Source organism: Tenacibaculum pelagium (assembly GCF_014062345.1).
GTDB classification, from domain to species: domain Bacteria; phylum Bacteroidota; class Bacteroidia; order Flavobacteriales; family Flavobacteriaceae; genus Polaribacter; species Polaribacter pelagius.
On sequence record NZ_JACGLS010000006.1, the window covers coordinates 1 to 57,671 of the forward strand.

General features: G+C 31.6%; 57 protein-coding genes and 2 tRNA genes (1 of these 59 running past the window's edge). 36 read left to right on the top strand and 23 right to left on the bottom strand.

All coding sequences use genetic code 11. The features are described 5' to 3' along the window. Positions 1 to 1,113 (top strand): T9SS type A sorting domain-containing protein (locus H3Z83_RS11160; RefSeq protein ID WP_182125577.1); only part of this gene is annotated, 1,113 nt, incomplete at its 5' end. 163 nt (positions 1,114 to 1,276) lie between these two features. Here H3Z83_RS11160 and H3Z83_RS11165 read toward each other — a convergent pair. After that, positions 1,277 to 2,104 carry a universal stress protein gene (locus H3Z83_RS11165; RefSeq protein WP_182125578.1) on the bottom strand — a complete coding sequence of 276 codons (828 nt, stop codon included), beginning with the start codon at positions 2,102 to 2,104 and terminating at the stop codon, positions 1,277 to 1,279. Between the two features lie 158 nt (positions 2,105 to 2,262). Between H3Z83_RS11165 and rimP the strand changes: the two genes are divergently transcribed. The 4 genes from rimP to H3Z83_RS11185 all read left to right on the top strand — a co-directional run bounded on the left by rimP (position 2,263) and on the right by H3Z83_RS11185 (position 7,443). Continuing rightward, positions 2,263 to 2,724, top strand: a complete 462-nt coding sequence (gene rimP / locus H3Z83_RS11170) for a ribosome assembly cofactor RimP (protein WP_182125579.1) — start codon at positions 2,263 to 2,265, stop codon at positions 2,722 to 2,724. Positions 2,725 to 2,736: 12 nt separating this feature from the next. Further along, complete coding sequence (gene nusA / locus H3Z83_RS11175; RefSeq protein WP_182125580.1) at positions 2,737 to 3,993, top strand: transcription termination factor NusA; 1,257 nt, start codon at positions 2,737 to 2,739, stop codon at positions 3,991 to 3,993. Between the two features lie 122 nt (positions 3,994 to 4,115). After that, positions 4,116 to 6,935, top strand: coding sequence for a translation initiation factor IF-2 (gene infB, locus H3Z83_RS11180; RefSeq protein ID WP_182125581.1), 2,820 nt, complete (start codon positions 4,116 to 4,118; stop codon positions 6,933 to 6,935). Positions 6,936 to 7,017: 82 nt separating this feature from the next. Continuing rightward, on the top strand, positions 7,018 to 7,443 hold the full coding sequence (locus H3Z83_RS11185; RefSeq protein WP_182125582.1) for a hypothetical protein: 426 nt from the start codon (positions 7,018 to 7,020) through the stop codon (positions 7,441 to 7,443). A gap of 51 nt (positions 7,444 to 7,494) precedes the next feature. On the opposite strand, the gene H3Z83_RS11190 is transcribed toward H3Z83_RS11185, so the two are convergent. The 3 genes from H3Z83_RS11190 to H3Z83_RS11200 form a co-directional block, all read right to left on the bottom strand. Continuing rightward, positions 7,495 to 8,625 (bottom strand): hypothetical protein, encoded by a 1,131-nt coding sequence (locus H3Z83_RS11190; protein WP_182125583.1) that lies wholly within the window; start codon positions 8,623 to 8,625, stop codon positions 7,495 to 7,497. A gap of 128 nt (positions 8,626 to 8,753) precedes the next feature. Continuing rightward, on the bottom strand, positions 8,754 to 11,543 hold the full coding sequence (locus tag H3Z83_RS11195; RefSeq protein ID WP_182125584.1) for a TonB-dependent receptor: 2,790 nt from the start codon (positions 11,541 to 11,543) through the stop codon (positions 8,754 to 8,756). A gap of 210 nt (positions 11,544 to 11,753) precedes the next feature. Further along, the gene (locus H3Z83_RS11200; RefSeq protein ID WP_182125585.1) at positions 11,754 to 14,102 is read right to left on the bottom strand and encodes a TonB-dependent receptor; all 2,349 of its coding nucleotides are present in this window, start codon (positions 14,100 to 14,102) and stop codon (positions 11,754 to 11,756) included. A 122-nt stretch (positions 14,103 to 14,224) separates the two neighbouring features. Between H3Z83_RS11200 and H3Z83_RS11205 the strand changes: the two genes are divergently transcribed. The 11 genes from H3Z83_RS11205 to H3Z83_RS11255 all read left to right on the top strand — a co-directional run bounded on the left by H3Z83_RS11205 (position 14,225) and on the right by H3Z83_RS11255 (position 27,096). Then, the gene (locus H3Z83_RS11205) at positions 14,225 to 14,881 is read left to right on the top strand and encodes a metal-dependent transcriptional regulator (RefSeq protein ID WP_182125586.1); all 657 of its coding nucleotides are present in this window, start codon (positions 14,225 to 14,227) and stop codon (positions 14,879 to 14,881) included. A gap of 1 nt (position 14,882) precedes the next feature. Then, complete coding sequence (locus tag H3Z83_RS11210; protein WP_182125587.1) at positions 14,883 to 15,794, top strand: metal ABC transporter solute-binding protein, Zn/Mn family; 912 nt, start codon at positions 14,883 to 14,885, stop codon at positions 15,792 to 15,794. A 1-nt stretch (position 15,795) separates the two neighbouring features. Beyond that, positions 15,796 to 16,533 (top strand): metal ABC transporter ATP-binding protein, encoded by a 738-nt coding sequence (locus H3Z83_RS11215; RefSeq protein WP_182125588.1) that lies wholly within the window; start codon positions 15,796 to 15,798, stop codon positions 16,531 to 16,533. Next, positions 16,533 to 17,657 (top strand): metal ABC transporter permease, encoded by a 1,125-nt coding sequence (locus H3Z83_RS11220; protein ID WP_182125589.1) that lies wholly within the window; start codon positions 16,533 to 16,535, stop codon positions 17,655 to 17,657. The genes H3Z83_RS11215 and H3Z83_RS11220 overlap by 1 nt, the downstream gene beginning before the upstream one ends. Continuing rightward, a complete protein-coding gene (locus H3Z83_RS11225; protein WP_182125590.1) occupies positions 17,650 to 18,810 on the top strand; it encodes a metal ABC transporter permease in 1,161 nt (386 codons plus the stop codon). Before H3Z83_RS11220 ends, H3Z83_RS11225 begins: the two co-directional genes overlap by 8 nt. A gap of 52 nt (positions 18,811 to 18,862) precedes the next feature. Then, complete coding sequence (locus H3Z83_RS11230) at positions 18,863 to 21,988, top strand: UvrD-helicase domain-containing protein (protein ID WP_182125591.1); 3,126 nt, start codon at positions 18,863 to 18,865, stop codon at positions 21,986 to 21,988. Positions 21,989 to 22,034: 46 nt separating this feature from the next. After that, on the top strand, positions 22,035 to 23,231 hold the full coding sequence (gene kbl, locus H3Z83_RS11235; RefSeq protein WP_182125592.1) for a glycine C-acetyltransferase: 1,197 nt from the start codon (positions 22,035 to 22,037) through the stop codon (positions 23,229 to 23,231). Between the two features lie 114 nt (positions 23,232 to 23,345). Further along, on the top strand, positions 23,346 to 24,701 hold the full coding sequence (locus H3Z83_RS11240) for an OmpA family protein (protein ID WP_182125593.1): 1,356 nt from the start codon (positions 23,346 to 23,348) through the stop codon (positions 24,699 to 24,701). A gap of 174 nt (positions 24,702 to 24,875) precedes the next feature. Next, complete coding sequence (gene atpD / locus H3Z83_RS11245) at positions 24,876 to 26,387, top strand: F0F1 ATP synthase subunit beta (protein WP_182125594.1); 1,512 nt, start codon at positions 24,876 to 24,878, stop codon at positions 26,385 to 26,387. Between the two features lie 39 nt (positions 26,388 to 26,426). Then, positions 26,427 to 26,720, top strand: coding sequence for a FoF1 ATP synthase subunit delta/epsilon (locus tag H3Z83_RS11250; protein WP_182125595.1), 294 nt, complete (start codon positions 26,427 to 26,429; stop codon positions 26,718 to 26,720). A 94-nt stretch (positions 26,721 to 26,814) separates the two neighbouring features. After that, a complete protein-coding gene (locus tag H3Z83_RS11255; RefSeq protein ID WP_182125690.1) occupies positions 26,815 to 27,096 on the top strand; it encodes a Sec-independent protein translocase subunit TatA/TatB in 282 nt (93 codons plus the stop codon). A 3-nt stretch (positions 27,097 to 27,099) separates the two neighbouring features. On the opposite strand, the gene H3Z83_RS11260 is transcribed toward H3Z83_RS11255, so the two are convergent. From H3Z83_RS11260 to H3Z83_RS11275, 4 genes are all read right to left on the bottom strand, one after another. Beyond that, positions 27,100 to 27,741: an O-methyltransferase gene (locus H3Z83_RS11260; RefSeq protein WP_182125596.1), complete on the bottom strand. Its 642-nt coding sequence runs from the start codon at positions 27,739 to 27,741 to the stop codon at positions 27,100 to 27,102. Between the two features lie 379 nt (positions 27,742 to 28,120). Then, entirely contained in the window at positions 28,121 to 28,693 is a 573-nt protein-coding gene (locus tag H3Z83_RS11265; protein WP_182125597.1) for a sigma-70 family RNA polymerase sigma factor, read from the bottom strand. 15 nt (positions 28,694 to 28,708) lie between these two features. Beyond that, on the bottom strand, positions 28,709 to 29,632 hold the full coding sequence (locus H3Z83_RS11270; RefSeq protein WP_182125598.1) for a TolB family protein: 924 nt from the start codon (positions 29,630 to 29,632) through the stop codon (positions 28,709 to 28,711). Between the two features lie 2 nt (positions 29,633 to 29,634). Continuing rightward, the gene (locus H3Z83_RS11275; protein ID WP_182125599.1) at positions 29,635 to 30,108 is read right to left on the bottom strand and encodes a nuclear transport factor 2 family protein; all 474 of its coding nucleotides are present in this window, start codon (positions 30,106 to 30,108) and stop codon (positions 29,635 to 29,637) included. A 167-nt stretch (positions 30,109 to 30,275) separates the two neighbouring features. Here H3Z83_RS11275 and panB point away from each other — a divergent pair, with 167 nt between their 5' ends. The 7 genes from panB to H3Z83_RS11310 are packed head-to-tail and all read left to right on the top strand — an operon-like array spanning position 30,276 to position 34,078. Next, positions 30,276 to 31,094 (top strand): 3-methyl-2-oxobutanoate hydroxymethyltransferase, encoded by an 819-nt coding sequence (gene panB, locus H3Z83_RS11280; RefSeq protein WP_182125600.1) that lies wholly within the window; start codon positions 30,276 to 30,278, stop codon positions 31,092 to 31,094. A gap of 4 nt (positions 31,095 to 31,098) precedes the next feature. After that, positions 31,099 to 31,509, top strand: coding sequence for a hypothetical protein (locus H3Z83_RS11285; RefSeq protein ID WP_182125601.1), 411 nt, complete (start codon positions 31,099 to 31,101; stop codon positions 31,507 to 31,509). A gap of 20 nt (positions 31,510 to 31,529) precedes the next feature. Continuing rightward, the gene (locus H3Z83_RS11290) at positions 31,530 to 32,468 is read left to right on the top strand and encodes a 2-hydroxyacid dehydrogenase (protein ID WP_182125602.1); all 939 of its coding nucleotides are present in this window, start codon (positions 31,530 to 31,532) and stop codon (positions 32,466 to 32,468) included. A gap of 24 nt (positions 32,469 to 32,492) precedes the next feature. Then, positions 32,493 to 32,951, top strand: a complete 459-nt coding sequence (locus tag H3Z83_RS11295; RefSeq protein ID WP_182125603.1) for a DUF1801 domain-containing protein — start codon at positions 32,493 to 32,495, stop codon at positions 32,949 to 32,951. After that, positions 32,952 to 33,344, top strand: a complete 393-nt coding sequence (locus tag H3Z83_RS11300; protein ID WP_182125604.1) for a VOC family protein — start codon at positions 32,952 to 32,954, stop codon at positions 33,342 to 33,344. Between the two features lie 32 nt (positions 33,345 to 33,376). Next, positions 33,377 to 33,670, top strand: a complete 294-nt coding sequence (locus H3Z83_RS11305) for a TM2 domain-containing protein (protein WP_182125605.1) — start codon at positions 33,377 to 33,379, stop codon at positions 33,668 to 33,670. A 30-nt stretch (positions 33,671 to 33,700) separates the two neighbouring features. Further along, positions 33,701 to 34,078: a hypothetical protein gene (locus H3Z83_RS11310; RefSeq protein ID WP_182125606.1), complete on the top strand. Its 378-nt coding sequence runs from the start codon at positions 33,701 to 33,703 to the stop codon at positions 34,076 to 34,078. Positions 34,079 to 34,119: 41 nt separating this feature from the next. Here H3Z83_RS11310 and H3Z83_RS11315 read toward each other — a convergent pair whose 3' ends face one another. The 5 genes from H3Z83_RS11315 to H3Z83_RS11335 all read right to left on the bottom strand — a co-directional run bounded on the left by H3Z83_RS11315 (position 34,120) and on the right by H3Z83_RS11335 (position 39,488). Continuing rightward, positions 34,120 to 34,989, bottom strand: a complete 870-nt coding sequence (locus H3Z83_RS11315; RefSeq protein WP_182125607.1) for a cupin-like domain-containing protein — start codon at positions 34,987 to 34,989, stop codon at positions 34,120 to 34,122. Between the two features lie 116 nt (positions 34,990 to 35,105). Beyond that, a complete protein-coding gene (bioB, locus tag H3Z83_RS11320; protein WP_182125608.1) occupies positions 35,106 to 36,209 on the bottom strand; it encodes a biotin synthase BioB in 1,104 nt (367 codons plus the stop codon). 66 nt (positions 36,210 to 36,275) lie between these two features. Beyond that, a complete protein-coding gene (locus H3Z83_RS11325; RefSeq protein ID WP_182125609.1) occupies positions 36,276 to 37,706 on the bottom strand; it encodes a flotillin family protein in 1,431 nt (476 codons plus the stop codon). A 9-nt stretch (positions 37,707 to 37,715) separates the two neighbouring features. Continuing rightward, complete coding sequence (locus tag H3Z83_RS11330; RefSeq protein ID WP_182125610.1) at positions 37,716 to 38,288, bottom strand: hypothetical protein; 573 nt, start codon at positions 38,286 to 38,288, stop codon at positions 37,716 to 37,718. A gap of 57 nt (positions 38,289 to 38,345) precedes the next feature. Continuing rightward, positions 38,346 to 39,488 carry a beta-ketoacyl synthase N-terminal-like domain-containing protein gene (locus H3Z83_RS11335; RefSeq protein ID WP_182125611.1) on the bottom strand — a complete coding sequence of 381 codons (1,143 nt, stop codon included), beginning with the start codon at positions 39,486 to 39,488 and terminating at the stop codon, positions 38,346 to 38,348. 86 nt (positions 39,489 to 39,574) lie between these two features. Between H3Z83_RS11335 and H3Z83_RS11340 the strand changes: the two genes are divergently transcribed. Continuing rightward, entirely contained in the window at positions 39,575 to 40,024 is a 450-nt protein-coding gene (locus tag H3Z83_RS11340) for a cytochrome c oxidase assembly factor Coa1 family protein (RefSeq protein WP_182125612.1), read from the top strand. On the opposite strand, the gene bioA is transcribed toward H3Z83_RS11340, so the two are convergent. From bioA to H3Z83_RS11370, 6 genes are all read right to left on the bottom strand, one after another. After that, the gene (bioA, locus tag H3Z83_RS11345) at positions 40,010 to 41,275 is read right to left on the bottom strand and encodes an adenosylmethionine--8-amino-7-oxononanoate transaminase (RefSeq protein WP_182125613.1); all 1,266 of its coding nucleotides are present in this window, start codon (positions 41,273 to 41,275) and stop codon (positions 40,010 to 40,012) included. The genes H3Z83_RS11340 and bioA overlap by 15 nt on opposite strands. Further along, complete coding sequence (gene bioD / locus H3Z83_RS11350; RefSeq protein WP_182125614.1) at positions 41,272 to 41,880, bottom strand: dethiobiotin synthase; 609 nt, start codon at positions 41,878 to 41,880, stop codon at positions 41,272 to 41,274. Before bioD ends, bioA begins: the two co-directional genes overlap by 4 nt. After that, entirely contained in the window at positions 41,880 to 42,257 is a 378-nt protein-coding gene (locus tag H3Z83_RS11355) for a DUF2007 domain-containing protein (RefSeq protein ID WP_182125615.1), read from the bottom strand. Before H3Z83_RS11355 ends, bioD begins: the two co-directional genes overlap by 1 nt. A gap of 13 nt (positions 42,258 to 42,270) precedes the next feature. Further along, complete coding sequence (locus tag H3Z83_RS11360; RefSeq protein ID WP_182125616.1) at positions 42,271 to 43,395, bottom strand: aminotransferase class I/II-fold pyridoxal phosphate-dependent enzyme; 1,125 nt, start codon at positions 43,393 to 43,395, stop codon at positions 42,271 to 42,273. Between the two features lie 45 nt (positions 43,396 to 43,440). After that, positions 43,441 to 43,514: transfer RNA gene (locus H3Z83_RS11365), tRNA-Asn, on the bottom strand. 69 nt (positions 43,515 to 43,583) lie between these two features. Next, positions 43,584 to 43,657, bottom strand: a tRNA-Asn gene (locus H3Z83_RS11370). A gap of 269 nt (positions 43,658 to 43,926) precedes the next feature. Between H3Z83_RS11370 and H3Z83_RS11375 the strand changes: the two genes are divergently transcribed. From H3Z83_RS11375 to H3Z83_RS11405, 7 genes are all read left to right on the top strand, one after another. Then, positions 43,927 to 46,653, top strand: a complete 2,727-nt coding sequence (locus H3Z83_RS11375; protein WP_182125617.1) for a 2-oxoglutarate dehydrogenase E1 component — start codon at positions 43,927 to 43,929, stop codon at positions 46,651 to 46,653. 40 nt (positions 46,654 to 46,693) lie between these two features. Beyond that, positions 46,694 to 47,908, top strand: coding sequence for a 2-oxoglutarate dehydrogenase complex dihydrolipoyllysine-residue succinyltransferase (odhB, locus tag H3Z83_RS11380; protein WP_182125618.1), 1,215 nt, complete (start codon positions 46,694 to 46,696; stop codon positions 47,906 to 47,908). Between the two features lie 123 nt (positions 47,909 to 48,031). Next, positions 48,032 to 48,601 carry a DinB family protein gene (locus H3Z83_RS11385; RefSeq protein WP_182125619.1) on the top strand — a complete coding sequence of 190 codons (570 nt, stop codon included), beginning with the start codon at positions 48,032 to 48,034 and terminating at the stop codon, positions 48,599 to 48,601. Between the two features lie 3 nt (positions 48,602 to 48,604). Then, positions 48,605 to 49,483, top strand: coding sequence for a helix-turn-helix domain-containing protein (locus tag H3Z83_RS11390; RefSeq protein WP_182125620.1), 879 nt, complete (start codon positions 48,605 to 48,607; stop codon positions 49,481 to 49,483). A gap of 100 nt (positions 49,484 to 49,583) precedes the next feature. Then, the gene (locus H3Z83_RS11395; protein WP_182125621.1) at positions 49,584 to 50,465 is read left to right on the top strand and encodes a nuclear transport factor 2 family protein; all 882 of its coding nucleotides are present in this window, start codon (positions 49,584 to 49,586) and stop codon (positions 50,463 to 50,465) included. Positions 50,466 to 50,557: 92 nt separating this feature from the next. After that, the gene (locus H3Z83_RS11400) at positions 50,558 to 50,929 is read left to right on the top strand and encodes a DUF2200 domain-containing protein (RefSeq protein WP_182125622.1); all 372 of its coding nucleotides are present in this window, start codon (positions 50,558 to 50,560) and stop codon (positions 50,927 to 50,929) included. A gap of 12 nt (positions 50,930 to 50,941) precedes the next feature. Continuing rightward, positions 50,942 to 51,313: a VOC family protein gene (locus tag H3Z83_RS11405; protein WP_182125623.1), complete on the top strand. Its 372-nt coding sequence runs from the start codon at positions 50,942 to 50,944 to the stop codon at positions 51,311 to 51,313. Between the two features lie 69 nt (positions 51,314 to 51,382). Here the strand turns inward: H3Z83_RS11405 and H3Z83_RS11410 are convergent, their stop codons facing one another. From H3Z83_RS11410 to H3Z83_RS11425, 4 genes are all read right to left on the bottom strand, one after another. Next, a complete protein-coding gene (locus tag H3Z83_RS11410; protein ID WP_182125624.1) occupies positions 51,383 to 52,093 on the bottom strand; it encodes a DUF547 domain-containing protein in 711 nt (236 codons plus the stop codon). A 140-nt stretch (positions 52,094 to 52,233) separates the two neighbouring features. Beyond that, positions 52,234 to 52,437 (bottom strand): hypothetical protein, encoded by a 204-nt coding sequence (locus tag H3Z83_RS11415; RefSeq protein ID WP_182125625.1) that lies wholly within the window; start codon positions 52,435 to 52,437, stop codon positions 52,234 to 52,236. 42 nt (positions 52,438 to 52,479) lie between these two features. After that, entirely contained in the window at positions 52,480 to 52,917 is a 438-nt protein-coding gene (locus tag H3Z83_RS11420) for a LexA family protein (protein WP_182125626.1), read from the bottom strand. A 3-nt stretch (positions 52,918 to 52,920) separates the two neighbouring features. Beyond that, complete coding sequence (locus tag H3Z83_RS11425; RefSeq protein WP_182125627.1) at positions 52,921 to 54,177, bottom strand: Y-family DNA polymerase; 1,257 nt, start codon at positions 54,175 to 54,177, stop codon at positions 52,921 to 52,923. 36 nt (positions 54,178 to 54,213) lie between these two features. Here H3Z83_RS11425 and H3Z83_RS11430 point away from each other — a divergent pair, with 36 nt between their 5' ends. The 5 genes from H3Z83_RS11430 to H3Z83_RS11450 form a co-directional block, all read left to right on the top strand. Next, entirely contained in the window at positions 54,214 to 54,699 is a 486-nt protein-coding gene (locus H3Z83_RS11430) for an Lrp/AsnC ligand binding domain-containing protein (RefSeq protein WP_246337550.1), read from the top strand. Positions 54,700 to 54,706: 7 nt separating this feature from the next. After that, on the top strand, positions 54,707 to 55,288 hold the full coding sequence (locus H3Z83_RS11435) for a HupE/UreJ family protein (RefSeq protein WP_182125628.1): 582 nt from the start codon (positions 54,707 to 54,709) through the stop codon (positions 55,286 to 55,288). A gap of 64 nt (positions 55,289 to 55,352) precedes the next feature. After that, positions 55,353 to 55,784, top strand: a complete 432-nt coding sequence (locus H3Z83_RS11440; RefSeq protein ID WP_182125692.1) for a deoxycytidylate deaminase — start codon at positions 55,353 to 55,355, stop codon at positions 55,782 to 55,784. Then, the gene (locus H3Z83_RS11445; RefSeq protein ID WP_182125629.1) at positions 55,771 to 57,333 is read left to right on the top strand and encodes a S41 family peptidase; all 1,563 of its coding nucleotides are present in this window, start codon (positions 55,771 to 55,773) and stop codon (positions 57,331 to 57,333) included. Before H3Z83_RS11440 ends, H3Z83_RS11445 begins: the two co-directional genes overlap by 14 nt. Positions 57,334 to 57,447: 114 nt before the next feature. Next, positions 57,448 to 57,671, top strand: the start of a protein-coding gene (locus tag H3Z83_RS11450) for an RNA polymerase sigma factor (protein ID WP_182125630.1). Its footprint extends 301 nt past the window's final position; the window shows 224 of its 525 coding nt (coding positions 1-224); it begins with the start codon at positions 57,448 to 57,450; its stop codon lies off the right edge, out of view.

A 57,671-nucleotide genomic window follows, 5' to 3' on the forward strand; every position in this document is an offset into this window, starting at 1 on the left:
ACGGTAAGGGACGATTGTGGAAACGATGCAACGGTAAGCACTACGGTAAGTAGAGATTACGATGAGACCGATCCAATAATTGTAGCAATACCAGAAGTACCACAATTGTGTAACGAAGAGTTGCCTGAATCTTTAGAGGCTAGATGGGAAGATAATTGTTCTGTTGGTGGAGATTTATTAGCATTGAAGACTAATGAAAGGATAGAAGGCTGTATTAAGTACGCAGATTATGTTTTCGAAGCACAAGATGATTGTGGAAACAAAGTGAGAGAAGTAGTTACCTTGTCATCTGAGTTTGATCAGTTTGAAGCTTGTGAGACAGCTTTTGCTAGATATGACGAGAATTCATGTTTTTTAAATGATGGATTTAACCGTTGGGGATGGACAAATTACTTCGCAGAAGAAGGGGTTTATACGATGCCGTTGTATGCTGGAGCTCCAGTTTGTGATCCAGTAGCTGAAGGTAAAGGAACCCAAACAGGTGAGGTTACGGTAACCTATCAAGGAGGATTTGTATCTGTGGAATATAATTTATTTGAAGGTTATGCAATGAATACAGCTCAGGTGTATATTGGTTGTGAGAAATATCCTACTAAGAATGGTAAGGAAACAGTTGCACCAGGTCAGTATAATTTCAAATCAGGTAACTTAGATTATGGTTATAATTATAAGTTTGAACCAGTTGCAGCTACAGGACCAATATATGTAATAGCTCATGCGGTAACATGTGAGGAAATATGTAGATGTTCAGTTCCGACAGATGAAGGTAAGGAAATTGAAACTTCAGGTAGTATTAATTGTGGAGAGGCAGAAAGTCAATCTGTTGAAATTATTGAGCCAGTAAGTTTTAATGCATATCCAGTTCCATTTGAAGATGAGTTATCAATTCAATACAAGTATGAGTTTGATACTGATGTGACAATTGAAGTATATACTATTAATGGTTTACTAATTAAGAAAGTTGTTAATGATTCTTATGAAAAATCAACTAGTAATATAACTAAGTTAGATTTAACAGGAGTTCAGAATCAAACATTAATAGTTAGGTTAATAACAAGTAAGGGAGTAGCTAACAGAAAAGTTATCGCTAAACGACCTAAGAAGAGAAAGTAACCTGAATTATTGAGGAGCGCGGTCTAAGAAAATAGATAAATAATTTTTGTGATTTTTAGATTTTCTACCGCGCTCCATATTACAAACAAGAAAGTATTAACAAAAAAATACTGAGATGTAAGTCTCAGTATTTTTTTGTTAATTAAATTTTAATAGCTCAATTCTAAACTTTAAAAGTAAGCATTGGTTTTATAGCTTTTTTTGATAAGTGTTTGGTAATACTTCCGTTAAATATATGAGATAAACCGCTTCGTCCATGTGTAGCTAAAGCAATAACATCAGCATTAATTTCATTAGAATAATTTAAGATACCTCTTTCAACAGATGAATCATTATAAACATTTATTGAGTAATTGTTAAGATTATGTTTGCTAATAAAATTTTCAATGCGATCTTTTGTTTTTTGAGTGTTTTCAAATTTTTGAGGTGTATTAATTTTTAGTAAATGTATTTTGCTATCAAAGTTATTAGCAAAATCCAAAAATCGTGTAAAGGCTTTGTTCTTGTCGGGTTTAAAACTAGAAGCAAAAATTAAGTTTTTTGGATTAAAATTATCACCGTCTTTTTTTGTTACTAAAACAGGAGCTTCAGAGTTTCGAACAACTTTTTCGGTATTCGATCCAATAAGAATTTCTTCTAAATCAGTATGTCCTTTAGATCCCATAACAATTAAATCAGCATTAATTTTCTTCCCATAATCACGAATTCCTTCATATGGATTTTGGAATCTAATAGAGTGTTTTACATTGTTGTTTTCAGGAAAAAATTTCTGTTTGTAATTAATTAATTTATCGCGTACTTTTCTTATGTATAGCATGCTTTCAGGAATGCTAAAATTACTTCCTCCTCCCATATCAATAATTCCTGTAGGAATTTCAATCATATGAAGTAAATGTACTTCACTATCTGAACTTTTTGCAATGGTAGAAGCTAATTTTGATGCGTATTCTGAGGGCTTTGAAAAATCGGTGGGTACAAGTATTTTTTTCATAATAAAAAGGTTTTTAGAAGGATAGTGTTTTAAATTTACGAAAAACATTTTGATTTAGAAAGATATTTGTATGTTAATGAATAACTTACTATATTTGCAGCAAATTTATTAATTAGATAGATGAAGGGGACGAGAGTCCCCTCTTTTTATACCTTAGGATGAATCAAGATAAAGTAAAAGAATTATTACAGGAAGCCTTGCAAGAGAACGAATCGTTGTATTTAATCGATTTACAATTCTTAGCAAATAGCAAGATTAAAGTAATTGTTGATGGAGATTCAGGAGTGCCTTTAAGCGAGTGTGTTCGTATTAGTAGAAATATAGAACATAATTTAGATAGAGAAGAAGAAGATTTTTCTTTAGAAGTTACCACTCCAGATATTGCTCACCCGCTAACTGTTAAGCGTCAGTATAAAAAGAATATAAGTAGAATTTTAAAAGTTAAAACAGCAACTGAAGAATTCGAAGGAACGTTAACCGAAGCAGATGATGATAATATTACCCTGTTTTGGAAAGCAAGAGAGCCTAAGCCAATTGGTAAAGGAAAGCATACGGTAGAGAAAACAGTAGCAATACCGTATCAAGATATTAAAGAAGCAAAAGTGAAGATCATATTTTAATAAGAGAATGAAATGGAAAATATTGCATTAATTGAGTCATTTTCAGAGTTTAAAGATAATAAAAGTATAGACAGAGTAACATTAATGTCTATCTTAGAAGAAGTATTTCGTGCTGCATTAAAGCGTAGATTTGGTTCAGACGAGAACTTCGATATAATTATCAACCCAGACAAAGGAGATTTAGAAATTTGGAGAAACCGTGTGGTAGTTGCCGATGGAATGTCTGAAGACGATAATGAAGAAATTGAACTTGCTGAAGCAAGAAAAATCGAACCAGATTTTGAAATTGGGGAAGATGTATCAGAAGAAGTAAAGTTAATAGATTTAGGTAGACGTGCGATTTTAGCATTACGTCAAAACCTTATTTCTAAAATTCACGAACACGATAGTACTAACATCTTTAAGCAGTTTAAAGACTTAGAAGGTGAAATTTATAGTGCAGAAGTGCACCATATTCGTCATAATGCAGTAATTTTGTTAGATGATGAAGGAAACGAGATTGTTTTACCAAAGAGTGAGCAAATTCGTTCAGACTTCTTTAGAAAAGGAGATGCAGTTCGTGGGGTTATAAAATCGGTAGAATTAAGAGGTAATAAACCAGCTATTATTTTATCAAGAACTTCACCAGCATTTTTAGTAAAGTTATTCGAGCAAGAAATACCAGAAGTTTTCGACGGATTAATTACTATTGAAGGTGTTGCTAGAATTCCTGGAGATAAAGCAAAAATTGCTGTAGACTCTTATGATGATAGAATCGATCCAGTTGGAGCATGTGTTGGTGTTAAAGGATCACGTATTCACGGTATAGTTCGTGAATTAGGAAACGAAAACATTGATGTAATCAATTACACAAAGAACGAGCAGTTATTTGTATCGAGAGCATTAAGTCCAGCAAAAGTAACTTCTGTAGATATTAAATTATACGAAGAAGAAAAGAATGGTAAAAAAGGACGTGTAAACGTTTTGTTAAAACCAGAAGAAGTTTCGAAAGCAATTGGTCGTGCAGGAGTTAATATTCGTTTAGCAAGTGAGTTAACAGGGTATGAAATTGATGTACAACGTGAAGGTTTAGAAGAAGAAGATGTTGAGTTAACAGAATTTTCTGACGAAATCGAAGCTTGGGTAATAGCAGAATTCAATAAAATTGGTTTAGATACAGCAAAGAGTGTACTTGAGAAAGACGTATCGATGTTAGTACAAAGAACAGATTTAGAGGAAGAGACAATTTTAGATGTTCAACGAATTTTAAGAGAAGAATTCGAAGACTAAATAAAAAAAGGAAGCCAACATTTCCTGATGTGATAACACAAAAGCTGGCAATTAAAGAAAAAGAACATAACTATACTGAAAGTATAAAGTGTGTTTTTTCAATAAAAAGTATAAAATAATTTATGGCTGAAGCTAAAAAATTAAGACTTAATAAAGTATTAAGAGAATTAAATATCTCTTTAGATAGGGCTGTCGAGCATTTGGCAAAAAATGGTCACGAAATCGAAGCACGTCCTACTACTAAAATATCTTCTGCAGAATATCAAATATTATTTGATGGTTTTCAGACAGATAAATCTAAAAAGGTTGCCTCTAAAGAAGTTGGTGAAGAGAAGCGAAAGGAGAAAGAGGCTATTCGTCTAAAGTTAGAAGAAGAGCAAGAGAAAAAGAGGGTAGAAGACGAAGCTAAAAAACAAGAAGTTTTAAAAGCTAAAGCTGAAAAATTAGAGTTAAAGACTGTTGGTAAAATAGATGTAAAAACTGGTAAAGCAGTTGAAGAAGCTAAAGAACCAGTAGCAGAAGCTAAAAAAGTTGAAGAGCCTAAAAAAGAAGCTCCGGTTAAAGAAACTAAAAAGGTTGAAGAACCAGTTGCAAAGGTTGAAGAAAAGAAACCAGCTCCTAAAAAAGTTGAAAAACCAAAAGAGGTAAAAGTAGAAGCTCTTAAAAAAGTTGAGATACCTAAAAAGGTAGTAGAAACTAAAAAAGAGGAAGTTAAAGCTGAACCAGCTGTTGAAATTACAGCAGAGAATGCTGAGAAATTAAAAACTCAGTATAAAAAATTAGATGGTCCTAAAATTACAGGTCAAAAAATTGACTTAAAACAATTTGAAAGACCAAAGAAGAAAAAACCAGATGCTAAGACAGACGCGGATAAGAAAAAGCGTAAAAGAATTAGCAAACCAGGTACACCAAGAACTGGCGGAGGTGGTGTTGGTAGACCTCAAGGTAATCGTCCAGGAGGAGGTAATCGAGGAGGTAACAATCGCCCAGGATTTAGAGGAAGAGGAGCACAAAGACCAGCAGTTAAAAAAGAAGAACCTACAGAAGCAGAAGTACAAAAACAAGTACGTGAAACTTTAGAAAGGCTTCAAGGGAAATCTAAAAAAGGTAAAGGAGCAAAATACCGTAGAAATAAAAGAGATGCTCACCGTGAACAATCAGAAGCAGATTTACAAGCAGCTCAGGCTGAAAGTAAAGTATTAAAAGTAACAGAATTTGTTACGGTTAGTGAAGTTGCTACGATGATGGACGTTCCGGTAACAAATATTATTTCTTCATGTATGATGCTTGGAATGATGGTAACAATGAATCAGCGTTTAGATGCTGAAACATTATCAATCGTTGCAGAAGAATTTAATTATACAGTAGAGTTTGTTGGAGCTGAAGTAGAAGAGTCTATTGAAGAAGTAGAAGATAAGCCAGAAGATTTAGAAACTCGTGCGCCAATTATTACGGTAATGGGTCACGTAGATCACGGTAAAACTTCGTTATTAGATTATATCCGTAAAGCGAATGTAATTGAAGGTGAATCTGGTGGAATTACTCAGCATATTGGTGCTTACGCAGTAAGTGTTGGAGATCAAAAAATTGCTTTCTTAGATACACCAGGTCACGAGGCCTTTACAGCAATGCGTGCTCGTGGAGCTCAAGTAACAGATTTAGTAATTATTGTTGTGGCAGCGGATGATGATGTAATGCCTCAAACAAAAGAAGCAATATCGCATGCGCAAGCAGCAGGAGTACCAATCATATTTGCAATAAATAAGATTGATAAACCAAATGCGAATCCAGATAATATTAAAACACAACTTTCTTCTATGAACTTATTAGTAGAAGATTGGGGTGGTAATATTCAATCTCAAGAAATTTCTGCTAAAACAGGACAAGGAGTTGAAGATTTATTAGAAAAAGTATTATTAGAAGCAGAAGTATTAGAATTAAAAGCTAATCCTAATAAGAATGCAACTGGAGCTGTAGTAGAAGCTTTATTAGATAAAGGTAGAGGATATGTATCAACAATTTTAGTACAAGCAGGTACGTTAAAAATTGGAGATTATATTTTAGCTGGTAAACATAGTGGTAAAGTAAGAGCTATGTTTGATGATAAAGGAAATAAAGTAAAAGAAGCAGGACCATCAACACCAGTATCAATCCTAGGATTAGACGGTGCACCACAAGCAGGTGATAAGTTTAATGTATTTGATGATGAGCGTGAAGCGAAGCAAATTGCAGCAAAACGTTCTCAATTACAACGTGAGCAATCTGTAAGAACTCAGAAAACATTAACATTAGCAGAAATTGGTCGTCGTATTGCGTTAGGAGATTTCAAAGAATTAAACATTATCTTAAAAGGAGATGTAGATGGTTCGGTAGAAGCCTTAACAGATTCATTCCAGAAATTATCTACTGAAGAAATTCAGGTTAATATCTTACATAAAGGAGTTGGAGCAATTACAGAATCTGATGTATTATTAGCAACAGCATCTGATGCAATTATTGTTGGATTTAACGTACGTCCGCAAGGAAATGCTCGTGTAGTAGCAGATAGAGAGGAAGTTGATATTAGAACATACTCTATTATCTACGATGCTATCAACGACTTGAAAGATGCAATGGAAGGAATGTTATCACCTGAAATGAAGGAAGAAGTTCTTGGTAATGTTGAAATTAGAGAAGTTTATAAAATTTCTAAAGTTGGTAACATTGCAGGATGTATGGTAATGAATGGTAAGATTACAAGAGATGCTAAAGTTCGTATTATCCGTGACGGAATTGTTGTTCACGACGGATTATTAACTTCATTAAAGCGTTTTAAAGACGATGTTAAAGAAGTAACGAAAGGATACGATTGTGGTCTTCAAATTAAAGGATACAACGATATTAAAGAAGGAGATACTATTGAAGCTTATACTGAAGTTGCAGTTAAGAAAAAGCTTAAATAAAAATCACTTTTATAGTAAAATTTTAAAAGATACCTTAATTAAGGTGTCTTTTTTTATATTTACAATTCTTAAATAATTTAAAATGAAATATTTAAAAATAATAGCTCCTGTGCTTATCTTATTAATAACGAGTTGTTCTGCTCAAAATAAATCAAATAATTTTGATGCAATTAACTATGAAGCTCAAACGAGAGGTAGTATGGTTAAAATTAATGTAGAAGATGGTAAGGTGCATTATAAAACTTATGATAGTGAGGAGACATATGAGTTATCTCAAGATCAACTAGGGAAGTTAAATGATTTGGTAAGCGAAATAAATCTTAATGAAATTAAAGATTTAAAAACTCCATCAAAAAATAGTGCAACCGATAGAGCTTTGATTGCTAAAGTTTCATTTAAGGTAAAAGATAAAGAATATACTTCATCTACTTTTGACGCTGGTAATCCACCAAAAGAATTAAAAAAGTTAGAAAATTTACTATTCTTATTGGCAAAGTTGAAAGAATAAAAAAAACCGAAGCAACTGCTTCGGTTTTTTGTTTTATAGGGTTGGAATGTATTATAACCCTTTAGTCCAACCAGCTGCCCATGTAGGAGCATTTTTACCATTACCAGCACCAGTATTGTTTCCTTCTGTAATATAAGAAGCAGCACCTGTGTATTGATCTTTTGTAGTAATGTTGTCAAACTGAATAGGGTTGAAAGTAATATTACCATCAGTTATGCTTTGAATTGCAGGAGCATCAGTATCTTTTAACTTGATTCCTAAATCAAAATCAGCAACATATACATTTTCTACTGTCCAGTTACCACCACCTTCTTTAATATACATTGCGCCTTCAGTACCAGGACCAACTATAGAAATATTTCTTAAAGTAGCAGTAGTTTTAGGTTCAGCATTACCGTTATCTCCATTGTTAGATCCTTCGATACCAGCTTTAGTTCCTTTATTAATATACCAGTATTCTCCAGTTCCAGACCATCCATCAGCAAAGTCGATAGAATCATCACCACTACCGGTAGATACTAAATAACGTCCGTTAACAGTACCTCCAAAAAATTCGATACCATCATCTCCACCATTGTATGATTGTACATATTCGAAAGTTGTACCTGAACCAACAGCGAATAAAGAAACTCCGTTAAATTCTTTAGAACCATTAAATGTTGCTCCAGTATATTCAACTCTTAAATATCTGATAGAACCAGAACTATCATTAGCAATAGAGCCTCCATAAGTTAAGTCAGATACTTCCGCAGTAGCAGTTTCTCCGTTAGAACCTCCTTTATTAGTTGGTGCTTTACCGCAAATAACTAAACCACCCCAATCTCCAGGAGCTGGTGTGCTACTTGCAGATGTCATTACAACAGGATTGCTTGATGTACCGTTAACATCAATTTGTCCTCCTTGCGCAACTGCGATATAAGAACTGGTTCCTCCAGATGCTTTTATTACTGTTCCAGCAGGGATAACTAATCTTGCTCCGTCTTGAATAATAAAAGGACCAGTTAAGTTATACTCTTTGGTTGCATCTAAAGTTGTAGTTTCGTTGCTAATTCTTCCTTGAAAATTTGTAGGGTCTATATTAGTTCCTGTAGAGCCTCCATCAGTACCTACAACATTTTCATCTACCTGAATACAACTAGTAATAGTTAAAGCTGTAATAAAAAGTGCAATTAATTTTTTCATTTTTTTAGTTTGTGTTTATTTTTAATTTTTTTACAAATAACTTTAATTAATTTGTTCTTGATTTTATCTAATTATTATGTGTTTGTTATCTCCTTGCTATATAATGTTACTTATTTGTTAAGAGTATTTTAGTCTATTTTGTATGAGAATGATAGTCCAAAATTCACTCCTTTCTTAAAGGATAAAACATCTACGTTTTGTATTTCTTGCGTTCTAGTTACCGTTGGATTTAATAAGTTTTTTAAACTTAAACCAACATTAATTCTATCAGATAATTTAGATTTAGCGATGAAATCTAATGTTGAAACTCCTTGATCAACTAAATTACCTTTACTAGCAACACCAATAGCGTATACTCTATCAGAAAAATAGTTATAAGCTAGCGTCATTAATAAGTTTTGATTTTTATTAAATTCTTTTAAATAACTTACATCAGCGTTCACTAATAAATCAGAAGCTCCAGTAAGTTTGCTTTCAGTATTAGTAGGGAAAATGTTTAAGAAACCTTTAGTATCATTAAAAACTTTTTCTCTATTAATGTCTTGGTTATTGTACATGTAAGAAGTATTGAAGCCTACAGTTAATTTATTATCAAAATCTTCTGTTTCAGTCTCTCTTACATGATTAAAAATTTCTTTTCTAATTTCAAATTCAGCACCAAATACTTCAGCTTGATTACCAGTATTAGCGTAAGAAATATCGTTTGTAGCTGATGCAACTATAATTTCGTTAATTGGATTTTTAATAATCTTACCAAAACCAGTTAAAGAAATGACTTCACCAGATTTAGGAAACATTTCCCAACGTAAATCGAAATTATAATTGGTAGATAAATCTAAATACGGATTACCAAATTTTGTTTGATTAACATCTTCGAATTGGAAAGGTGCACGTTCTTTAAATTGAGGTAATGTATATGTTTTACTTGCTGCAAACTTGATGTTATTTTTATCATTAACAGCATATTTTAAAGCAAGGTTAGGTAGTAATTCTTTTTTAAAGAAATAGTTTTCACCTCCTAATGGTTGTAAAGCAGTTTCCCATTCTACTTTTTGATAAATCTGCTCATACTTTACACCTAAATTAGCTGTCAATTTTTCTCCAAATTTATACTCAATATTTCCAAAAACACCACTAATAATTTGACGTCCTTTATAAAACTGAGGTGTTAATGCATTTGAAATACTTGCATTACCTCTAAAAGTTACAATATCAAAATAGTTGTTGTTTAACCCGTTTTGACTAAAGTATGCGTCTAAATCATTAACATCAATTATTGGCTGTGTAATATTTCTATTAATTTTAAAGTTAAATTGGGTTGCATCAAAATTTACATCTTTCCATTTTCCACTATATCCTAAGGTTATTTTACCGTTATAAACTTCATCTTCATTTTTATTGAATAAGTAGTTAACAGAACCATTAAAAGCATATTCTTTTTCATCTAAGTTTTGGTAGTAACGATGATTATCAGAAGAAGCTAAATCAGAAACAATTTTAGGACCATTAATATTATCATTATCTTGAGGCACCAACATGTTTTGACGACGATCTGGGACAATGTTATCTAATTTATTAAAAGCAATTCCCCATTCCCCATTTAAATAATCATCTTTAATTTTATGATTACCTAATAATTGGTTTACTAACAAGGTTGTTCTGTCAAAAGTTGAACGACGAACAAGACCACCACCTTCAGAAGCGTTATCAAAAGTGTTTATCACTCCATTATAATCATCTAAACTTTGGTTAGAAGAATTAATATATAGAGTGTTGTAACGAAGTTTATGTTTAGAGTTTATCTTATACAATACATTTAACATACCTGTTGTATTGGTATTGTAGTCAAACGAATCATAATTATAATCGGTAAAAAGAATCGCATTACCATTAACACTTCTCGATATCCCATTTTTGTATTTAAAATCATTACCAAAAGCAAGAGTTCCAAATACACTTAAAGAGCTTTCTTCACCAATATTAAATTTCTTTCCACCTTTTAAAGAAAAATTGGTATTAAAAGGAGATTTAGTTGTTTTATCCCAACTTGTAGTAAAATTATAATTAGTTAAAGGATTATTTGGATATGTAGGATTATCAAATCCCCAAAACCCAGGGCCATCTTGTAAATAAAAGTGGTCTTGACCAGCAGCTCTAGAGTTAACTCCAGAACCTAAACCAATTTCTAAATAAGGTTTTCCTGTATGTTCTTTAGAAGCAATATTGATGTTTGCCCCACCAAAATCTCCGTAAATCTGATTGTTATAAATTTTATTAATATCAATTAGCTTTACAATACCAGTAGAAAAAATATCTAAATTGATGTTTTTCTTAGATGGATTGTTAGATGGTAATGGTAAGCCATTTAAAGTAGTAGAGTTATATCTATCTCCTAAACCACGAACATATACATTATTAGAACCTTCTTGTTTTGAAATACCTGTAGCTTTAGTAACTGCGGTTGCAACATCACTAACTCCTTTTTTAGATAATTCTTGTGCACCAATAGTAGTTTTGATAGAAACAGCTTTCTTTTGTTCTAATAATAAAGCAGACTCTTTTTCTTTACTTACAGTGGCCTTAATTTGAACTTCATCTAAAGTAACTCCTTCGTTAGCTCCAAGCTCTTGATTTATAGTTAATGTTTGATTAGCTTTAACTTCAATAGTTTTTTCTATTGTTTGGTATCCAATAAAACTAAATACGATTGTTTGATTTCCAACAGGAACATTTAAGGTGTATTTACCATCCATATCGGTAGTTCCTCCTATTGTAGTTCCTTTAATAAAAACATTAGCAAATGGTAATGCTTCTCCATTCATCTCTTTATCAGTAAGTGTACCAGTAACAGTTCCTTTGTCTTGTGCAAAAACGATATTACAAAGACAGATAAGAGTAATAAATAATATTTTTTTCATTCTAATTTCTTGAGTTCTTTTAAATACTCTGCAAATGTGATACTACATTGTAAATCTAATGTTACATGTAAATTATCGTTGTTTTATTAGAATGTTTCTTTAATGTTAATGAATAAGCTTTATGTTAAGTGAGTATTAATTTGAGGTTATAAAAAAAGAGAAAGTCTTTATGTAAAGCTTTCTCTTTTAATGTTTTATTATGTTCTTTTGTTATTTGAATATTTTAAACCCAATAACATAAGTTCTGGGGTTAGCTGGCCCGTAAATAAAGTTGCTGTCCCGATCTTTTCCTACATCAAATGTTGTTTGGTAATTATCAAAGATGCTTTTTACACCTGCAGAAACTTCAATATTTGTTTTTAGTTTTTCTACTTCAAACTTATAACTAGAGTTAATTCCTAAATTAAAAAATGAAGGAGAGGTGAAATACTCGTCTGCAGTTATATTTTGTGGGTTAGATGCTAAGTGTAAAATTTCCATTTTACCTGTATAAACTAAATTTAAAGCTGTTTTAAATTTTTGATTTGGAGTATAAGTTGCTGTCGCGTATCCATAAGTATTAGGCGTGCGTAAAAATTCTCTTTTTGCTTCTAAATCATCTGAATTGTTTACAGCTGTATTGTACTTGCTAGATTGATATGTAAAACCAGCATCAAATTGAACAATACCATCATAATTTAAACGAGTTTCAATAGTAATTCCTTTTACTACTGCTCCGTCACTATTTCTTTTTTCAAATCGTTCTCCGTTTGCATCTGGAGCAATGTTTTCTAAAACAAAGGCATCATCTAATTGAGTGTGAAAACTTTCTACAGTAAATCCGTATATATAATGTTCGGTAGGTTTGTCGTAATTAAAAGAAACTGTATAGCTATTTGAACGTTCTCTCTTTAAATTATCAGCAAGTAAAACTCTAGAAATACCTCCACCAGCAAACGCAATATGTAAATCGGTATCAAAAGCTTGGGGAGCTCTAAAACCAGTTCCCCATGTTCCACGAATTTGAGTGTTTTCAAAAGGTTTAAATAATAAAGAAACACGTGGACTAGCTACATTATTTGTAATTTCTTTATAACTTCTAGCTTTTGTAATTTCATTAATATCTAAGGATCTTAAATGATGGTTGTCGTAACGTATTCCCGCTAAAAGGTTCCATTTGTCATTGATTTCCCAATCACTTTGAAAAAAGAATCCGTAGTTTTTGGTTACCTGATCAATTTCATATTCATAGGCAGTAATAACATCAAAAACATTATCTTGTACAAATTCTCCGCCAATAGTTAACACATTGTTTCCTTTTAAGAAGTTTTCTAATTTATGATTAAACTGAATTCCTCCTTGAAAAGTAGTGGTTTCAGAATTTCCATAAGGTGGATTTGCTAAATGAGCTGTATCTTCTGGAGTTCCAATATCTGGACGAATACCAGTGTAGTGTTCTCTACCTGTATATTGAGAAGCGAAATAAGTAATTAACGAACTTTTATCTTCATTAAAATTAATTTGATAATCAATATTACCAACATACACATCGTGTGTTCTTTCTTCTGATTGTAATGCGAAATGAGGAGCTCCTTTTACCATTTCTCCTCCATAACGATACTCATTCATTTTACTAAAATTAACTTCAATTTTCTGATTTTCTGTTGGTAAGAAAAACAAATTTGTACCAAAAGAGTTGTTTTTTAATTGTGGTAATTCAGAAAAATTATCTCCGTTATGATCGTAAATTTCACGAGCTCTATTATTTATGAAAAATGAAATTCCGGCATTTTTATCTTCATTTACAACGGTAGCGTTACCTGCAATAATATGATCGGAAGTACCTTTAAGATTTTGATAAGTGTAACCAATACTGTAATCGTCTTTTTTAGGAATATTTGTAATTACATTTACAGTTCCTCCAATGGCGCTAGATCCATATAAAGCTGATCCACCGCCGCGAACAACTTCAATACGATCTATCATGTTTGTAGGAATTTGTTCTAAACCATATAAACCAGTTAGTGGACTAAAAATAGGACGACCATTAATTAGTATTTGAGAATAACCACCAGCTAAACCATTCATGCGTAATTGTGTGTAGTTACAGGTTTGGCAATCGGTTTCTACACGTAAACCAGTTTGAAACTTTAACCCTTCAGATAAATTACAAGCTTGTACATTAGCCAAGGTTTCACTGTTAATTACATTTACAATTACTGGGTTTTTAGTACTACGTCTGTCGGTTCTAGTTCCAGTAACTGTAACTTGATCTAGTAATTCAGCATGTTCCGTTAAAGAAAAGTTTATAATATTTTCTTTTGTGGTAGATAAATTTATTTTTTTTTGAGATGAAATGAATCCTGTAAAAGAAGCAATTAAGGTTATTTTATTCCTCTTTACATTTTCTAAATTGAATATCCCGTTTTCATCGGCGTTAACACCAATGTTGCTGTTTTTAACAGTGATACTTGCAAAAGGTAAAGCTTCTCCTTTCGATGTTGTTATTTTTCCTGTTATGGTTTGCGCTTTAGTAAAAGCAGCTATTAATAAAAAGCTAACTAAAATTAGTTTTCTCATTGTTTTTTGTTTCAGTATAATTACTGTTTAATTTTTTGCAAATATAAAATAATTTTTAGTCTAGACTAAAAATTATTTTATTTAGATTGAAATTTGTATTTTTGTAAAACCAAAAAAATAAAATGTTTAGTCAATCAGAAGAGAATTACATAAAAGCTATTTATCATTTAAGTTCGGTTTCTGAAAAAGGAATTAGTACGAATGCAATAGCAAAGAAACTAGAAACTAAAGCTTCTTCAGTTACTGATATGGTTAAGAAACTGTCAGAAAAAGAAGTAGTGGTTTATAAAAAATATCAAGGAGTTACTTTAACTGATTTCGGTAAAAAAACGGCAGCTAATATTATTCGTAAACATAGATTATGGGAAGTTTTTTTGGTTGAAAAATTAGATTTTTCTTGGGACGAAGTGCATGAAGTTGCTGAGCAATTAGAACATATTAAATCACCAAAACTAATTGATGAACTAGATTCGTTTTTAGGGCATCCGAAAAGAGATCCACATGGAGATCCTATTCCTGATAAAGAAGGGAATTTACCACAGATTCAAAAAAGTTTATTATCAACATTAGAGAAAAATGAAAAGGGAGTTTGTGTAGGTGTAAATGATACGTCTTCTGAATTTTTACGCTTTTTAGATAAACAAGAAATTGGTTTGGGTCAAGATATTGAGGTCTTAGATAAAGAGCCTTTTGATGATTCTTTTTTAGTGAAGATAAATGGTAAGGAAATGACAATATCAAACAAAGTAGCTAACAATATTTACATACAAAAAAACTAGAATGAAAAAAATAATCACATTAATAGTAATTTTATTAGCAGTTGGTTGTGGTAAAAAAGAAAAGAAAGAAAACGGGAAATTAAATGTAGTTACAACAACTACAATGATTACCGATTTAGTGAAAAACATTGGAGGTGATAAAATAGAGGTAAAAGGATTGATGGGCTCGGGTGTTGATCCGCACTTATATAAAGCAAGCGAAGGAGATGTTTCTAAATTATTTAATGCAGACGTTGTAATATATAACGGATTACATTTAGAAGGTAAGCTGGAAGAGGTGTTTGAAAAAATGGAACACCAAAACAAAAAGACAATTGTAGTTTCTGATGTGATTGATAAAAATAACTTGATAAGTTCAGAATTATTTGCATCTAATTACGATCCGCATATTTGGTTTGATATTAATAATTGGATAAAAATAACAAACTACGTTTCTGAGAAATTGGGAAAAATGGATGTTAAAAACGCAGCATTTTATAAAGAAAAAGCTAAAGTTTATTTAGATGAATTAACAGCGTTAAATAATGAGATTACTATTGAGATAAGTGAATTGCCAGAAGAAAAAAGGATTTTGGTAACAGCTCATGACGCTTTTAATTATTTCGGAAGACAACATAAATTTAATGTAGTTGGTTTACAAGGTTTGTCAACAGCAACTGAAGCTGGAGTTCAAGACGTTCAAAAATTAGCAAAGTTTATTATAGAGAATAAAGTAAAAGCAATTTTTGTGGAAACATCAGTGCCAAAAAGAACGATTGAAGCTTTAGAAGCTGCAGTAAAATCAAAAGGACAAGAAGTTGTAATTGGTGGAACTTTATATTCTGATGCATTAGGAAATGCAGGGACAGAGGAAGGAACTTATGTAGGGATGTATAAAGCAAATGTGCATACAATTGTTGATGCCTTAAAATAATATGGAAACAAAATACGCAGTAACAGTAGATGATTTAACGGTTGCATATAATTATAAGCCAGTACTTTGGGATATTGATTTATCGATTCCAGAAGGAGTGTTGATGGCAATAGTTGGTCCAAACGGAGCCGGAAAATCTACTTTAATAAAATCTATTTTAGGAATTATAAATCCAATTGCTGGAAGTGTTTCTGTATATGGGAAACCATATGACAAACAACGAAAATTAGTAGCCTATGTTCCTCAGAAAGGAAGCGTAGATTGGGATTTTCCTACAACAGCTTTAGATGTTGTTATGATGGGAACATATGGAAGTTTAGGTTGGATTAAACGTCCAGGAAGTACTCAAAAGAAAGCCGCATTAGAAGCATTAGAAAAAGTTGGAATGTTGCCTTTTAAAGGGAGGCAAATCTCTCAACTTTCAGGTGGGCAACAACAGCGTATATTTTTAGCAAGAGCTTTGGTACAAAATGCTTCAATCTATTTTATGGATGAGCCTTTTCAAGGTGTTGATGCGACTACTGAAATAGCCATTATCAATATTTTAAAGGAATTACGAAAAGCAGGAAAAACTGTGGTGGTTGTACATCACGATTTACAAACGGTACCTGAGTATTTCGATTGGGTAACTTTTTTAAATGTAAAAAAGATTGCAACAGGGCCTGTTAAGGAAATTTTTAATGATGATAATCTAACAAAAACTTACGGAATTAATTATAAGGTAAGTGTACAGCAATAATGAGTTTACAAGAATACTTTAGTCTCGTTTTTTCAGATTATACACTTCGTACGATAACAATAGGTACCGCAATTTTGGGTGCTATTTGCGGTATGTTGGGTAGTTTTGCTGTATTAAGAAAACAAAGCTTATTAGGAGATGCAATTTCTCATGCATCTCTTCCAGGAATTGCAATTGCTTTTTTAATTACAGGAACAAAAGACACTAATGTATTATTGTTAGGCGCATTGATTAGTGGATTAATAGGTGCTTTTTGGATTCGAGGAATTGTAAAAAACACCCATTTAAAAACCGATACTGCTCTAGGGTTAATCCTTTCTGTTTTCTTCGGATTCGGAATGCTATTGTTAACGTTTATTCAAAAAATGCCAAATGCAAACCAATCGGGATTAGATAAATTCTTATTTGGTCAAGCAGCAACTTTATTGATTAGTGATGTTTGGTTTATGGCAATTGTTACAGGTATTTGTTTAGTTGTATTATTCCTTTTTTGGAAAGAATTTAAACTTTTATTATTTGATGCAGATTATGCAAAAACTTTAGGCTTCAATACAAAGTTCATTGATGCTTTAATTACCAGTTTTATAGTGTTGGCTATTGTTTTAGGATTGCAAACTGTTGGGGTAGTTTTGATGAGCGCAATGCTATTGGCACCAGCTGCAGCTGCACGTCAATGGACAAATAGTTTGAGTACTATGATTATTTTAGCTGCAATTTTCGGAATGTTATCAGGTGTGGTTGGTACGGGTATTAGTGCAAGTCAATCTAATTTGTCAACAGGACCAGTGATTGTTTTAGTTGCAGCTATATTTGTTGTTTTTTCATTTATATTTTCACCATCAAGAGGTTTGTTGTTTCGTCAGATACGTTTCTTAAAGAATCGTAGAGATTTAAAATTACATAAAACCTTATCGTTTATGTTTGATTTGGTAAAAACACACGAAGATAAATCGCATCCGCATGCGGTAAAAATTTTAAATAATTTTCAAGGGTATACTAGAGGAACTTTAAAGAAATTAGAAGAGAAAGAGTATATAAAAGTAGAAGGAAAAATGTGGTCGATGACCGAAGAAGGTTATCAGTTTGCAGGTAATTTATATAACCAACACATAGAAAATGAGTAGTGCACAAATAGAAATACAATTAATAGCAAGTTTAGTTGCTGTAGCTTGTGCGATACCAGGTGTGTTTTTGGTGTTGCGAAAAATGGCGTTGATAAGTGATGCAATTAGCCATTCTATTTTACCAGGATTGGTAATCGGTTTTTTTATAACGCACGATTTAAATTCACCATTATTGATTTTAATGGGAGCGTTGTCAGGAATTTTAACTGTTGTATTGGTTGAGTATATTCAAAAAACTAAGTTAGTAAAAGAAGATACTGCAATAGGATTAGTATTTCCTGCTTTATTTAGTATTGGTGTTCTTTTAATCGCAAAAAATGCAAATGATGTACATTTAGATGTAGATGCAGTTTTGTTAGGAGAATTAGCTTTTGCTCCGTTTGATAGGTTACTAATTAATGATGTCGATTTAGGTCCGAAATCAGTATGGGTTATCGGTACTATATTATTAATTACTTTAAGCCTTTTAATAGCTTTTTTTAAAGAATTGAAAGTAAGTACATTCGATACAGGTTTAGCGACGGCTTTAGGTTTTTCGCCAATAGTATTACATTACGGATTAATGAGTGTAGCATCGGTAACAACCGTTGGAGCTTTTGATGCAGTAGGAGCTATATTAGTAGTCGCTTTAATGATTGCGCCAGCAGCTACAGCTTATTTGTTAACCAACGATTTGAAGAAAATGTTGATTTTGTCAATAATCTTTGGAGTATTCTCAGCTATTTCTGGTTATTGGGTAGCTCATTGGTTAGATGCATCAATTTCTGGTTCTATGACTACAATGTTAGGTTTGGTGTTTCTTGTAGTGTATTTGTTTGCGCCAAACAAAGGATTGATATCTGTAGTTTATCGTAACAAACAACAGCAAAAAGAAGTACAGTTACTTACTTTTTTATTACACCTTAACAACCATAAGGAAGAAAGTGAAAGGCATATTAATCATTTAAATGAGCATATAAACTGGCACAAAGTAAAAGCGAAATCCGTGGTAGAATTAGCAGAGAAAAATAATATGATTGTTATTGATAATCAAATTATATCGCTAACTGAAAAAGGAAAAGTTTTTACTGAAAAAGCAATAGATTATATTATTACAAATGATGATTCTAAAATCGAATCAATGAAAAAAGATTTCTTTTTATTTAGAGGTTAAAATCCATTATAACTTTCCGTAAATTCGTACAATTAGTATCTAAAAAATAATTGTGCAACAACCATCAACTTTTCAAGTATATAATGCATCTGCAGGTAGTGGAAAAACTTTCACTTTAGTTAAAGAGTATTTAAAAGTTTTATTGAATTCTGAAGATATTTTCCGTTTTCAAAAAATACTGGCAATTACATTTACTAACAAAGCTGCAGGAGAAATGAAAGAGCGAGTTTTAGAAAACTTGCAAGATTTCTCTGAAGGAAAAGAAAATGATTTATTTCAAATAATAACCAATGAAATTCCTGTTGATAAAATTACAATTAAAGAACGCAGTAAAAAGATATTAGATGCTGTTCTGCAAAATTACTCCGCTTTTTCAATAACTACGATTGATAGTTTTACGCATAAGATTATTAAAAGTTTTGCCTACGATTTAGGACTGTCACTCAATTTCGAAGTAGAAATGGACGCAGTTTCGTTATTAAATGAAGCGGTAGATGTGTTGATTTCTAAAATCGGAACAGATAAAGAACTAACAAAACTATTAATAGATTTCTCTTTAGATAAAGCTGATGATGATAAATCTTGGGATATCTCCAGAGAGTTAAATGAGTTTTCTAAAATCTTATTAAATGAAGATGACACCAAACATTTTAGAAATCTTGCCGATAAAAAAGTAGCAGATTTTACTGGATTAAAGACTAAACTATCTAAACATCAAAAAGAAATAAAAGTTTCTTTTCAAGAGATTGGTAAAAAAGGACTGAAAATTATTGAATCAGTTCAATTAGATCATAAAGATTTTTATCGATCAATGTTTCCAAATCATTTTGTGGCTTTATCTCAAAACTTTGAGAAAGTAAAATTCTTTGAAGATTCTAAGTTAAGAGAGCGTATAGAAGAGAATAATTTTTATGCGAAGTCTAAATCTGATGATATTAAAAATGCGATTGAAAGCATTTTACCAGAGTTATTGAATTTATATAAAGAATCAGAAGAATTGTATCAGCAATTTTTGATGAATAAATTGGTGTTGAAAAGTATAATTCCGTTGGCTGTTTTAAATCATATAAATTTAGAATTAACAGAGATAAAAGAAGAAAATAATCTTCGTTTAAATGCAGAATTTAATCAATTAATTTCTGACAATATAAAAGACCAGCCAGCTCCTTTTATTTATGAACGAATTGGACAGCGATTTATGCATTATTTTATTGATGAAATGCAAGATACATCTGTATTGCAATGGCAGAATTTAATTCCGTTGATAGATAATGCGTTGGCGCAAGAAAACAGTAATTTGTTGTTGGTTGGTGATGGTAAACAAGCCATTTATCGTTGGCGTGGAGGAAAAGCAGAACAGTTTATAGGTTTAGGTTCTGATACTGATAATCCGTTTCATATTTCGAAAGAAACAAAAACTTTAGAAACCAATTATAGGAGTTATTCTGAAGTAATTAATTTTAATAATTCATTTTTTCAACACACAGCAAGTTTTCTTCAAAATGAAAATTACAGTCAATTATTTTTTGAAGGAAATAAGCAGTTAGAAAATGCTAAAAAAGGCGGATTTGTTTCTCTATCTTTTTTAGATAAAGAGGAAGAAAATGAAGATGAGGTTTTAAAATATCCGAAGAAAATATTAGAGAAAATATCCGAACTTAAATCTGAGTTCTCATTAAATGAAATTTGCATTCTTGTTCGTAAAAAGAAAGATGGAGTAGCAGTGGCAAATTATTTGTCAGAAAACGGGATTAATATTATTTCTTCTGAAACTTTGTTATTGCAGAATAGCACAAGAGTCAATTTTATAGTTGATGTTTTACAAGTAATTCAACATCCAAATGATAAAGAGACTTTATTAGAGTTATTGTATTTTTTACATGATCATTTACAGATTAAAATAGAGAAACATTTATTTATATCTGAATTAATATCTCAATCAAACGAAGCTCTATTTGATCAAATGAAAAACTATGGAATTTCGTTTGAATTAAATGATTTCTATCAACTACCTTTTTACGAAAAAGTAGAAGAGATTATTAGAAGCTTTAAATTAATAAATTCATCAGACGCGTATGTGCAATTTTTCTTAGATGTAATTTTAGAGCAGCAGCGAAAAGGAACAAGTACGCAAGAGTTTTTAGAATTTTGGGAAGAGAAAAAAGATAAATTAAGCATTGTAGTTCCTGAGAGTGGAGATGCAGTTCAGGTAATGACAATTCACAAATCAAAAGGATTAGAATTTCCAGTAGTTATTTTTCCGTATGACTTGGATGTGTATCGTCAAATAAATCCGAAAGTTTGGTTAAATGATTTGCCTGAAAATTTTGATGGTTTTAAAGAATTGTTGATTCCTTTTAATAAAGATTTTAAATATGTAAATGATACTAGTTCAGAAATATATAATAGGCAGCGAGAAGAGTTAGAGTTAGATAATTTTAATTTACTTTATGTAGCATTAACAAGAGCGGTTGAGCAATTACATATAATTACTGAAAATAAAATTTCATCAAAAGGAATTGAAAACACCAATTTTTACTCTGGTGTGTTTATTAACTACTTAAAAGAAATTGGAGATTGGAATAATGAGCGATTAGAATATGCTTTCGGAAGTCAAGAAAGAGTTAGTAAAAAAGAAGAAAAAGAATTATTAACAGAAATTCAACAAGATTTTATTTCTACTCCTTGGCAAGAACATAATATTAAAATGTTAGCCAGCGCTTCAAAACTTTGGGATACTGATCAAGGTAAAGCAATTGAATTTGGTAATTTAATTCATGAAATGATGGCGAAGATATTTGTGTCTGATGACGTGAAGAAAATAGTAAATCAATACGAAAAACAAGGAATTATAGATAGAAAACAATCTGTTTTAATTGAAAGAGATATTTATAGGATTGTAAATCATCCAGAGTTAAAAGAATATTTTTCTAAAGACTCTATTGTTTTTAATGAACGTGAAATAGTTGATGTTGATAATCAAATTATGATTCCAGATCGATTAGTCGTCAATCATAATAATGAAGTTGTAATTATCGATTATAAAACAGGAAAGCCGTCTATGAGTTACCATCAACAATTATTAAAATACGAGAGAGTTTTAAAAACAATGAATTTTAAAGTGAATAAAAAACTACTCATATATATTAATGAAGAAATTTTGGTTGAAGAAGTTTAAGAATTAACTTTGACCTTTTAAAACAAACAACTTTCAAACATAAATTATGTACGGAAAAATAAAACAACAACTACAGCAAGAAATTCAGGATATAAAAGATGCTGGATTATATAAATCGGAAAGAATTATTACTTCGTCGCAAGATGCGGTGATTAAAATATCAACAGGAGAAGAGGTAATTAACTTTTGTGCAAATAACTATTTAGGGTTGTCAAATCATCCAGAAGTAATTCAAGCAGCAAAAGATACGATGGATACCCATGGTTTTGGAATGTCATCAGTTCGTTTTATTTGCGGTACTCAAGATATTCATAAAAACTTAGAAACAAAGATAGCAGATTTTTATACAACCGAAGATACCATATTATATGCAGCAGCTTTTGATGCAAATGGAGGTGTTTTCGAACCTTTGCTAACAAAAGAAGATGCTATTATCTCAGATAGTTTAAACCATGCTTCTATTATTGATGGAGTTCGTTTATGTAAAGCAGCACGTTATCGTTATGCAAATAATGACATGGCAGCGTTAGAGGAGCAATTAATTGAAGCAAATAAGCAGAATCATAGATTCAAAATTATTGTAACAGATGGAGTTTTCTCTATGGATGGTATTGTTGCTAAATTAGATGAGATTTGTGATTTAGCAGACAAGTACGATGCATTAGTTATGGTAGATGAATGTCACGCTGCTGGATTTATCGGTAAAACAGGTCGTGGAACCGTAGAGTTAAAAAACGTAATGGATCGTGTTGATATTGTAACTGGAACTTTAGGGAAAGCTCTTGGTGGTGCTATGGGAGGTTACACAACAGGTAAAAAAGAAATTATTGAAATTTTACGTCAACGTTCTCGTCCTTATTTATTTTCAAATTCATTAGCACCAGCAATAGTAGGGGCTTCTTTAAAAGTATTTGATTTATTATCTAATGATACTTCTCTTCGAGATAAATTAGAATGGAATACAAATTATTTCCGTACAGAAATGAAAAAAGCAGGTTTTGATTTAGTTGGAGCCGATGCTGCAATTGTACCTGTTATGTTATATGATGCAAAACTTTCTCAAACTATGGCAAATAAGTTGTTAGAGGAAGGAATTTATGTAATAGGTTTTTTCTTTCCAGTTGTGCCAAAAGAACAAGCAAGAATACGAGTACAGTTATCGGCTGCTCATACAAAAGAGCATTTAGATAAAGCGGTAGAAGCTTTTGTTAAGGTAGGTAAGGAACTCAAAGTGATTCAATAAGTTTTATTAAAAACTTGCTTTTAGTATAAGTTTTTGTAGATTTGGTTTTGTAAATAAGTTTTAACAACTTACATTTGCGTTATATAAACGAACTTTTAATTTAAATTTTTAATAATGAAACAAATCAAATTAGCTGTGATGGCTTTGTTTGCATTCGCTACTGTAGGAACTGCAAACGCACAAGATTCAGACAACCCATGGGCGGTTGGATTTGGAGTTAACGCTGTTGACGTTAGAATTCCTACTGAATTTTCAGAGTATGCAAAAGATTACATCGGTACTAGTGACTGGAATATCTTACCATCTATTTCTAGAGTAACTGTTGATAGATACTTAAACGATGGTTTTTCTTTACAGTTAGCTGGGTCTTTAAATAAGATTGAAACTTTTGCTACTGAAAATGACATAGATGAGCTTTACTGGGCTGTCGATGCAAATGTAAAGTATGACTTAAATAATTTATTCGGAGAGACTTCTTGGTTTGATCCTTATGTGTATTTAGGTGGTGGTTACACTTCTTTAGCTGATAACGGTGAAGGAATGTTAAATGCAGGTTTTGGATTCAATACTTGGTTCAATGATAACTTAGGTTTAAACTTCCAGTCTGGAGGTAAAAAAGAATTCGCTGATAAAGTAAGAGATCACTTCCAACACTCAGTTGGTTTAGTATTTAAGTTCGGAGGAACTGATACTGATGGTGATGGTATCTTCGATAAAGATGATGCATGTCCAGAGGTTGCTGGTTTAAAAGAATTCAACGGATGTCCTGATACTGATAACGATGGTATTAAAGATTCTGATGATGCTTGTCCAGAAGTTGCTGGTTTAGCTGCTTTAAACGGATGCCCTGATACAGATGGTGATGGTATTGCTGATAAAGACGATGCTTGTCCTACTGAAAAAGGAACTAAAGCTAACAATGGATGTCCTGATTCTGATGGAGACGGTGTAGTTGATAGTAAAGATAAATGTCCTAATACTGCAGGTCCTGCAGCTAACAATGGATGTCCTTGGCCAGATACTGATGGTGACGGAGTTTTAGATAAAGACGATAAATGTCCTAAAGAGGCTGGTGTTGCTTCTAACAACGGATGTCCAGAAGTAGTTATTAAAGAAGAAGCTGTAGCTAAATTAAACGATTTCGCAAGAGCTATTTACTTTAACTCAGGAAGATCTACTTTTAGAACTGGTGTAACTGGTAAATTAGATTTAATCGCTGGAATTATGAAAGAATATCCTAAGGCTAACTTTAGTATTCAAGGTCATACTGATAGTCAAGGTCCTGCTGCAAGCAACATGAGATTATCTGAAAGAAGAGCTAAAGCTGTTTTAGATTATTTAGCTTCTCACGGAATTGACGGATCTAGATTAACTTCTGCAGGATTTGGTGAAGATTACCCAATCGCTGATAACAAAACTAGAGCTGGTAGAGCTCAAAACAGACGTGTTGAAATTAAATTAGTAAAATAATTTACATCACATATAATATTAAGCCTCGCAATTGCGAGGCTTTTTTTATGGAATATTTTTACGAAAAATACTGTAAAAGGTTTTTTAAATTCCACTAAAAAAATTACCTTTGCACCTTGAAAAAAGGAGCTAAAGCTCACATAGCAAATTAAATAACTTTAATTACATATAGTAATGTCTACAATAACAGGTAAAGTTTCTCAAATTATTGGTCCAGTTATCGATGTTGAGTTTAATACAGGAAGTGCTGAATTACCAAAAATTTACGATTCATTAGAAATTAAAAAAGCTGATGGTTCTATTTTAGTATTAGAAGTTCAACAACACATTGGTGAAGATACAGTTCGTACCATTTCTATGGATGCAACTGATGGTTTAAGTAGAGGCACTGAAGTAGTAGCTACAGGAAACCCAATTCAAATGCCAATTGGTAGTGATATTTATGGACGTTTATTTAACGTTACAGGTGAAGCTATTGATGGATTAGGAGATTTACCTAAAGTGGGTAAAGATGGATTGCCAATTCACCGTCAAGCACCAAAATTTGACGAATTATCAACTTCTACTGAAGTATTATTTACTGGTATTAAAGTAATCGATTTAATTGAGCCTTATGCAAAAGGAGGTAAGATTGGATTATTTGGAGGAGCTGGAGTAGGTAAAACAGTATTAATTCAGGAGTTAATTAACAACATAGCAAAAGGACACGGAGGTTTATCTGTATTTGCGGGAGTTGGAGAAAGAACTCGTGAAGGAAACGATTTACTTAGAGAGATGTTAGAATCAGGAATTATCAAATATGGTGATGATTTCATGCATTCTATGGAAGAAGGAGGATGGGATTTATCTAAAGTAGATAAGCCAGGAATGAGAGACTCTAAAGCTACTTTCGTATTCGGACAAATGAATGAGCCACCTGGAGCACGTGCACGTGTTGCATTATCAGGTTTAACAATTGCTGAATATTTCCGTGATGGAGCAGGAGAAGCGCAAGGAAAAGATGTTCTTTTCTTCGTAGATAATATCTTCCGTTTTACACAAGCAGGTTCTGAGGTATCGGCATTATTAGGACGTATGCCATCTGCGGTAGGTTACCAACCAACATTAGCAACTGAGATGGGAGCAATGCAAGAGCGTATTACTTCTACTAAAAAGGGTTCTATTACATCTGTACAAGCGGTTTATGTACCTGCAGATGATTTAACAGATCCAGCACCAGCAACAACATTTGCTCACTTAGATGCAACTACAGTATTATCTCGTAAAATTGCAGAATTAGGTATTTATCCTGCAGTAGATCCATTAGATTCTACTTCAAGAATTTTATCTGCTGAAGTATTAGGTGATGAGCATTATAATACAGCACAAAGAGTAAAAGAGATTTTACAACGATATAAAGAATTACAAGATATTATCGCAATTTTAGGTATGGAAGAATTATCTGAAGAAGATAAATTAGTAGTTCACAGAGCACGTCGTGTACAACGTTTCTTATCTCAACCATTCCACGTAGCTGAGCAGTTTACTGGTATCCCAGGATGTTTAGTTGATATTAAAGACACTATTAAAGGATTTAATATGATTATGGACGGTGAGTTAGATAAGTACCCAGAAGCGGCATTTAACTTAAGAGGTTCTATTCAAGAAGCAATTGATGCTGGTGAAAAAATGTTAGCTGAAGCATAATTCAAATAACAATTAACAATAATTAATTCTATTGAAATTATGTTTTTAGAAATTGTAACTCCAGAAGCTATCTTGTTTTCATCAGAAGTTGATTCTGTTACTGTGCCAGGTATTACCGGTGAATTTCAGATTTTAAATAATCACGCGCCAGTTGTATCTATTTTAAACGAAGGGACTGTAAAAGTTCACGTTCATACACAGAATCATTTAGTATTTGATGATTTACATGGAAGCATCGTAAGTTTACCAGAAGATGATAAAGTTTTAACTTTAGCAATTAAATCTGGAACTATCGAAATGAAAGATAATAAAGCAATTATCCTTGCAGATTAATTGTTTTTAAATCATAGAAAAAAGCCAAACATTATGTTTGGCTTTTTTTATACAATAAAGAGTTAGAAAATTGAATTTGATTATCTTTGCAGTAATGAATGGAGTATTTTTATTTATCGGAGGACCAGAGATTTTTGTAATCTTATTAATCGTTGTGATGTTATTTGGGGCAGACAAAATTCCAGAAATAGCAAGAGGGCTAGGTAAGGGTATGCGTCAAATTAAAGATGCAACTAACGATATTAAAAAAGAAATTAACGATAGCGCCAAAAATCAAGGAATAGACACTGACTTTGTAAGAGACATTAATAAAGAAGTCAATGAAGTTAAAGATGGTATTGATGACTTTACTGGGCCAATAAAGCGTAATTTATAAATATTATTTAACTCTACTAATCGTTAAGCCGTCTCTAATTGGTAATAAAACGGTTTCTAAGCGAGCATCTTCATTTAAACGCTTATTGTATTCTAAAAGAACTTTAGTGTCATTATCTTTAGAATTAAGTACTTCTACAACCTTTCCACTCCATAGTACATTATCAGATAAGATAACTCCACCTTTGTTCATTTTTTCAATGATCAAATCAAAATAATTTAAATAATTTGATTTATCTGCATCAATAAACACTAAATCAAATTTTTTGTCTATTGTTGGAATAATATCAATAGCATTTCCAACGAACTGTTTTATTTGATTTTTATAATCTGATTTTTGAAAGTATTTATATTGCAGTTCTTCTAGTTCTTCATTTTTGTCAATAGTATAAAGTTCGCCATCGTCAGCCAATCCTTCAGCTAAACATAATGCAGAATAACCAGTATAAGTACCAATTTCTAAAATAGATTTTGGTTGGATTAATTTAGATATCATTGATAAAACTCTTCCTTGAAATCCTCCGCTTAACATACGAGGGTTCAATACCTTTTGCCAAGTTTCTCTACTTAGTTCTTGTAATATTTTTGGTTCTTGTTGCGAGTGATTTACAACGTAACTATCAATGTTTTCAGGTAAAAAGTGCATTCGTATATATTTTGTGTTGCAAAAATAAAAAAACGGAATTTATCATTACAATAAACTCCGTTTCAATCTAACAAAAAATCAAAAATTGGTTTTATAAAAAAACCAAACTTGTTAATTAAAATTACTTAATTGTTCCTTTAGTGCTTCCTTATCCATATTAGATAAACACTTTGTTTCGTTTTTACACTCACTAGCTTTCATTTTAAAAAGATGTGACATTTTTCTATTTTGTTTAGAATATAATGCACATATTTTGCAAATTAAAATATGCCAATTAAGTTGTAATTTCTCATAAAATGAAGCCTCCCCATATTGTGCTTTATCACAAATAGTAGTAGCTTCATCGCATGTTATTTTGAATTTCTTAAACATTATTCTCTTACTTATTAAACCAGTTTTTTTCCATACAATTTCTTAGCTGAGTTCTCGCTCTATGAATGATAACCCATAGGTTCGACGGAGTGATGTCTAGTTCCTTACAAATTTCCTCAGTTTCAAACTCTTGAATCGTTTTCATCCTAAAAACCATAGCATATTTTTCAGGAAGAGCATCGATACATTTGTCTATTTGAGATTTTAATTCTCTGTTTTCAATAGTTTTCTCAGCTTCATTGTTCCAAGATTGAGGGACTCTTTCTTCAATCCAACTACCTTCATTTTCACCATTGTCATAAAAGTTCATTCTAACTTCGGCTTGTCCTTTTTTAGAATTTATTTTTCGGTAATGATCAATTATCTTTCTTTTTAAAATAGAAACCAACCAAGTTCTTTCAGTTGATTTTCCTTGAAAATTTTTTGCAGATTTTAATCCAGCAAAAAAAGTTTCTTGCACTAAATCTTTGGCGATATTAGAATCATTTACACGAACTACGGCATAATTAAATAAATAATCAGCATAGTCATCAACCCATTTATTTGGTGATAAATTATTGGAGTTATTAGTTTGGTTCATTATGCCAAATATAAACTATTTTTTATTGAAAGAGCTTCTGTATATTCTACTTAATCCATTTGGATTAGTATTTATATAATCAATTATTTCTTCAAGGTTTTTTCTTTTTTTGAAATTTTTCGGAATTGAGCTTTTATTTGTTGTAAAATATAGAACGTTGTTATTAATATCAACAAAAGGACAGTAATCTAGCTTTTTTGAATTGATATCTACATCTAAATGCTCAGCAGGTAACCAATTATTGTTTTTATCTTTTCTGCTAATGTATAAATCACCGCGTCCTAAATCATCTTTTCGTCCATAAGAAGTAAAAATTATAAAACTTTCATCTGGAGCAACAAAAGCATTGAACTCATACTTTTTTGAATTTACAGCAGAGCTTAAAGATGTAGGTTTAGTATAGCTTCCATTAATAAATCTACTCACATAGATATCCTCTTTTCCTTTTGAATTTTCATATTGAGCAGTAAAAAATAAATCTCCAGTATTGTTTACTGACGGATAAAACTCATCGGCAGAAGTATTAATTATTTGTCCTATGTTTTTTGGATTAGACCATTTATCATTTTTAGATTTTCTAGTAACATACCATATATCTATGTCTTTTTTAATTTCGGAAGAAGTATTGTTTTTTCTATTAGAAGCGAAGAATAATTTTAAGCCATCTGGAGATAAAAAAGGCTCTAAGTCTTTATGCTGCCCAGAAAAACTTACCTCTTTTGGTGCAGTCCATTTATCATTTATTTTTTTTGAATAAGCGATAAAAGAATACTCTTTAGCATAACTTTCTATAGTAAAATAGAATTCATCTTGATTTTTAGCCATTGAAAAATCTCTAACATTAGGAAGGTCTTTAAATAATTCGGGTAAAAACATTTCTGCTTTTTGAGCAAAACCAAATTGAGATAATAGTAAAATATAAAAAAAACACTTTTTCATTTTTAGTTTTTATAAGCTTTACAATTACTTCTACTTCTCATATCTACTAAATAAATAATTTCCCATTTCCCATTGTTGTTAAATAACTGAAAAGAGTTTGCTCCACAATGACTAAACTTATCGTTTAAATAGAATTCATAAGGGGTCCAAACTGAAGCAAGATTACCATCGATATGGATATTCCATGATAATAATTTTTCAAAATAAGTATGCTCAGGTTTTTTATTAGCAATTCCCGTTAAAACTTTTTCTTTACTCTCAGTAACCAATCTTTTTTCACCTTTTTTATTGGTGAAAGTAGTTTGCATTTTTATTGTTGGGTGTAGTGTAGAGCTTACAATTGTACTATCACCTTTGTGTAATCCTTCGAAAAAAGTTTCAATAGTATTTTTTATTGCTTTTTTATCATTCTTGTCTTGTGCATTAACAACAGTAGTAAGAACTAAAACAATGAGAAGAGTAATTATTTTATGCATGGTAGTTAGATTTAAAAAGTAAAGCTATTAAAAAAGAGAGTTTCTAAACTATAATTAACAGAAGATTAACGACTTTTATACATGGAACTAAAGTGTTCGTAACTTCTATTTTTAAATTAAATCAATAGAATAAATCCGTATTTTTACAATTCAGAAAATTATAAATAATGTCAGTAGCAAAAAAACAATATAAAAGAGTTACCACTAAGTCATTAGTAGAAATGAAAGCGAATGGAGAAAAGATTTCCATGTTAACAGCTTACGATTATACGATGGCAAAAATTGTAGACGGAGCGGGAATTGATGTGATTTTAGTTGGTGATTCTGCATCAAATGTTATGGCAGGTCATGAAACTACATTGCCTATTACATTAGATCAAATGATTTATCACGCAAGTTCTGTAATACGTGCTATTGAGCGTTGTTTAGTAGTGGTAGATTTACCTTTTGGAACGTATCAAGGTAATTCTAAAAGCGCTTTAGATTCAGCAATTAAAGTAATGAAAGAATCTGGAGGTCACGCAGTAAAACTAGAAGGAGGAAGCGAAATAGGAGAGTCAATTTCTAGAATCTTAACCGCTGGAATTCCAGTAATGGGTCATTTAGGATTAACGCCACAGTCAATATATAAATTCGGAACTTATACTGTTAGAGCTAAAGAAGAGGAGGAAGCAGAAAAACTATTAGAAGATGCTAAATTGTTAGAGGAATTAGGTTGTTTTGCTTTGGTTTTAGAAAAAGTTCCTGCAGCTTTAGCACAAAAAGTTGCTGAGAGTTTAACGATTCCTGTTATAGGTATTGGAGCGGGAGGAGGAGTAGACGGTCAAGTATTAGTAACACATGATATGTTAGGAATGACTCATGAATTTAATCCACGTTTTTTACGAAGGTATTTAGATTTATATACAGAAATGACAGGAGCTTTTCAAAGTTATATAGCGGATGTAAAATCTCAAGATTTTCCAAACGAAAAAGAACAATATTAAAAATATGTTTAAAAAAATAGGTATAAAAGGATTACCTGTTTATGTAATTTTATATAAAAACAGAGTAAAGATTTTTCGTTTAGATACAGGTAAGTATATAGAAAAAATAGCTCAAAAACCCTTTTCAAATAATAGAGTATTGTTTGGTGATTTTCAAGAAGGAGAAAGATTGGTAAAAGAAATAGTTTCTGAATTAGTGAAAGGTGATAATTATTTAATATCACCATCTTTGCTGATGCTTTTGCAACAAGCAGAAATGAAAGAGGGAGGTTTAACTGAAGTGGAAAAAAGGGCGCTTATTGATTCTTCAAGGCATATGAATGCAAAAGAAGTGTATTTATACTTAGGAGATGAAGAGTTAACATTAAAAGAAGCAAAATCTAAAATTGAAAATAAAGTAGCTATAAGTTACTAAGTCTAAAAAGATTTTAATTAATGAAAATACTTCACATAGACTCAAATCACTTTTTATTAATAAACGAACTTTCTAATTTAGGATTTCAAAATGATGAAGATTACACCTCTTCAAAAGAAGAGGTAGAAGCTAAAATTCATCAATATGATGGAATTATTATTAGAAGTAGATTTACGATTGATAAACAGTTTTTAGATAAAGCAACAAATCTTAAGTTTATAGGAAGGGTAGGTGCTGGTTTAGAAAATATAGATTGTGAATACGCTAAAGAAAAAGGAGTGTATTTAATTTCTTCACCAGAAGGAAATAGAAATGCTGTAGGTGAACATTCTTTGGGGATGTTATTATCGCTTTTTAATAAACTAAATAAAGCAGATTTAGAAGTAAGAAGCGGAAAATGGCTTCGTGAAGAAAATCGCGGAATTGAATTAGACGGAAAAACAGTTGGTTTAATAGGTTATGGTAATATGGGGAAATCCTTTGCTAAAAAACTTCGTGGATTTGATGTTGAAGTTCTATGTTACGATATAAAACCAAATGTAGGTGATGAAAATTGTAAACAAGTTTCTTTACAAGAGTTACAAGAAAGAGCAGATGTTTTAAGTCTACACACTCCTCAAACTGAATTAACAAAAAATATGGTAAATGATAAGTTTATTAATCAATTTAAAAAGTCTTTTTGGTTGATTAATACAGCAAGAGGGAAATCGGTTGTTACTTTAGATTTAGTTGAAGCATTAAAATCTAATAAAGTTTTAGGAGCTGGTTTAGATGTATTAGAATATGAGAAAAAATCTTTCGAGAATTTATTTACAAATCAAGAAATACCAGAAGCATTTCAATATTTAATTAATGCTGATAATGTGATTTTATCTCCGCATGTAGCTGGTTGGACTGTTGAAAGTAAACAAAAGTTAGCTCAGACCATTGTAGATAAAATCAAAGCAAAATTTTGTTAACTTTATATTCTAAAACCATTCAAAATGAAATACGAAGCTAATTCTCCTGAAGATTATATTGCACAAGTTCCAGAAGAGCGTCAAGCTATAATGGAAAAATTAAGGGATACAATTAAAGATAATTTACCTAAAGGTTTCGAAGAAGGTATGAATTATAACATGATTGGTTATTATGTACCACATTCTATATATCCAGATGGTTACCATTGCGATACAAGTTTGCCTTTGCCCTTTATGAATATTGCTTCACAGAAGAATTCTATTAATTTATACCATAGTGGAATTTATGCAAAGAAAGAATTATTAGATTGGTTTGTTGCAGAATATCCTAAATATAGTAAGCGAAAATTAGACATGGGTAAAAGTTGCATCCGTTTTAAAAAGATCGAAGAAATCCCGATGGATTTAATAGCTGATTTATGCAAGAAAATGACTGTAGAAGAATGGATTGAAATTTATGAAACTAATGTAAAGAAGAAATAGGTGAAGAAGAAAGGTAAAGTAACAGGTATTGGAGGAGTATTTTTTAAAACAGATGATGTAAAAGCTACAAAAGACTGGTATAAAGACAATCTAGGGTTTAATACCGATGATTGGGGTTGTACTTTTTGGTGGAAAGATAAAGAAGGAAAAAAAGCATCTACACAATGGAGTCCGTTTACAAAAGATACTAACTATTTCGCACCTTCTAAAAAAGACTTTATGTTTAACTACCGTGTAGAAAATTTAGTTGAATTACTTGATGAGTTGAAAGATAAAGGAGTTAATGTAATGGATAAAGTTGAAGAATATGATTACGGTAAATTTGGTTGGATTGTTGATTTAGATGGGAATAAAATTGAATTGTGGGAGCCAAAAGACGAAGCTTTTTTATAAATTTATAGCCAACTATTATTAAAAACAAAAAAATGAATGTAATTGATGAAAACGGGAACCCAGTTCCAAATCAAGAAAGTAAAAGAGTTTTAGCTGGTGTTTTAGCAATCTTATTAGGTGGATTTGGAGTGCATAAATTTATTTTAGGCTATACTAAAGAAGGAATAGTAACTTTAGTATTAACAATCGTATTATCTATTATAACTTGTGGTATTTTTTCAGGAGTAATGTGGTTGGTTAGCTTAATTGAAGGGATCATTTACTTAACTAAATCAGATGAAGAGTTTGTATATACATATCAAACAAATCAAAGAGGTTGGTTTTAGATTAAATAACTAACATAAAATTAAAATAAAATGGCAGAAGAAAATAAAGAGTTTAAAGATAATTTAAACGATGGTTTAGATAAAGCTAAAGAAGTTATGGATAACGTAACAGAGAAAGCGTCTGAAATGGCTGGTGAAGCTGGAGAGCATATCGTTGATGCTGTTGAAGATGTAAAAGAGAAAGTTAGTGAGATGATGTCTGATGAATCTGTAGAGAAAATAAAAGCAAAAGCGAGTGAACTTGCAGACGAAGCAAAAGAAGTTATGGATAATGTAACAGAAAAAGCATCTGAATTGGCAGGAGAAGCTGGTGAGCATCTAGTAGATTTTGCTGAAGATGTTCAAGAAGAGGCGGAAGAGGTAGTTCAGAAAAGTAAAAGCTTTTTTCAAAGATTATTTGGAAAATAGTTAAGCTCAAAAATAAAAAAAGCGCCTCTTTGGCGCTTTTTTTATGCAATATTGTTTGCTTTATTTGTTTTTGTAATGGCTTGTTCGTTTTTCCAATCAATCCATTTTTGACCTTTTATACGTCGCATTACATTATCAATAGTACGCATAATAAATACATTATAAATTGCTTTTCCTAAATTTTTAGGGTTTCGAGCAATGGCACGTAAACTCATAGAAAAACCTGGCGTTAAATAACGCATATAATGCCAATAACCTTCTGGCATATATAAAACGTTCCCGTGTTCTAGTTCAGCAATATAACCTTTAGCCTTTTTAAGAGCTGGCCATTTATCAAAATCAGGATCTGCAAAATTAATATCTTCTCTAGTTATTAAAGAATGTGGAATTTTATATAAATATTTATTTTGCTTCTGATCAAATAAAATAACCTGTTTCTTTCCTTCAAAATGGAAGTGAAAAATATTAGCTAAATCAATATCATAATGCATAAAGGTATACGAGTCTGTACCACCAAAAAATAACATTGGTAAGCCCTTCATTAAACGTAAACCAAAATCTGGAAACTTAAAATCTTTTTGTAAAATAGGAACCTCTTTTAAAACATTCCATAAGAAAATACGGAACTTAGTAGGTTCACGTTTTAACAAGTCTACATACTCACTCATTTTCATAGTAGCATGTGGCTCGTTAAATCCATCTTTATAATCCACAGGTCTATCGTCATATAAAGGTACAGTTTTATCGCCTGCTACTTCTTTCATATAATCTAAAGACCATTTAGAATATGCTGGCCAATCCTCAATGAAACGCTCGATAACCACTGGTTTTTGTGGTTTAAAGTAATTTTTGATAAAGTCTTCTTTGGTAATGGTTTCAACTCTATCTATTTGTTGTAATTGTAATCCCATACGTCCAATTTTTCAAGAAGCAAAGTTAAGAAAATGTTAGGAAGTTTTATTCGATAGGTATTGTTAAAAAAAACACCCATCATTTCTGATGGGTGTCATATATGTTTTTACTAAACTTACGATTGTTTCCTTAATTCTAAAGCTTCTTGCTTTTTCTGCTCGTTACGATCAATTTTGTGTTCAGGTCTTGTCCATTTTGGTTTCTCTCCTAAAGCTTCAAACTGAGAATCTTTTGCTTCTACCGATTGTGGTTGCACCTTTTTAGTAAATGGTTTTTGCGGATTTAATCCTAACATTTCAAACATTTTCATGTCTTCATTTACATCTGGATTTGGTGTAGTTAATAACTTATCTCCAGCAAAAATTGAATTTGCTCCAGCAAAGAAACACATGGCTTGTCCTTCTCTACTCATTTGCGTTCTTCCAGCTGATAAACGTACTTGTGTTTCAGGTAAAACAATACGTGTAGTAGCTACCATACGAATCATGTCCCAAATTTCAACAGGTTTTTCATCCTCTAACGGAGTTCCTTCTACAGCAACTAAAGCGTTAATAGGAGTCGACTCTGGTTGAGGGTCTAAAGTTGATAAAGCTACTAACATACCTGCTCTATCTTCAGCAGATTCTCCCATACCAATAATTCCTCCAGAACAAACAGTTACGTTTGTTTTACGAACATTATCAATAGTATCTAATCTATCTTGGAAACCACGTGTAGAAATTACTTCTTTATAATATTCTTCAGAAGAATCTAAATTGTGATTATAGGCATATAAACCTGCTTCTGCTAAACGTTTGGCTTGATTTTCTGTAACCATTCCTAAAGTACAGCAAACCTCCATGTCAAGTTTATTAATGGTACGTACCATTTCTAATACTTGTTCAAATTCTGGTCCGTCTTTTACGTTTCTCCAAGAAGCTCCCATACACACACGAGAACTACCACCAGATTTTGCTCTTAAAGCTTGTGCTTTTACTTGTTGAACCGACATTAAATCGTTTCCTTCAATATCTGTATGATAACGTGCTGCTTGTGGACAGTACCCACAATCTTCAGAACATCCACCAGTTTTTATTGATAATAATGTAGAAACTTGTACTACGTTCGGATCGTGACTTTTTCTATGAATAGTAGCAGCTTCGTATAGAAGCTCCATCATAGGTTTGTTATATATTTCTAGAATTTCTTCTTTCGTCCAGTTATGTCTTACTTCGCTCATGAATTCAAGTTGTTTGTGGGGGTAAAAATAAAAAATTCCGCTACGAAAGCGGAATTTTATTAGTGTTTATTTTTCTTCTGGAGTAGAATTACCATCATCCTTAGCATCTTCGACTATTTCTGACGGAATTTCTTTACCTTTTAAATACTCAGGAAGTTGCATTCCTGCCATGTTAAACATTTCTTGTAATGGTGGAACTGATTTATACATCCCAGAAATAAAGTTCGAGGTAGATGATTTCCCATCTTTCCCTCCTCCGTTTTCCCAAACAGTAACTTTGTCAATTTTAATATTTTTGATTGCTTCAGCTTGAGTTTTTACTAATTCAGGTAGTTTATCAGCAATTAATAATAAGGCAGCGTTTTGAGAATCGTTACCAGCAGCTTTTACTATTTGGTCTAAACCAGCAGCTTGTTTGGTTAATACTTCATACAACCCTTCTGCTTCTGCTTGGGCTTTAAATAAAATTGCATCTGCTTCTCCTTTCGCTTTTCTACGAATTCTTTCAGCTTCAGCTTCAGCATCTATCTCAACTTTACGCTTATCAATTTCTGCAGGTACAATAATATCTGCTACTTGAGAAGAACGTTCTCTTTCAGCTCTAGCAAGTTCTGCTTCTTTTTCTGCAGCATACGATTCTTCTAATGCTTTTGCAGATTGTACTTTTTCGGCAGCTATTGCTACTCTTTCTGCCTCAGCTTCTCTTTGACGACGTAATGAATCTGAATTTGCAACGGCAATTTTAGCGGTATTTTCTCCATCTACAGCTTGTGCATTTGCAGCGGCGACTTGGGTTCTTTCGTCTTGTACAGCATTTGCTTCACCAATAGAACCGTCTCTGTTTTTTTCAGCTACCGATTTACGAGCGGCGTTAATTGCATGAGCTGCAGCTTCTTTACCTAAAGCTTCGATATAACCTGATTCATCAACAATATCAGTAATATTTACGTTGATTAATTTTAAACCTACTTTTTTCAATTCCGATTCAACAGATTTAGAAATATTGGTTAAAAATTTATCTCTATCAGAGTTAATTTCTTCAATATCCATTGAGGCAACTACTAAACGTAATTGACCAAAAATAATTTCTTGTGCTAAATCTTGAATTTCATTTTGCCCTAATCCCAACAAACGTTCAGCAGCATTTTGCATTACACCTGGCTCAGTAGAAATACCAATGGTAAATCTAGAAGGAACATTTACACGAATATTTTGTTTAGATAGTGCGTTTATTAAATTTACTTCAATTGAAATAGGAGTTAAATCTAAGAATTGATAATCTTGAATTACAGGAAAAATAAAAGCGGCACCACCATGAATACATTTAGCAGATTGTCCGCCACCAACTTTACCATACACTACTAAAATTCTATCCGATGGACATCTTTTATAGCGTTTAACTAAAGTGATAAATAAAATGAAAATAAAGAGGATTGCGATAATGATTCCGATAGGACCTGCGAATCCGTCAATTTGTAATAGTGTTAATTTTAGCATAGTCAATTTTTATTTTTGTGGTTCAATAATTAATAATCCGTTTGGTGTTACTTCTACTACTGTTATAACAGTTCCTTGTGTTAAATCGGCATCGTAATCTGTTAAAGCTTCCAACTCTCGTAACGAGTTTTGAACCTTAATATGCACCTTTCCTATTTTAGACCTATTTGCGCCAACAGTTAAATAAACTTCTCCAATAGCATTTAGTGCATTTTTCATTTTTAAAGTTCCGCTATCTGTTAGCTTACTGATGTAGTAAAATAAAGCAGCCATCGCTGTCATCATTAATAAACCACATACTATAGAAATAAACAAAGTAGTTGTTTTTGAGTTTCCTGCATCAATACTAGCTATTCCGCTCCAGCCAAAAATGGTAAAGAATGCTACCATATTTTTAAAAGTAAAAAATTGAAATCCTGCACCAGTATCTGCATCCATTTCTGCGTCAACATCGCCAATGTCATCACTATCAGCTCCCATGAAAGCACCGATAAGTACAAAAAGAAAAATTAAAGTTGAAACACTTGTTACAACCCAATACATTTTTTGAAAAGAAGTTAATTCTGAAAACCATTCCATCATAAAGCAATTATTTTTTTGAGTTACTAAAAGTATAGAAATTGACGGAAATGAACAATTTTATTTCGTCAATAAAACAGAAACGGCATTTCCACCAAAACCAACAGCATTCAGTAATATTTTAGTAATCTTTTTTGGTTGTTCTTGCTTTTCAGCAAAAGGTACTTCTATAGTTTTTTGATGCTTTAACATCAGAACAGCAAGTTCTAAACTAAGTAATCCAGAAGTAGCAAAAGTATGCCCGAGTTTCCATTTATTGGTAGTTAAAAATGGAGTTTTGTTACAAAAAACTTTATCAATGGCATTAATTTCTGATGAATCTCCCTTTAAAGTACCAGGAGCATGCATAACTATAACATCAACTTCATCGGGAGAAACTGATCCCAAAGCCATTTTCATTGATTTCTGAAAACACTCGGCATTATCTGTAACGGAAGTATTGTGTTTTAATATTTCAGTAGCATAACCTATTCCTTCTATATGAGCGATAGCATTTTCTTGTTCTCCTTTTTCTAAACAAAAAACGGCAGCGGCTTCACCTAAAACCATCGTGTTTTTTGTTTTATTCATATCGAAAGCCTTACAAGGATAATCATCCTTTTCTTTTGAATATACTTTTAAAGCTTGCATTTGAGCAATCGTAAAATCAGTTAGTGATGCTTCACTAGCTCCAATTATAAATTTATCTGACATGTCTGCATGTAACCAGGCTATTCCATTTAATAAAGAATGTAGTCCTGTAGAACAAGCAATTGAATGCGAAATTTCTGGGCCGTTAGATTGTAAATCGTGCGCAACCCAAGATGAAATATTACCTAAGGTAGTTGTTGGAGAGCTTAATGTTGATGATTTTCCTGTTTCTAAAAACTCTTTATGATATTTTTCAAATAAAGAAGTTGCCCCTCGTGATGACCCAATATTGATTCCAAAATTATCTTCAGAACTCCAATTAGTTTTTTCGATGGCTTTTCTAGCAGCAAATAGCGTGTATAAAACCGCATCATCTAACTTCTTATACTTATTGTCTGAGTTTCTTATTTCTTCGATAGCCAATTTATCTTCATTAGTTAATTGAGCTACCCAAACATTTTCTTTTAAAGATAGAAAATGTTCGGATGTTAAATAGTTCTCCCATATTTTTTCAGGAGTACTACCTAAGGCAGAAACAGAAGCAAATGAAGTTATAGAAATAAGATCTTTCAATGCACTAAAATTTTCGACAAAAATAAAGGTAAAATCAAGGATTATGAAGAAAATAAATAGTTATCTTGTATTTAAATTTTAAAAATATGAAGGAACAACATCAAAAGAGTTGGTTTAATAGAAATTGGATGTGGGCAGTGCCTGTTGGAGGCTGTGGATGCGGTTGTTTGTTAATTATATTATTCTTTGTTTTTGGTATTGGAGCTGCTTTTTTTGGAATATCAAACATGATAAGTGAAAGTGAACCTATTGATTATGCTTTTGAGCGAGCTTGTTTTGATAAAGAAGTAATAAATGCTTTGGGAGATGGAGTAAGAAAATATGGTGTTCCTTCAGGGAATATTTCTTTAAATAATGATGATGGTAAAGTTGATTTTTCAATTCCTATAAAAGGGCAAAAAGGAAAAGGAACTCTAGTTATAAGAGGGATAAGATCTAATGGTGAATGGATATACGAAGATTTATATGTTCGTATTAAAGAGACTCAAGAAGAAATTAATTTACTTGAAAAAGAAAAGGTCTTAGAGAGTATCTAAAACCTTTTCAATAGTTGAATAAACTTTATCTAACTGTTCTTTTGTAATTACATAAGGTGGTTGAATATAAATAGTGTTTCCTAATGGTCGTAAGAATACTCCGTCTTTCATAAATAATTTTAACAACTTATCACGTAAAGTACCATAACGATTCGCATTTGTTTTTAAGTCAATCGCTAAAATTACTCCTTTGCATCTTGTTGAAGTTACCTTCGGATGATTTTTAATTTCCTCTAAAAAGGTTTTATGAGCATTAGAAATATAAGCGATATTTTCTTGGATTTCTTTTGATTGTAATAATTCAATACTTGCCAAAGCAGCACGACAAGCTATTGGGTTTGCTGAATAGGTATGGCAGTGAAAAAATCCTTTAGCAATATCATTACTTAAAAAGGCTTCGTAAATTTCTTCGGTACATGATGTAATCGCCATAGGGACTAATCCAGCAGTTAAAGCTTTACTTAAACAGATAATGTCAGGTTTTGTAGCAACTTGATCTGAAGCAAAATTAGTGCCTGTTTTTCCAAGCCCTGTCATTACTTCATCAGCAATGTTTAAAATATTATTTTCTTTACAAAACTTTAAAACTACATCTAAATCTTCTGCTTTATGAATTTTCATTCCTGCAGCTCCTTGAACGAGTGGTTCGTAAATAAACCCAGCAACATTATTCTCGGAAACAATTTGTTTTAATTGATTTAAAATCGCTTGATTATTTTCTCCATTCGGAACAGGAATACGCTGAATATCCATTAAATAATCTTCAAAAGGACCGTTGTAAACAGATAGCCCAGAGACAGACATAGCTCCGAAAGTATCTCCATGAAATCCATTTTCAAAAGCGATAAATGTATTACGCTTCTCACCGATATTAAAATAGTATTGTAGTGCCATTTTAATTCCAGCTTCAACAGCAGTTGATCCGTTATCGTTAAAGAAAATTCTGTTTTGATTCTTTGGAAGAATTTTAATCAATTCTTCAGATAGTTTTACAGCGGGCTCGTGTGTAAAATCGCTAAACATTATTTGATCTAATGTTTGCATTTGGTCGTAAACACGACTTGTAATATAATCGTTACAATGTCCGAACATACAAGTGTACCAAGATGAGATAGCATCGATATATTCATTTCCGTTTTCATCAGTTAAAATACATCCTTTCGCTTTTACAATCCCTAAGCTTTCTGGATGTGTTTGATGTTGTTTTAACGGGTGCCATAAGTGTTTTTTATCTCTTTCTTGTAAACTCATAACTTATCTTTAAAAAGTTCAGCATATTCCTTAATTACATTTTTATCAAAATAAGGTTCTTCTTCAATTCTTCCAATAACAGGAACTTTTGTCGTTTTTTTAATGATGTCTTCTGTAGTTTTATGTTCTTCTCCAGAAAAAATTATAGAAACATCAAACCCTTTTTCTTTTAATAAATTAACAGTTAATAAGGTATGATTTATGCTTCCTAAGTAATGACGAGAAACCACAATTACCTTATAGTTTGGTTTAATAAGATCTAAAATAGTTTCAGAATCATTTAACGGAACTAATAAACCGCCAGCACCTTCGATAACTAAATTATTATTAGTTGAAGGTTCTTTTATATTGTTGATGTCAATCGTAACGTTGTCAATTTCTGCAGCTGCATGTGGACTCATCGGAGTTTTTAATGCATATGAATTTGAGTGAAAAACTGATTTTGTGTTCGAAATCAATTTTTTAACTTTTTGAGTATCGCAATTATCTAATTCACCTGCTTGCACAGGTTTCCAGTAATCAGCTTCTAAAGCTTCCGTAACAATTGCAGCAGCAACTGTTTTTCCTACTTCAGTAGAAATTCCGGTTATGAAATATTTTTTCATTAAAAGATTGTTTTACAATCGTTACAAATTAATTTTCTGCTTTCAAAAAAAGGAAATAACATAAAGAAAAAACTTTTTCTTTGTGGTGGAGCAACTAGTATTCTAGTTGATTTACATTTACCACATTGATAAGTGTTTCCATTTTCATCTTTTTCGTATTCTCGAATCTCATTATAAACTATAATTCCTTTTTCTAAATCATTATTATGAATAAGTAGTTTTACTCCTCCAATAGCTTGACTTAATAAAGGATCAGTGTCAATAGTTTTTTCATCCATTAACATTGTTTTAAACCCTTCAGAATCTAATTTAGATTTTACTACCTGAGCTTCGGTCGAATATTCAAAAACTGCTAAAACAGTATAGTCGTCTCTCATATATCAATTTTTATTAAACAAAAGTAGCAAGGTTCTCTAAAACATTGGTTATTTCTTTGATTGAATTATAACTATGTAAACAAAAACGCAGTCTTTCTTCTCCTTTAGTTACCGTAGGTGATAAAATGGGTTTTATATCGAACCCTTTATTATTTAATTTTTTAGCGATTAATTTTACTTTTTCATTTCCAGAAATCACGCAGCAATGAATTGCAGAATTACTTTCAATAAAGTTTAAATCTAGTCTGTTTACTTCTTGTTTAAAGAAACTAATGTTTTTTTGAAGTTTTTCTTTTGCTTGATTCTTAGCAAGTTCTTCGTAAGCAAACTTAACCGTAGCTATAGAATGTAGTGATAATCCAGTAGTATAAATAAAACTTCTAGCAAAATTAACTAAATACTGATGTAGCTCTTTGCATCCAAGAATAGCTGCTCCGTGACATCCCAACGCTTTTCCAAAAGTGATGATTCTTGCAAAAACTGAATTTTCTAAATTTAATTCTTGAACTAATCCTTTATTAAAAACTCCAACAGCATGCGCTTCATCTACAATAAAATACACATTTGCGTATTTCTTTATTATGTGCGACATAGTCACTAAATCTGGCGAATCACCATCCATAGAAAAAACAGATTCTGTCACAACATAAACAGCTGCTGTTTCATTTTTAACACGATTTAGAACTTCGTCTAAATGCGTTAAGTTGTTATGTTGAAATTTATATGCTTTTGCGTTTGATAAATTAATTCCGTCTCTAATGGAAGCGTGAATTAACTCATCATATAAAATAATATCACCACGCTGAGGTACCGATGAGAAAAAACCAATATTAGCATCGTAACCTGAATTGAAAATTAAAGAGGCTTCAGAATTATGAAATTCAGATAGCTGTTTTTCAACGCTTGTATATAAATTATGGTTTCCAGAAAGTAAGCGGGAACCAGTAGCTCCGTTTTGCTTTAAGTTATTCTCAATTAAAAATTGATGAGTTCTATCAAAAATAACTTCAGACTTAGCAAAACCTAAATAATCATTAGAAGAAAAATCAATTAGGTCATTTTTTTTACCTAGACTTCTTAAAGATTCATTGTCTATACGTTTCGATATTTTTCTGTTAAGTTTTTCTGGAAATTGCATAGTGTAAAAATAAAAAAAGACTTACAATATTGTAAGTCTTTTTTGCTCCTCTTCTTGGACTCGAACCAAGGACCCTCTGATTAACAGTCAGATGCTCTAACCAACTGAGCTAAAGAGGAATGTTCTTATAGAACAAAATATGTATGTTGTAGAAATTATCGGCTTCTACGTTGCCTTCAGCATTTTTGCTCCTCCTCTTGGACTCGAACCAAGGACCCTCTGATTAACAGTCAGATGCTCTAACCAACTGAGCTAAGGAGGAATTTAAAACGTATTTGTTTTAAAATGCGAGTGCAAATTTAATTTCTTTTTTGATATCTACAAACTATTTTCAATAAAAAATGCAGTTAAAAATATTCAATTCTGGTTTTCAAACTTTTAAATTCATGTTTTTAACAAGATAAACGCGTTTTTCTAAGAAAAATAAAGAATTGAAGTCGTTAAAAATAGCGTAAAAAAAAGTCTTGTTTTTACTAAAAGTTGTACTTTTGTCAACATTATTCTTATTGATAGAAAAGTATATAAAAATATATGGACAAGTTTTCGTTCTTAAACGCAGCACATACAGGTTTTATTGGTGATTTGTACGAACAGTATCAAAAAAATCCTGATGCAGTAGAACCGAGTTGGAGAAGTTTTTTTCAAGGATACGATTTAGCTAACGAGAATTATTCTCTTACTGATGAAGAAAATGAAGTAGAAATTCCTGAAGAAGTACGTAAAGAATTTTTAGTAATCGACTTAATTAACGGTTACCGCACTAGAGGGCATTTGTTTACAGCAACAAATCCAGTTCGTGAGCGTAGAAAATACACTCCAACACTTGATATTGAAAACTTCGGGTTGTCAAATAGTGATTTATCAACAGTTTTTAATGCAGGAGAAGTTTTAGGAATTGGTGCTAAGACACTATCAGATATCATCAACCATTTAAGAGCAATTTATTGCGATTCTATTGGTGTTGAGTACATGTATTTAAGAAATCCGGAAGAACTTAAATGGTGGCAAAATCGTTTAAACAAGAATGATAATCATCCAAGTTATGATGTCGAGGCAAAAAAATACATTCTTACTAAGTTAAATCAGGCCTCTACTTTCGAGAGCTTTTTGCAAACTAAATATGTTGGTCAAAAACGTTTTTCTGTAGAAGGAGGAGAAACTTTAATTCCTGGTGTAAGTGTAGCTTTACGTGATGCAGCTGAAAAATATGGAGTTGAAGAATGTGTATTAGGAATGGCACACCGTGGTCGTTTAAATACGTTGGTTAACATCTTTAAAAAACCAGTTCGCGATTTATTTAGTGAGTTTGAAGGAAAAGATTTCGAAGATCAAGATATTGATGGAGATGTTAAATATCACTTAGGATTAACGCTTAGTAAAGAATACAAAGGCGGACAAAAAATGAAGATGAATTTGGTTCCAAATCCATCACATTTAGAAACTGTTGCTGCAGTTGCTGAAGGAATTGTTCGCGCTAAAGTAGATCAAGATTATAAAGGTGACAACAGTAAGATTTTACCTATTATAGTACATGGAGATGCTGCAATTGCAGGTCAAGGAATTGCATATGAAGTTGCTCAAATGATGACTTTAAACGGGTATAAAACTGGAGGAACAATTCATGTTGTTGTAAATAACCAAGTAGGTTTTACAACCAATTACTTAGATGCACGTTCTAGTACATATTGTACAGATGTTGCAAAAGTAACATTGTCACCAGTCTTACATGTAAATGCAGATGATGCAGAAGCTGTTTGTCATGCAATGGAAATGGCTGTTGAATACAGAGCTAAGTTTAAGAAAGATATTTATATTGATTTATTAGGGTATCGTAAATACGGGCATAACGAAGGTGATGAGCCACGTTTTACACAGCCTAAATTATATAAAGCAATTTCTAAGCATAAAAATGCAAAAGAAATATATGCTGCAAAATTAATAGAAGAAGGAAGTATCTCTTCTGATTATGTAAAGCAAATTACAGACGAATTTAAAGCTCATTTAGAAGCAGAATTCACCGAATCTAAAAAGAAGACAACTTCTAAGATTCAAGAATTTATGCCAGAGGTTTGGGATGGCTTTGTTCGTAAACAATTACAAGACATGTTACAACCAGTAGATACTACCTACTCGGTTGAAGCATTAAAAGATATTGCAAAAGTAATCTCTAATACTCCTGAGGGATATAAATTTGTTCGTAAAGCAGAACGTATTTTAAAAGGACGTGATAAAGCAGTTTTTGAAGATAATAAGCTTGATTGGGGTACTGCAGAGAATTTAGCCTACGGAACTTTATTAGAAGAAGGATATAATATTCGTATTTCTGGTGAAGATGTAGAAAGAGGAACTTTCTCTCACCGTCATGCAATTATGCGTGATGAAGAAACATTAGAACGTGTAAATCTATTAAATACCAATCCGAAGAATAAAGGAGAAATGACTATTTACAATTCTCATTTATCGGAATATGGTGTATTAGGATTTGATTATGGTTATGCGATGGCTGCTCCAAATACATTAACTATTTGGGAGGCACAGTTTGGTGATTTTGCCAACGGAGCACAAATTATGTTCGATCAATATATTTCTTCGGCAGAAGATAAATGGAAGTTGCAAAACGGATTGGTAATGTTATTGCCTCATGGTTATGAAGGTCAAGGACCAGAGCACTCTTCGGCAAGAATCGAGCGTTTTTTACAATCATCAGCAATTGATAACTGGACGATAGCAAATTGTTCTAATCCAGCAAATATCTATCACATATTACGTCGTCAGATGAAACGTGATTTCAGAAAACCTTTAGTAGTTTTTACTCCTAAGAGTTTATTGCGTTTACCAAAAGCGGTAAATCCTATTGAAGATTTAGCAAATGGAACTTTCCAAGAAGTAATCGATGATACTGTTGATACTTCTAAAGTGAAGAAAATGGTATTTTGTACAGGTAAGTTCTACTACGATATGTTAGAAGAGCGTGAGCGTTTAGAAAGAGAAGACGTTGCCTTGATTAGAATAGAACAATTATTTCCGTTGCATAACGATAAGATTAAAGAGGTAATGGATAAATATCCAAATGTAGAACGTTACGTTTGGGCTCAAGAAGAACCTAAGAATATGGGATCTTGGGGATATATGTTAGAACGTTTTGAATTAGCAAGGTTAGAATGTGCTTCGAGAGATTATCATTCAGCACCAGCGGCAGGTTCAAGTGCACGTTACAAGCGTCGTCATCAAAAAGTATTAGATAAAGTTTTTGATTAAGTTTTAAGAAAGAAAGTATTTCAGAATAAAAATAAGAAACATGAGTGTTTTAGAAATGAAAGTTCCTTCTCCGGGGGAATCAATTACAGAAGTAGAAATAGCAACTTGGTTAGTTGAAGATGGTGATTATGTTGAGAAAGATCAACCAATTGCCGAAGTAGATTCTGACAAAGCAACGTTAGAGTTACCTGCGGAAGAAAGCGGAATTATCACTTTAAAAGCAGAAGAAGGTGATGCTGTTGAGGTTGGTGCAGTAGTTTGTCATATCGATATGAGTGCTGCTAAACCAGAAGGAGGATCTTCTACTGAAACTAAAAAAGAAGAAGCTCCAAAAGTTGAAGCTCCTAAAAAAGAGGAAGTAAAAGCTGCAACATATGTAACGGGTACTGCTTCTCCTGCTGCTAAGAAAGTTTTAGCTGAAAAAGGAATAGATGCTTCATCTGTAAAAGGAACTGGAAAAGATGGTCGTATTACTAAAGAAGATGCTGTAAAAGCGGTTCCTTCTATGGGAACACAACCAGCAAATGGTTCTAGAGGTACTGAGCGTAAAAAAATGTCGATGTTACGTCGTAAAGTAGCAGAGCGTTTAGTAGCTGTAAAAAGTGAAACAGCAATGTTAACTACGTTTAACGAAGTAAACATGCAGCCAATTTTCGATTTACGTAAGCAGTATAAAGAAGATTTCAAAGCGAAGCACGGAGTTGGTTTAGGATTTATGTCTTTCTTTACTTTAGCGGTTGTAAGAGCTTTACAAATGTATCCAGATGTAAACTCAATGATTGATGGAAAAGAACAAATAAAACACGATTTTCAAGATATATCTATTGCAGTTTCTGGACCTAAAGGATTAATGGTTCCTGTAATTAGAAATGCAGAGAACTTATCTTTTAGAGGTGTTGAGAGCGAAGTTAAGCGTTTAGCTTTACGTGCTCGTGATGGACAAATTACTGTTGATGAAATGACAGGAGGAACATTTACAATCACTAATGGTGGTGTATTTGGATCAATGTTATCTACACCAATTATCAATCCTCCACAAAGTGGAATTTTAGGAATGCATAATATTGTTAATCGTCCAATGGCGGTAAATGGTGAGGTAGTAATTCAACCAATCATGTATGTTGCTTTATCTTATGACCATAGAATTATTGATGGTCGTGAATCTGTTGGTTTCTTAGTTGCTGTGAAAGAAGCTTTAGAAAATCCAGTAGAATTATTAATGGATAACAATCCTACCAAAGCATTAGAAATGTAAGCAACAATGTTGCTAGATAAATATTAAAATCCTGCACGAGAGTGCGGGATTTTTTGTTTTATGAAAACTTTAAGCAATGCTAAATATAATTATAGTTATTTTTAAAGATAAAACTAACAGAAGATGAAAAACAATAGCTACACTTTTTTAAAACCTTTAATAATTATTTTTTTATTAAAGGTTTTTATATCAAATGCTCAAAATATAATTGAATCACCTAAAGGATATTCTCCTCAAATAGGTACAACAGTTTCAATGTTAGAAGATTTAAAAAAGAGAGTTACTAATAGTGTTATTAATTTAACAGATGAGGAAACAGACTTTTTACTTGATAAAGATGCAAATAGAATAGGAGCAATGATTCTACATTTAGCAGCAACAGAAAAGTATTATCAATTATATACTTTCGAAAACAGAGGATTTAATAAAGATGAAAAGTTATGGGAGACGGCTTTAAATTTAGGAAAAAAGGGGAGAGAAGAATTAAAAGGCAAGCCAATAAAATATTATCTTAAAATATGGGATAAGGTAAGAAAAGAAACTTTACGGCTATTAAAAACCAAAGATGATAAATGGTTTAAATCTATGGTAGGAAGAGGTAGTATGAATAATTATTGGGCTTGGTATCACGTTATGGAGCATCAGGCAAATCATATGGGGCAAATAAGATTGATTATTAAAAGAGCGAAATAAAATATGTCTAAAGAAATTCCTAATTTAATATTTGAATCTAAATCTTCTGAGATTGAAGGGATAGAAATAATTAGATTAGAAGATATAGAAAGACGAAAAGAAGAGTTTGAGCATTTACCAAGTAAACCTCATCAATTAAATTTTTATCAATTAGCTTTTTATACAAGTGGAGAAACTGAACATTTAGTAGATTTTGTTTCACATAAAGTGCAGAATAGGTCCATAGTTTATGTTTCTAAAGGGCAAATAAATGCTTTTAAATTTACTGAGGATACTAAAGGATATTTAATCCTTTTTACTGAGGAGTATTTTAAAAAGCAGTTAAATAATATTCCACAAAACACTGCAGTTAGATTATTAACACCTCAACTTTTTTCTCCTAAAATTCAAATTCCAGAAGCTTCTAATATCCCCGCATATATTGAATTGATTTACAAAGAATTTTATAACCCATCAGAGAAATTCAATAAGAAGCACATCATAGATTCTTTGTTTAATATCATTTTCTCAAAGGTTGAAGAAATAAAAAAGAATCAAACAAATTATATACAAGAATCTGATAAGTTAAGTCTGTTTTTATCATTTCAAAACATTTTAAAAAATGATTATACACTTAATAGAAATGCAGATTATTATGCACAAAACTTAAACATTACTTACAAGCATTTAAATATTGTATGTAAAGAGGTAATTAATAAAACAGCAAAACAATATATTGATGAATTTGTCATTTTAGAAGCTAAAAGAAATTTGGTAAACTCAACTATTAAAAGTACTGAATTAGCTTATTTAATGGGTTTTGAAGAATCAACTAATTTTGTGAAATACTTTAAAAAACACACGGGATTCACCCCAAATTCATTTAAAAACAATAACATTTAGGTTATTTGGTTTGATATTTACCTTTTTTGTCTTTAGGTTAACCCACACTTAACTCTCCCTTCTTCATAATTTTGTCCTATCATTTAAAAATAAGTATCGGATGAAAAAAGCAATCATAATTGTATTAAGTATTGCAGCTTTTGTAAGCTGTAATTCAATTCAAAAAAAGGGAACAATAAAGAGTAATAATTCTAAAACAACACAAAAGATGGGAAATTTAAAAACTACAGCAGAAAAAGCACAAGAAGCTTTCTTTAAAGATTATAGTGCTGATGGAATAAAAAAATATTTCAAAGAAGATTATATTCAACATAATCCTCATGTACCAACAGGAATTGAACCAGTATTGGGATTTTTACCTGTTTTAAAAGAAGGGAATACAAGTTATACTACGCATAGACTTTTACAGGATGGAGACTTTATTGTTTTCCACAATTCATATCACAATGCAGAAGCTCTTGGAGGAAAAGAAATAATAGCTTTTGATGTTTGGCGTATGGAAGATGGAAAAGTTGCTGAGCATTGGGATAATTTAACTCCTAAAGTAGAAAAAACCGCTAGCGGACGTTCACAAGTTGATGGAGCAACAGAAATTACAGATTTAGACAAAACAGATGGCAACAAAGCAATTGTAAAGAATTTTGTTAATGATGTTTTGTTTGGGAAAGCCCCTGAAAAAATTACAGAATATGTGAGTACAGAGCAATACGACCAACACAACCCTCTAGTAAAGGATGGATTAAAAGGTTTAGGGGAGGCTATAGAATATTTAACTTCTCAAAATAATATGTTTATCTATAAGAAAGTACATAAAGTATTAGGAGAAGGAAATTTTGTGTTAACAATGAGCGAAGGTGAATGGAGTGGAAAGCCACAAGCATTTTATGACTTATTCCGATTAAAAGACAATAAAATTGTTGAGCATTGGGATGTAATTCAAGAAATCCCATCTGAAATGACTCATAAAAACGGAAAATTCTAATCTTTTAGTTTTGGTTGAAATAAATCCTACACGCAAGTGTGGGATTTTTTGTTTTATAGAATTTTGTAAATTGCTATACTAATACTTAAAAAATGGAAGTCACTGCTAAAAAAAACGAACAAGTTGCTAATATGATTTTTGGATCTATTTATCCTCATTATCTTACTAGAATAGAAAAAAACGGTAGAACTAAAGAAGAACTAGATCAGGTAATGAAATGGTTTACTGGCTATGATGCAAAAGAATTGCAAGAATTCATTGATGGTAAAAAAACGTTTAGAGATTTTTTTGAAGGAGCAACGATGCACGAAAATGCACATATGATTAAAGGTGTTGTTTGTGGTTACAGAATTGAAGAAATAGCTGATGAATTTGAACTATATAAACAATGTAGACAGATGGAAAAGCTAATTGATGAATTGGCTAAGGGTAGGAAAATGGAAAAAATTCTACGTAAAGCATAAAATAAAACAATTATGAAATTAGGAGCAATGTCAATTAGTTTAGCGGTAAAAAGCTTAAACAAGTCGAAATCGTTTTACGAAACCTTAGGGTTTACTGTCTTTGCAGGAAGTATGGAAATGAATTATCTAATTATGAAAAATGGCAACTCATTAATTGGTTTGTTTCAAGGAATGTTTGAAAATAATATTCTAACATTTAATCCTGGTTGGGATGAAAGTGCTAACATGTTAGATAAGTTTGATGATGTTAGAGCTATTCAAAAACATTTAAAAGCAAATCATTTCAAACTAGAAAGAGAAGCTGACGAGTCTACTTCTGGACCTGCAAGTATGGTCTTTTATGACCCTGATGGAAATACCATTTTAATAGATCAACATATATAAAAAAATAAAACGAAAAGTTAGGGGGCTTTTCGTTTTAATAAGGGATTATAATAAAGGGGAATTAAGTTTTTATTTACCGTTTAAATTCCAATCATATTCTAAATAAACTATGTCGGCATTATCGTTTGCCTGAACTTTTGAATACTTATTTATATAATCAATTAAAGGTTGATTAATAGTGAAATCTTCTTGATACCATTCAAACATTTTCGAAACCTCAACCTTAGTTATAGATATTTTGTTCTTTGCAGGATCGTTAATAAAAGCTTTCATTAACATTTCTAATTTCGAGTTAATATTTTTAGCTGTAAAAGCATAATTAGGAAATGTAGGCCCAGATTTAGAGGCTGCATTTAAAGCTACATGAACTCTTGGATCATCATGCCAACGGCGTAATATTTTATGTTCGATATAATCGAGAGAATATGTTTTTTTACCAATAACAGCAAAAGGAATTTTCCAAGCATTTCTTCCTTTTCTTTTAATATCAGTAATCTTTTTTAAAGGATAGCTATCTAAAATTAGCTTTATAGTATAAGCGTTATATGCGTTAATCCAAAATGCTTTAGCTTTAGATGACGACCATTTTTTTCCTGGAACTGTTTTTTCTAAATGCTTTAAATAAATATCTAAAAGAGCTCTATTTTTTCTTAAACCTTTATAATCTATTTCACCTTGAGAAGTTACATAGGTTTTTAAAAGGGCGTTAAATACATCGGTTTGCGATTGCGATTGAATACTAATAAATAGTAAACTGAAGAGTATAATTGTTTTTCGCATTTTTTTAGTTTTAAGTAGTGTGAGACATTTGATAACTTTTGACGTAGTTTTTTTTAACACATTACAAAACTTTATAAATTTTCTTTATGAAAAAGAAAAGCCACTCAATTTGAGTGGCTTTTGATTAAAAATATGGTTTATTATTTTTTACCCTTTAAAAAACTAAGTGCAATCGCTGCAACACCAATCGCCATAGTTATATACGAATTTGTATTGTCTTGTGCTTTTACTAATGCTACGTCACCAATTGATACTTGCGCTTCTGGTTGAATCATTGTGTAAATACCGTAACAAAGAATAACGATTCCTGCTACTAACAAAATTGTTTGAATTGATTTGTTCATAATTTCAAATGTTTTTTCTAAATATATGAAAAACAGTGTTATTTACACTTTTTTAATCACACTAGTTACAATACCCCAAATAACAAAGTTGTTTTCTTCTGTAATTTTAATAATAGGGTAGTCTGGGTTTTCCGGTTGCAACCAAACCTCTTTTCCTTCTACACGTAATCGTTTTACGGTAAACTCGCCATCTAAAAAGCAAACCGCTATTTTATTATTCTCTGGTTCAATGCTTCTATCAATTACCAATAAATCATTATCATCCAATCCAGCACCTATCATAGACTGTCCGCTAACTCTTGCGAAAAAAGTAGCTTCTTTATTCCCTATTAATTCTTCATCTAAAGAAATGCGTGTCTCTCTAAAATCATCTGCTGGTGAAGGAAATCCTGCAGAAATTCCGATATCCATAAAAATAGCTCCTTCTTTTTCGCTTAGTTCTTTCGGTAAGAAAAAAGTTAATGCCTCTGATGTTTTCATAATTTATTTCACCTTTATAATATCGTTAATATTGGTTGTGTACTTTGGCGATAATCGTTCTTGACGCATTTTCCATGTACGTTGTAAATCTTGATTTGCTAATTTAACCTTATCTGATTTAAAAGTCTTATTTAATTTATCAATTGCTTTCATTAACGGTTTGTGTTTCGGGTTTTCCGCTTCAAACATATTTAATTGATAATTATCTGTAGGTACCAATCCTGTAACAATAACGCCTGCTCTTTTGTATTTTATTCCTTTTTTAAAAATAGTGGTTACCGCTTGTACCGCACTTTTACTTATGGTTAATGTAGAATTTGTAGGATAGGAAAACACTACAGTTTTACTAACTTTATGTTGCTGACTATCTTTTTTATGGCGATCGCTACGCAATAGTACAATTACCATATGGCAACTAGAATTTTGTTTTCTTAGCTTCTCTGCACAACTTGCAGCAAATGTTGAAACACGTTCTTTTATATTATCAATATCTGAAAACGTATACTCAAAGCTTCTAGTAGTTGCAATTGCTTTTTTTGTTTCTGGTTCATCTAGTAAAATTTCAGACTGACCTTCTAAATCTTTCTTTAATTTCCAAACCGTAATTGATAAGTTTTTACGAACCCAATCGTCATTTAACTGCGTAAAATCGTAAGCTTTTACACATCCTTTTTCTGAGAGTCTTTTTTGTAATCTCCTACCAATACCCCAAACACTTTCTATCGAAGTCCATTTTAATGCTTTAATTCTTTTTTCATCAGAATCAATTACATAAACACCTCCTGTTTTTTTCGGAAATTTACGTGCTATTTTATTAGCAACTTTACTTAATGCTTTGGTTGGAGCAATACCAACGCAAGTTGGAATCCCTGTCCATTGCAGTACTCTATTTCTAATTTCCCCTCCGTATTCGTCAAAATTATAATTATCAAATCCTTTAAACTGAAGGAAAGCTTCATCAATAGAATAGACTTCAATATCTGGAGAAAATTGCTCCAATATTTTCATTACACGAGCACTCATGTCTCCGTACAATGGATAATTTGATGATAAAACAGTAATGTTTTTATCCTTGCAGAATTTTTCCCATTTAAAAATTGGCGCACCGAATGGAAGTTCTAGTTTTTTAGCTTCATCGCTCATTGCAATAACACAACCGTCATTGTTACTTAGAACAGCAACTGGTTTTCCTTGCAGATTCGGATTAAAAACCCGCTCGCAAGAGGCATAAAAATTATTACAATCAACAAGAGCATACATACCTGTAAAGGTACTTAATATTAAAAAATCATTCTAATGAACTTTCCTTATTTTTGCTGTATGGTTAAGAAATTAAAGATTGACGGAATTGATAAAATCATTATCAAACGACTAGTAAACGATGCTCGTACTCCTATTTTAAGTATTGCTCGCGAAGTAGGAATCTCAGGTGCTGCAATACACCAACGCTTACGAAAACTGGAAGCTTCTGATTTAATAGATGGTTATAAAATGACCTTAAATCCGAAAGCTTTAGGTTATACAACTACCGCTTTTGTTGGTGTTTTTTTAGACTCTTCTAGTTTATATTCATCTGCAATTAAAAGATTAAAAGAAATTCCTGAAGTTGTAGAAAGCCATTATACTACTGGTAATTACGCAGTTTTTATTAAAATATTATGTAAGAATAATGAAGATTTAATGCATTTGTTAAATAAAGACATTCAAAACATAAAAGGTGTTTCAAGAACCGAAACTTTTATATCTTTAGACCAACAAATAGACCGACAAATAAAAATTTAAACCCCGAATGAACGATTTCATTTTCTATTTTAAAATGGGCTTATTTCATGTGTTAGACATTAAAGCCTATGATCATATTTTATTCTTAATTGTATTAGCAATTGTTTATCAATTTAAGCAATGGAAAAAAGTTTTATGGTTAATTACTTTATTTACCATAGGGCATTCTATAACATTAGCACTTTCTGCCTATGGAATTTTAAATGTTAGATCTGATTTAGTTGAGTTTCTAATTCCGCTGACCATTTTTATTACCGGATTAATGAATGTTTTAACAGCTAAGAAAGCATCGGTAGGAAAAGAGAATCAGAATTTATTTTTTGCGTTATTCTTTGGATTAATTCATGGACTTGGTTTTTCAAATTATTTTAAAATAATGATCGGAAAAACTTCTGATAAACTAGTTCCTTTATTTGAATTTGCCTTAGGTGTCGAAGCTGCGCAAATTATTATTGTTTTATTAATTTTATTAGTAGGATCGTTAGTACAATCGATATTCGGAGTGAATCGTCGCGATTGGATTTTAGTAGGATCATCTATCGTAATTGGTTTTGCTTTTCAGATGATGATTGACCGTGTTTTTTGGTAAAAAATTAACGTCTATCCGCTTTAAATCTAATTATATTAGCATTTCACATAATTAATCAAAATTAATCTTGGATAAAAAACAATTAAAATACGATAACGCTTATTTAAAAATGGCGCTAGAATGGGGTAAATTATCGCATTGTAAACGTAAACAAGTAGGTGCACTAATTGTAAAAGATCGCATGATTATTTCTGATGGTTACAACGGAACTCCATCAGGATTTGAAAATTATTGTGAAGATGACGAAGGATACACAAAATGGTATGTTTTACATGCCGAAGCAAACGCTATTTTAAAAGTAGCTGCCTCAACACAGTCGTGTAAAGGAGCCACTTTATACATTACACTTTCACCTTGCAAACAGTGTAGCAAACTAATACATCAAGCAGGAATAAAACGTGTGGTATATGCTGAAGCTTACAAAGATTCGTCGGGAATAGATTTTTTAGAAAAAGCAGGTGTTGAATTGACGTATTTACCAAATGAACAAAAATAATTTACCTATATATTTCTCTATTGCTGTTGTTTTCGGTATTCTTATCGGAACTTTTTTTAGCGGTTCAAACTCAAACAATCTTATTGGTTCAAATTCGGCTAATGAGCGAAAAATAAAGCGCTTGATTGATTATATTCAAAGTGATTATGTTGATAATGTAAATACTGATGAATTATTAGATGGAGCAATCGCCGAAATGTTAGACAAACTAGATCCACATTCGGTATACATCCCTAAAGAAAATCTACAACTAGTTACCGAGAATATGCAAGGTAATTTTGTGGGAATTGGTGTTCAATTTAGAATGATTGGTGATACCATTACGGTAATCTCACCAATTAAAGGAGGACCAAGTATAAAAGAAGGAATTAAAGCTGGTGATAGAATTTTGTTAGCCAATAAAGATACCATGTATGGTAAAAGGTTGCAGACGGCGCAAATAATGAAAGCCTTAAAAGGAAAACCGAATACAAAAGTAGACCTTCAACTTTATAGAAAAACTAACGATAGTCTTTTCGATGTAACGATTAATAGAGGGAAAGTAAATATTAAAAGTGTTGATGTTGCTTATATGCTAAACGATAGTATTGGCTACATAAAGTTAGATCGTTTTGCTCGTAATACTTATAGTGAATTTAAATCTTCATTAGACAATCTTTTAGAAAAAGGAATGACAGATTTAGTATTAGATCTTCGTGGTAATGGAGGTGGATTTATCGATATCGCTAATAAAATTGTAGATGAATTTTTAGAAGACGACAAACTAATTGTATTCACAAAAAATAATAAAGGAGACGTAAACGAATCATTTGCTACTAGTAAAGGAGATTTTGAAGATGGAGGTTTATATGTTCTAATTGATGAAAACTCGGCTTCTGCTTCCGAAATTGTTGCAGGTGCTTTACAAGACAACGATAAAGGAATTATTATCGGGCGTCGTTCTTTTGGTAAAGGTTTAGTACAACAAGAAATGGATTTAGGTGATGGTTCTGCTGTACGTTTAACTACTGCTCGCTATTATACACCTACTGGTCGCTCAATACAAAAGCCTTATAAGAAAGAAGATACCTCTTCTGCCTATTCAAGCGATATTGAATCTAGGTATCGTAACGGTGAGTTATTTAGTAAAGACAGTATTAAAACGATTGATAGTTTAAAGTTTACCACACCAAAAGGAAAAACAGTGTATGGCGGTGGTGGAATAATCCCTGATCATTTTGTGGCTGTAGATACTTCATCTTACGTTCCAACAATTTTCTTTAGACCTCTAAACAACTTTGCGTTTAATTATGTGGATGCTAATCGTAAGAAGTTAGCCAATATTAATGTTGAAGATTATATTAAAACTTTTGATAAGGATGGATCTATTTTTGATAAGTTCTTTTTAAAATTAAAAGATTTTAGAGTTTCACAAAGAACAAGAAATCAATTGAAGAGAAACTTAAAAACATTAATAGCTCGAGAGCTCTTTAACGATGAAGGTTTATACAAAGTAAATCAACCTGACGATAAAATGCTGCAAAAAGTATTTGAGTTAGAAAAACAATAATAAAACTACGCCTCGTTAACCAACGAGGCTTTTTTTTGCAAAAAAATTACTATTAAATGTAACCTTTCTGTAAATTCATGGTTTTTAATATAGAAACTAATCAAAACTAACACATTGAAGCATCTAACCGATGAAGATTTAATGCTAGAAGTAGCTAACGGAAATTTAGATATGATGTCTATTTTATTTGACAGATATCATGTGCGTATCTATAATTTCTTTAATAAAATGCTACATAATAAAATGGTTAGTGAAGATTTAACACAAGATGTTTTTATTAAAATTTTAAAATACAGAACATCTTATAAAAATGGGAATTTTGCCTCATGGATTTACAC

Excerpts from the sequence above, each read along its gene's own strand:
- H3Z83_RS11165 (WP_182125578.1), bottom strand. The coding sequence starts at position 2,104 with ATGAAAAAAATACTTGTACCCACCGATTTTTCAAAGCCCTCAGAATAC.
- rimP (WP_182125579.1), top strand. The coding sequence starts at position 2,263 with ATGAATCAAGATAAAGTAAAAGAATTATTACAGGAAGCCTTGCAAGAG.
- nusA (WP_182125580.1), top strand. The coding sequence starts at position 2,737 with ATGGAAAATATTGCATTAATTGAGTCATTTTCAGAGTTTAAAGATAAT.
- infB (WP_182125581.1), top strand. The coding sequence starts at position 4,116 with ATGGCTGAAGCTAAAAAATTAAGACTTAATAAAGTATTAAGAGAATTA.
- H3Z83_RS11185 (WP_182125582.1), top strand. The coding sequence starts at position 7,018 with ATGAAATATTTAAAAATAATAGCTCCTGTGCTTATCTTATTAATAACG.
- H3Z83_RS11190 (WP_182125583.1), bottom strand. The coding sequence starts at position 8,625 with ATGAAAAAATTAATTGCACTTTTTATTACAGCTTTAACTATTACTAGT.
- H3Z83_RS11195 (WP_182125584.1), bottom strand. The coding sequence starts at position 11,543 with ATGAAAAAAATATTATTTATTACTCTTATCTGTCTTTGTAATATCGTT.
- H3Z83_RS11200 (WP_182125585.1), bottom strand. The coding sequence starts at position 14,102 with ATGAGAAAACTAATTTTAGTTAGCTTTTTATTAATAGCTGCTTTTACT.
- H3Z83_RS11205 (WP_182125586.1), top strand. The coding sequence starts at position 14,225 with ATGTTTAGTCAATCAGAAGAGAATTACATAAAAGCTATTTATCATTTA.
- H3Z83_RS11210 (WP_182125587.1), top strand. The coding sequence starts at position 14,883 with ATGAAAAAAATAATCACATTAATAGTAATTTTATTAGCAGTTGGTTGT.
- H3Z83_RS11215 (WP_182125588.1), top strand. The coding sequence starts at position 15,796 with ATGGAAACAAAATACGCAGTAACAGTAGATGATTTAACGGTTGCATAT.
- H3Z83_RS11220 (WP_182125589.1), top strand. The coding sequence starts at position 16,533 with ATGAGTTTACAAGAATACTTTAGTCTCGTTTTTTCAGATTATACACTT.
- H3Z83_RS11225 (WP_182125590.1), top strand. The coding sequence starts at position 17,650 with ATGAGTAGTGCACAAATAGAAATACAATTAATAGCAAGTTTAGTTGCT.
- kbl (WP_182125592.1), top strand. The coding sequence starts at position 22,035 with ATGTACGGAAAAATAAAACAACAACTACAGCAAGAAATTCAGGATATA.
- H3Z83_RS11240 (WP_182125593.1), top strand. The coding sequence starts at position 23,346 with ATGAAACAAATCAAATTAGCTGTGATGGCTTTGTTTGCATTCGCTACT.
- atpD (WP_182125594.1), top strand. The coding sequence starts at position 24,876 with ATGTCTACAATAACAGGTAAAGTTTCTCAAATTATTGGTCCAGTTATC.
- H3Z83_RS11250 (WP_182125595.1), top strand. The coding sequence starts at position 26,427 with ATGTTTTTAGAAATTGTAACTCCAGAAGCTATCTTGTTTTCATCAGAA.
- H3Z83_RS11255 (WP_182125690.1), top strand. The coding sequence starts at position 26,815 with ATGAATGGAGTATTTTTATTTATCGGAGGACCAGAGATTTTTGTAATC.
- H3Z83_RS11260 (WP_182125596.1), bottom strand. The coding sequence starts at position 27,741 with ATGCACTTTTTACCTGAAAACATTGATAGTTACGTTGTAAATCACTCG.
- H3Z83_RS11265 (WP_182125597.1), bottom strand. The coding sequence starts at position 28,693 with ATGAACCAAACTAATAACTCCAATAATTTATCACCAAATAAATGGGTT.
- H3Z83_RS11270 (WP_182125598.1), bottom strand. The coding sequence starts at position 29,632 with ATGAAAAAGTGTTTTTTTTATATTTTACTATTATCTCAATTTGGTTTT.
- H3Z83_RS11275 (WP_182125599.1), bottom strand. The coding sequence starts at position 30,108 with ATGCATAAAATAATTACTCTTCTCATTGTTTTAGTTCTTACTACTGTT.
- panB (WP_182125600.1), top strand. The coding sequence starts at position 30,276 with ATGTCAGTAGCAAAAAAACAATATAAAAGAGTTACCACTAAGTCATTA.
- H3Z83_RS11285 (WP_182125601.1), top strand. The coding sequence starts at position 31,099 with ATGTTTAAAAAAATAGGTATAAAAGGATTACCTGTTTATGTAATTTTA.
- H3Z83_RS11290 (WP_182125602.1), top strand. The coding sequence starts at position 31,530 with ATGAAAATACTTCACATAGACTCAAATCACTTTTTATTAATAAACGAA.
- H3Z83_RS11295 (WP_182125603.1), top strand. The coding sequence starts at position 32,493 with ATGAAATACGAAGCTAATTCTCCTGAAGATTATATTGCACAAGTTCCA.
- H3Z83_RS11305 (WP_182125605.1), top strand. The coding sequence starts at position 33,377 with ATGAATGTAATTGATGAAAACGGGAACCCAGTTCCAAATCAAGAAAGT.
- H3Z83_RS11310 (WP_182125606.1), top strand. The coding sequence starts at position 33,701 with ATGGCAGAAGAAAATAAAGAGTTTAAAGATAATTTAAACGATGGTTTA.
- H3Z83_RS11315 (WP_182125607.1), bottom strand. The coding sequence starts at position 34,989 with ATGGGATTACAATTACAACAAATAGATAGAGTTGAAACCATTACCAAA.
- bioB (WP_182125608.1), bottom strand. The coding sequence starts at position 36,209 with ATGAGCGAAGTAAGACATAACTGGACGAAAGAAGAAATTCTAGAAATA.
- H3Z83_RS11325 (WP_182125609.1), bottom strand. The coding sequence starts at position 37,706 with ATGCTAAAATTAACACTATTACAAATTGACGGATTCGCAGGTCCTATC.
- H3Z83_RS11330 (WP_182125610.1), bottom strand. The coding sequence starts at position 38,288 with ATGATGGAATGGTTTTCAGAATTAACTTCTTTTCAAAAAATGTATTGG.
- H3Z83_RS11340 (WP_182125612.1), top strand. The coding sequence starts at position 39,575 with ATGAAGGAACAACATCAAAAGAGTTGGTTTAATAGAAATTGGATGTGG.
- bioA (WP_182125613.1), bottom strand. The coding sequence starts at position 41,275 with ATGAGTTTACAAGAAAGAGATAAAAAACACTTATGGCACCCGTTAAAA.
- bioD (WP_182125614.1), bottom strand. The coding sequence starts at position 41,880 with ATGAAAAAATATTTCATAACCGGAATTTCTACTGAAGTAGGAAAAACA.
- H3Z83_RS11355 (WP_182125615.1), bottom strand. The coding sequence starts at position 42,257 with ATGAGAGACGACTATACTGTTTTAGCAGTTTTTGAATATTCGACCGAA.
- H3Z83_RS11360 (WP_182125616.1), bottom strand. The coding sequence starts at position 43,395 with ATGCAATTTCCAGAAAAACTTAACAGAAAAATATCGAAACGTATAGAC.
- H3Z83_RS11375 (WP_182125617.1), top strand. The coding sequence starts at position 43,927 with ATGGACAAGTTTTCGTTCTTAAACGCAGCACATACAGGTTTTATTGGT.
- odhB (WP_182125618.1), top strand. The coding sequence starts at position 46,694 with ATGAGTGTTTTAGAAATGAAAGTTCCTTCTCCGGGGGAATCAATTACA.
- H3Z83_RS11385 (WP_182125619.1), top strand. The coding sequence starts at position 48,032 with ATGAAAAACAATAGCTACACTTTTTTAAAACCTTTAATAATTATTTTT.
- H3Z83_RS11390 (WP_182125620.1), top strand. The coding sequence starts at position 48,605 with ATGTCTAAAGAAATTCCTAATTTAATATTTGAATCTAAATCTTCTGAG.
- H3Z83_RS11395 (WP_182125621.1), top strand. The coding sequence starts at position 49,584 with ATGAAAAAAGCAATCATAATTGTATTAAGTATTGCAGCTTTTGTAAGC.
- H3Z83_RS11400 (WP_182125622.1), top strand. The coding sequence starts at position 50,558 with ATGGAAGTCACTGCTAAAAAAAACGAACAAGTTGCTAATATGATTTTT.
- H3Z83_RS11405 (WP_182125623.1), top strand. The coding sequence starts at position 50,942 with ATGAAATTAGGAGCAATGTCAATTAGTTTAGCGGTAAAAAGCTTAAAC.
- H3Z83_RS11410 (WP_182125624.1), bottom strand. The coding sequence starts at position 52,093 with ATGCGAAAAACAATTATACTCTTCAGTTTACTATTTATTAGTATTCAA.
- H3Z83_RS11415 (WP_182125625.1), bottom strand. The coding sequence starts at position 52,437 with ATGAACAAATCAATTCAAACAATTTTGTTAGTAGCAGGAATCGTTATT.
- H3Z83_RS11420 (WP_182125626.1), bottom strand. The coding sequence starts at position 52,917 with ATGAAAACATCAGAGGCATTAACTTTTTTCTTACCGAAAGAACTAAGC.
- H3Z83_RS11425 (WP_182125627.1), bottom strand. The coding sequence starts at position 54,177 with ATGTATGCTCTTGTTGATTGTAATAATTTTTATGCCTCTTGCGAGCGG.
- H3Z83_RS11430 (WP_246337550.1), top strand. The coding sequence starts at position 54,214 with ATGAACTTTCCTTATTTTTGCTGTATGGTTAAGAAATTAAAGATTGAC.
- H3Z83_RS11435 (WP_182125628.1), top strand. The coding sequence starts at position 54,707 with ATGAACGATTTCATTTTCTATTTTAAAATGGGCTTATTTCATGTGTTA.
- H3Z83_RS11445 (WP_182125629.1), top strand. The coding sequence starts at position 55,771 with ATGAACAAAAATAATTTACCTATATATTTCTCTATTGCTGTTGTTTTC.